The organism is Nocardioides islandensis, assembly GCF_015352455.1.
Lineage (GTDB): Bacteria > Actinomycetota > Actinomycetes > Propionibacteriales > Nocardioidaceae > Nocardioides > Nocardioides islandensis.
In genome coordinates this window covers 113195-170329 of the sequence record NZ_JADKPN010000003.1, presented here as the reverse complement: position 1 = coordinate 170329, position 57135 = coordinate 113195, and the positions used below count along the sequence as shown (strand labels likewise).

The following is a 57135-nucleotide window of genomic DNA, read 5'->3' as shown; positions in this document are numbered from 1 at the left end:
ATACCTCACGCCGTCGGCGCGCAGCTTCACCGTCGCCTCCGAGACCGCCTCGTCACCGGGACGGGTCTCGGTGATGACCCGCCACGACTCGACGTCGAAGTACGACGGGCGGGCGCCCTCGACCTCCTCGGCGAGGAGCAGCTCGAACGACGCGTCGGCGGCCTCGAAGGTGAAGCCCCGGGCCTCCATCTCCTTGACCCGTCCGGTCACGCGGGCGACCAGGTCCCGGTCGCCGGAGAGGTCGTAGCCGAGCTCGCGGCCCTTGAGCTCGATCGACGCGCGGCCGGCCATGTCGCTGACCAGCAGCCGCATGTCGTTGCCCACGTCGGCCGGGTCCATGTGCTGGTAGAGGTCCGGGTCGACCTTGATGGCGCTCGCGTGCAGACCGGCCTTGTGGGCGAACGCCGAGGTGCCGACGTACGGCTGCCGCGAGGCGGGCGGCACGTTGGTGACCTCGGCGACGGCGTGCGCGATCCGGGTGGCGTCGCCGAGGCGCCCGGTGGGGAGCACCTGGCGTCCGAGCTTGACCTCGAGATTGGCGACGACGGCGAGCAGGTCGGCGTTGCCGGTGCGCTCGCCGTAGCCGTTGACGGTGCCCTGCACGTGCGTGGCGCCGGCGGCCACCGCCGCGAGGGTGTTGGCGACCGCGCAGCCGGTGTCGTTGTGGCAGTGGATGCCGACGCGCACGCCGGTCGTCTCGACCACGTCATGCACCACGTCGGCGACCCAGGTCGGGAGCATGCCACCGTTGGTGTCGCAGAGCGCGACGACCGAGGCGCCCGCGTCGTACGCCGTGCGGAGCACCTCGAGCGCGTAGTCGCGGTTGAGGCGGTACCCGTCGAAGAAGTGCTCGGCGTCGAGGAACACCTGCTGGCCCTCGGCGCGCAGGTGCTCGACGGTGTCGCGGACCATCGCGAGGTTCTCCTCGAGGGTGGTGCGCAGGGCCAGCTCGACGTGGCGCTCGTGGGACTTGGCGACGAGCGTCACCACACCCGCGCCGCTGTCGCGGAGCGCGGCGACCAGCGGATCGTCGGCCGCGCGTACCCCGGCCCTTCGGGTCGCCCCGAACGCCGCGAGTCGCGCGTGCTTGAGGTCGAGCTCGTCCTGGGCCCGCCGGAAGAACTCGGTGTCCTTCGGGTTGGCACCGGGCCAGCCACCCTCGATGTAGCCGACCCCGAGCTCGTCGAGCTGCCGCGCGATGGACAGCTTGTCGGCGACGGAGAGGTTCAGCCCCTCCTGCTGCGCGCCGTCGCGCAGGGTGGTGTCGTAGACGTGGAAGCTGCCCTGCAGGTCCATTGGCTCGGTTCTCTCGTGTCGTGACAACAAAAAAACCTCTCGGGAACGAGAGGTCGGCGCGTCGGGGTCTCCGACGCGCTAGGTGATGATGATGCGGTACTGCTGCACGTCCTCATCGTGACACGGGGTGCCCAACCGCGGGCAGAAGTCTCAGGATCCGGGTCGGTCCGTGGCGGGCACCCAGTGGATCCCCGCCTCCGAGACCAGCCCGAGCACGACGGCGGCGAGCAGCAGCGCCGCGAGGGCCAGGCCCCAGGTGCCGGTCGTGCGGCTGAGCGGGATCACCAGCCGCGACAGGGGCCTGCGCACCCGGGATCCGCCGGGGCCGAGGTACAGCGCCATGGCGAGCGCGACCCCGCTGACGAACAGCGTGCGGGCCAGCGTCACCGAGAACGCGTAGCACAGCAGGGCGGCCGCGATCGCGAAGCCGCCGGCCCACACCAGCAGCAGGAACGTGGTCGGGATCGACCGCAGCAGGTGCCAGGGAGCCGAGAGCGGCGCGACCACGGCGTCGTACCACCGCACGGCCCCGCGCATCCGCTGCCGGTCGCCGGTGGCGCTGGCGGTCATCGAGCCGCTGCGCAGGAGCCAGGTGAGCAGCAGGACCACGCCCGTGGCGAGATAGGGGTACGCCGCCACGGCGGCCCCGACCGTCGTCGCCGCGCCGGTCAGCAGCAGCGCCCGACGGGCCCGCTCGATCCGCGGGGCGGGCGGGAGCGGCGGGGGTCCGACCCAGCCCTGCGGGGACAACCGGTGGTCGTGCCAGTCCTCGTCCCAGAAGTCCTGCGGGTTGTGCGGGCTGTCGTTCCAGTGGGTCGGACGGCTCTCCCGCGGCTGCACCCACGTACCGCCCGGGGCCGGCTCGACCTCGGTCGGACGTACCTCGGTGACGGCGTCCGGCCCGTTCATCAGCCGGGGCAGCACCCCCGCCTGGGCGGCGATAGCCAGCGGCATGGTGAACAGGTCCTCGGTCTCGTCCGGCGGCGACCCCGGGAGCGGGGTGCGCGGGTCCTGGTCGGGGTCCAGCGCGTGCCGGATCCGGTCGAGCGTCGGTCGGCGCGAGGGCTCCGGGTCGAGCGCGGCAGCCAGCAGCCGGGCGAGCGCGTCGGGCAGGCCGGAGAGGTCGTGGTCGCCGCGCCGGACGCGGTCCATGATCGCCATCGACGGTCCGGAGCCGTACGGCGAGCGGGCAAGGCCGGCGTACGCGACGGTGGCCGCCCACGAGTGCACGTCGGAGGCGGTGGTCGCGTCGTCGCCGTGGAGGATCTCGGGCGGCAGGTACCCGGGCGTGCCGAGCAGCCAGCCGGTGTGGGTGAGCTTGGGGTCGTCGGCGACGCGGGCGAGCCCGAAGTCGATGAGGATCGGCTTGCGCCCCTCCATCAGCACGTTCGAGGGCTTCACGTCGCGGTGCAGCACGCCACACGCGTGGACGCTCGCGACCCCCTCGGCCAGCGACCGGGCGAGCCAGATGAGGTCGGCGCCGGTGACCGGGCCGTCCTCCTGGACCTGGTCGTGCAGCGAGAAGCCCGGCACGTAGCGGGTCGCGACGTACGGCACCGGCCCCCAGGGGTCGGCGTCCACGATCTCGGCCACCCACTCGCTACGGATCCGGCGCAGCGAGCTCACCTCGCGGGCCAGCCGCGCACGGGCCTCGTCGTCGCCGACGATGTGCGGCCGCAGCACCTTGAGCGCCACCCGTTCGCCACCCGGCTTGCGAGCCAGGTGCACCACGCCCATGCCGCCCTCGCCGAGGCGCGTCAGCAGGGTGTAACCCCCGACCGTCAGGCCCGGCGGCGCCTGCGGTCGCGGCACGCTCGTCACGCGAACGAGCGTAACCGGACGGACGCCGAAACCCGGCCAACCACCGGGTGTGCGACGTGACCGGTCAGCAGACCTGGTGCATCCACCCGAACGTGTCGTCCGCGCGGCCGTACTGGATGTCGACGAGCGCCTGGCGCAGCTGCATCGTCAGCGAACCGGCCTCGCCGTCGGCCGCACCGGCCTCGCCGCCGGCCCAGCGCAGCTGGCCCACGGGCGTGACGACGGCAGCCGTGCCGCACGCGAAGACCTCGACGATGTCGCCGCTGGTCACCCCGTCGCGCCACTCGTCGATCGAGAACTTCCGCTCCTCGACCTGGTGGCCGAGCTTGCCCGCGAGGTCGATGATGCTGGACCGGGTGATGCCCTCGAGGATCGTGCCGGTCTCGGGGGTGACGATGTGGCCGTCGGCGTGGACGAAGTACATGTTCATGCCGCCCAGCTCCTCGACGTACCTGCCCTCCTGGGCGTCGAGGAACACGACCTGGTCGCAGCCCTGCGCGGTGGCCTCCTGCTGCGCGATCAGCGACGAGGCGTAGTTGCCGCCGGTCTTGGCGGCACCCATGCCGCCGCGGCCGGCGCGCGTGTAGTCGGTCGACAGCCACAGGCTGATCGGCTTGACGCCCTTGCTGAAGTACGCGCCGGCGGGGCTGGCGATCACCATGAACGTGACGTGCTGCGCCGGCCGGACGCCGAGGAACTTCTCGGTCGCGATCATGAACGGCCGGATGTACAGCGACTTCTCCCCCGCCGCGTCCGGCACCCAGCGCTGGTCGACCTCGACCAGCGCGTCGACGGCCCGCACGAAGTCCTCCGGCGGCAGCTCCGGCAGCGCGAGCCGGTGGCTGGAGCGCACCATGCGCTCGGCGTTCGCCTCGGGGCGGAAGGTCCAGACCGACCCGTCCTCGTGGCGGTAGGCCTTCATCCCCTCGAAGATCTCCTGCGCGTAGTGCAGGACCGCCGTCGCAGGGTCGAGGGTCAACGGGCCGTACGGCGTCACCCGCGCGTCGTGCCACCCCTCCGAGGGCGTCCACTCGACCGTGAACATGTGGTCGGTGAAGTACGTGCCAAAGCCGGGGTTCGCGAGGATCTCGGCGAGCCGGTCGTCGGTCGTCGGGGTCGACGTACGCGTGGTGCTGATGTCCATGAGGTCACCCTGTCTCAAGTCGTCTAGAAGATAGTAGGACGTCCAACTGTGTGGGCGTTCCTGCCCCTTTGGCGTCGTTGCAACGACGCCGAACGTCAGGGATACCCGCTCGGGCGGGTATCCCTACCCGGCTACCCGCGCCGCGATCGCGTCGCCCACGGCGGAGGTTGACCGCTGTACGCCGGCGCCCGAGGCGGCGAGGTCGGCCCGGTCGGCGAGCACGGCTGCCTCCACGGCGGAGGCCGCCTCGGCGTGGCCGAGGTGGTCGAGCAGCAGCGAGACCGACAAGATCGCGGCGGTCGGGTCCGCGATGCCCTGACCGGCGATGTCGGGGGCCGAGCCGTGGACCGGCTCGAACATGGAGGGGGCGGTCCGGTCGGGGTTGATGTTCCCCGAGGCCGCCAGCCCGATGCCGCCGGTGATCGCGGCGGCGAGGTCGGTGAGGATGTCGCCGAAGAGGTTGTCGGTGACGATGACGTCGAACCGCGCCGGGTCGGTCGTCAGGAAGATCGTCGCCGCGTCGACGTGGAGGTAGTCCACCGTCACGTCCGGGAACTCCGGGGCGACCTCGGCCACCAGCCGCGACCACACCGCGCCGGCGTGCACGAGCACGTTGGTCTTGTGGACCAGCGTGAGCTTCTTGCGGGGCCGGCGCGAGGCGCGGGCGAACGCGTCGCGGACGACCCGCTCGACGCCGTACGCCGTGTTGAGCGAGACCTCGGTCGCCACCTCGTGCGGGGTGCCGACGCGGATGGAGCCGCCGTTGCCCGTGTAGGGGCCTTCGGTGCCCTCGCGGACGACCACGAAGTCGACCTCGCCCGGGTCGCGCAGCGGTGAGACGACCCCCGGGAAGATCCGGGACGGCCGCAGGTTCACGTAGTGGTCGAGCTCGAACCGCAGCTTCAGCAGCAGCCCGCGCTCGAGGATGCCGGCGGGGAGGCGGGGGTCGCCCGGCTTCCCTCCGACGGCGCCGAGGAGGATCGCGTCGTGCTCGCGGATCTCGGCGAGCACGGAGTCGGGGAGCACCTCGCCGGTCGCGAAGTACCGCTCGGCGCCCAGGTCGTAGCGCGTCGGCTCGACCTTCACCCCGTCCGGGCCCAGCCGGTCGACGGCCACCTCGAGGACCTTCAGGGCCTCGTCGGTGACCTCGGGACCGATGCCGTCACCGGCGATGACCGCGAGCTTCAAGGACGTCTCTGCACCATTCACTGGCCAGAGGCTAGTTGTCGTCGGGGCGTTCGCCGCCGTTGTCCCGCAGGTCGAGCGAGGCCTGGACCGCCTCGCGGCTGCGCGGGTTCTCGGGCTCGTGGGCCGCCGGACCCCAGTCGGGGTACATGTCGTACATCTCGGGTTCTCTCATGTCAGGTCTCGCTGGATCGGATGGACTGGAGAGCAGCGAGCCCGGGCGGAGATGGGAACGGTCCCCCGGGTCACGGGAGGGCCGGTCGGACATCGACCAGGAGAGTCACGGATCGCGAGGCTTCGAGGAGCCCGCCACGGGACTGCTGCCAGAAACTGCTGCAAGACCCGCAACGCCGACCACCGCGGCGAGGTGGCCTTGCGTCAGGCCTCGCCGCGGCGCTCGATGAGTACGAACACGCTCCGCATGATGCGGCCACCGTACGCCGCGTGAAGGACGCCCCGCAGCCCTTTTCGCCAAGCCGTTCAGGATGCGAGACGCGGGGACCATCATGAGAGACTGCCCGCATGTCGGCTCCCCCCGAGCTCCCGGACGTCGTGAACCGCGCCTTCGCGGTCTCGCGGAAGGCCGGCTACGTCTCGTTCTGCCGCAACGAGACCGGCCGGCTGCTGGCCGCGCTGGCGGCCACGCGCGGGGGCACGCTGGCGGAGTTCGGCACTGGCTGCGGCGTCGGCACCGCCTGGCTGCGCTCGGGGGTGCGCGAGGACGCGCGCATCGTGACCGCCGAGCTCGACCCTAAGCTGGCCAAGGCCGCGGCGGAGATCTTCGTCGACGACCCGCAGGTCGAGGTGGTGGCCGCCGACTGGGCGACGCTGTTCGACAAGGGGCCGTTCTCGCTGCTGTTCCTGGACTCCGGCAAGCCGTCGGCGGTCGGCCCCGACCAGGTCTGGGACCTCGTGGAGGAGGGCGGCATCGTCGTGCTCGACGACTTCACGCCGTGCGAGCACTGGCCGCCGACGTACGCCGGCCGCGTCGACACGCTCCGGGAGGAGTGGCTCAGCGACGAGCGGTTCGCCGCCGTCGAGGTGATGATCGCCCCCGACGCCTCTGCCGTCATCGCGACGCGTCGCTGACCAGCGAGTCCGGTCCACTCACCGGGTCTCGACACGTGCGGTCGCGCCTTCGTATCTCAGCCGCGCGCTGCTCGACCACCATCGATCGGGTCCGCTGGCGCGTCCCCGATCAGTGGCCGATGGGCTCCATGCCCTCCTCCTCGGGGAGCACGACCTCGTCCATCATCTCGTTGATCTTCTCGGTGCTCAGGCACACGCTGATCGCCCAGTAGAAGATCGCGAAGCTGAACACGACGGTCACCAGCATGTCCCACAGGAAGGGCAGGACCGGGTCGTCCATCGGGCCGAAGGAGCTGATGTAGACGATCACGCCCATGCCGACGAGGTACGCCGGCAGCCAGGCCGCCGCGTGCCAGTCGAGCATCGGCTTGTGCTCGTTGAGGTGCAGCACCCGGTTGCCGACGAGGATCACGTAGCCGATGAGGATGGCGACGCCGAGCTTCCAGTCGGTGTCCCACGTCGTCCACAGGATGATCAGGCCGGAGATCGCGAAGCCGACGGGCGACAGGATCTCGGCCGCCGGCAGGCGGAACGGCCGCTCCTGGTCGGGCAGCCGCTTGCGGAACGCGCTCAGGGACAGCGGGGCGCCGGCGTACATCAGCACGGACGCACTCGTGATCAGGCCCACCAGCGACTGCCAGCTCGGGAACGGCAGGAAGCAGATGCAGCCGGTGATGAAGGCGGCGACCAGGCCGACCCACGGGACGCCACGGGCGTTGGTCCACTCGAAGATGGACGGGACGTACCCGTTGCGGGACAGCCCGTAGGCCACCCGCGAGGAGCCGGTCGTGTAGATCAGGCCGGTGCCTCCGGGGCTGATGATCGCGTCGGCCTTGATGATGAACGCCAGCCAGCCGATGCTCAGCAGGGTCGCGATCTGGGCGAACGGACCGGTGAAGACCGTGTAGTAGGCGTCGCTGGAGTTGTCGGCCCAGGTCTTGCCGATGGCGCTGTCCGGCAGGGCGAACAGGAAGGTGATCTGGAGCGCGATGTAGATCAGCGTCCCGATGATCATCGAGCCGATGATCGCCAGCGGGATGTCGCGCTTGGGGTTGCTGGCCTCGCCGGCCAGCTGGTCGGCCTGCTCGAACCCGAGGTAGCTGAAGATGATGCCGCCGGTCGAGACCGCCTCGAGGACGGCCTTCAGACCACCGGGGGCGAAGCCGTCGGCTGCGTGCAGGTTGCCGGTGTCGAAGTTCGCGAACGAGAGCACGATGATGACCAGCAGCGGGACCGCGACCTTCCACCAGGTGGCCGCGCTGTTGGCCGCCGCCAGGTGCCGGACGCCGAGGAAGTTGATGGCCGTGAACAACGCCATCAAGATCACCGAGACGACGATGCCGGAGGCGGTGAGGACTCCGTTCTTGTCGTTGACCCAGCCCTGGGCGAAGTCCCACTCCTGGGCGTAGGTCAGCATGGCCGACACCTCGATGGGCGCCACGGTCGCGGCCTGGAGCCAGGAGAACCAGCCGAACGACGCCCCGACGGCGCCGCCGAACGCGTAGTGCGGGAACCGCGCCGTGCCCCCGGAGACGGGGAACATGGCGCCGAGCTCGGCGTGGATGAGCGCAAGGACGAGCATGCAGACCGCGCCGATGATCCACGCGAAGATCGCGGCCGGGCCGGCGGCGATGAGGCCCTCCTGGGCGCCGAAGAGCCATCCGGACCCGATGATCGAGCCCATCGAGGCCCACATCAGCCCGATCAGGCCGACCTCTCGCTTCAGCGCGGTGTTGCGCCGTCGAGCCGGACGTTCCTGCACAGACGTGGCCATGCGACCTCCCGGGAAGGTGAGGGCCGTTGCTGGCCCCGTCTTTCGACGTTACCGCTCCCTGAGATCGCCTCCGCCACACCCGACCGGGTGGGCTGTCGTCAGCGTGGCGAGAAGGGGACGGCGGCGATCACGTGAGGTCGATGCCGCGCACGGACGAGGCCTCGATCGCGGTCTCGATCTCGGCCATCGCCTCGGCGCCGATGGCCGAGTCGACCGAGAGCGCGACCAGCGCCTGGCCGCCCTTCTCGTCGCGGGAGACCTGCATGCCGGCGATGTTGATGCTGGCGTCGCCGAGGATGCGGCCGACCGTGCCGACCATGCCCGGCCGGTCGACGTACGTCAGGAACGCCAGGTGTTCGGTCGGCTCGAGGTCGACGTCGAAGCCGTTGACCTCGACGATCCGCTCCTTCTGGGTGATGCCCACCAGGGTGCCGCTCACCGAGACCTGCGACCCGTCGGCCAGGGTGCCGCGCAGCGTGATCAGGTTGCGGTGGTCCGGGCTGTCGGCGTCGGTGATCAGCCGGACGGCGGTGCCGCGCTCGGCGGCCAGCAGCGGTGCGTTGACGTACGACACCTGGTCCGGGACCACGTCGCAGAAGACGCCCTTGAGGGCGGCCAGCTCGAGCACCTTGACGTCGAAGTCGGTGATCTCGCCGCGGACCTCGACGTCGATCTGCTGGGCCACCTCGCCGGCCAGGCCGGTGAAGATGCGGCCCAGCTTCTCGGTGAGCGGGATGCCGGGGCGGACGTCCTCGGCGATCACGCCGCCCTGCACGTTGACGGCGTCCGGGACCAGCTCGCCCGACAGCGCGAGGCGCACGGAGCGCGCGACCGCGATGCCGGCCTTCTCCTGGGCCTCGTCGGTCGAGGCGCCGAGGTGCGGGGTGGCGACGACGTTCTCGAGCTCGAAGAGCGGGCTGTCGGTGCACGGCTCGGTGGCGAACACGTCGAGGCCGGCCCCGGCGATGCGGCCCTCCTTGAGGGCGGCGTACAGCGCGTCCTCGTCGACGATGCCGCCGCGCGCGGCGTTCACGAGGACCAGCGACGACTTGGCCTTGGCCAGCTGGTCGGCGCCGATCAGGCCCGCCGTCTCGGTGGTCTTGGGCAGGTGGACCGACATGAAGTCGGACTCGGCGAGGAGGGTCTCGAGGTCGACGAGGCGCACACCCATCTGGGCCGCGCGACCGGCCTGGACGTACGGGTCGTAGGCGATCACGGTCATGCCGAACGCCGAGAGCCGCTGGGCCACCAGCACGCCGATGCGGCCGAGGCCGACGATGCCGACGGTCTTCTCGTACAGCTCGATGCCGGTGAACTTCGACCGCTTCCACTCGCCGTTCTTCAGCGAGGCGTGCGCCGGGGAGATGTGCCGGGCGGCGGCCAGCATCAGCCCGACGGCGAGCTCGGCGGCCGAGACGATGTTGGAGGTCGGGGCGTTCACGACCATGACGCCGGCCTGGGTGGCCGCCTTCACGTCGACGTTGTCGAGGCCGACGCCCGCGCGGGCAACGACCTTCAGGCTCTTGGCGACGGCCAGCGCCTCGGCGTCGACCTTGGTGGCCGAGCGGACCAGGATCGCGTCGGCGTCCGAGATGGCGGCCAGCAGCTCGGAGCGGTCGGAGCCGTCGGCGTACCGGATCTCGAAGTCGGGGCCGAGGGCCTCGACGGTCGCCGGGCTGAGCTCCTCGGCGATGAGCACGACGGGGCGAGCTGCCCCTTCGGTCTGGGGGACGGTCACAGCGATCGGTCCTCGATGTCGACGACGGAGTGGGCGCACGACGCTGTGCCCGCCCGACTGTACCCGAGGGCCGGAGGCCTCCCCGCCGAATCTCACGCGACCCGACGGCCGCGCCGGTGGCATGCTGCCGCGCGTGTTCACGCCCATCCGCACCGAGCGCCTCGTCGTCCGTCCCTGGCGCGAGGACGAGGCCCCCCGGCTGCTCGACATCCTGCGCCGCCCCGAGATCGTGAAGTGGCTCGGCCATCCCAAGACGCTGGAGACCGTTGCCGAGGCCGAGGAGAAGATCGCCGGGATGGCCGACGACCTGCCGAAGTCCGAGTGGGCGTTCGAGGTCGCCTCATCAGGCGTCCCCGCCGGCTCGGTGATGCTCGTCGACATCCCCCACTCCGAGCAGCCGGACGGCTCGAAGCTCGTCCAGATCGGCTGGTACGCGCACCCGGACGCGCTGGGCCACGGCTACGTCACCGAGGCCGCGCGGGCGGTCCTGGAGTACGGCCTCCGCGCCGGCCTCCCCGAGATCCGGGCGCTGACCCACACCGACAACTACCCGTCGATGCGGGTCTGCGAACGGCTCGGCATGACGTACCTCGGCGTCACCGAGGACTGGTACGACGACGCCCCGAGCTCGCACTACGTCGTGCGGAAGGGCGAGTGGCCGGCGCCCGCGTAATCGGGCTGCGACCTCAGTGGCCGAGGGCGGCGTCCTCGCGGGCCCTGAGCGGCAGCAGGTAGGTCAGCGCGAAGGCGACGACGACCAGCCCGGCGCCGACCCACATCGACACCGAGGCCGCGTCGCGGAAGGCGCCGACGCGTGTGCCGGCCGAGGACCCGTCCAGCACGTGGAAGAACACCGTGCCGAGCACCGCGATCCCGAACGCCCCGCCGAGCTGCTGCACCGAGGTCAGCGCGCCGGAGGCCGAGCCGGACTCCTTGTCGTCGACGCCGGCGAGCACCAGGTCGAAGAACGGCGCCATCGTCAGCCCCAGCCCGAGGCCCATCACCACCAGGGACGGTGACATCGCCCAGATGCGCACGCCGTCGCCGGCCAGGGAGAGCGTCAGCACGAACGCGGCGTACCCGGCCAGCGTGAGCACCAGCCCTCCCTGCATCAAGGTGCGGCCCAGCTTCTGGTTCAGCGGCTGGGCGGCGACGAAGCCGATCACCATGCCGACCGCCTGCGCGATGCCGGCGAGGCCGGCCCTGAAGGGCGAGTACCCGAGGCCGTACTGCACGAACAGCGTGAACACGATGCTCATGCCCATCAGCGAGCCGAACAGCGCCATGCCGGTGAGCAGCCCGCCGGTGAAGGCGCGCTTGCCGAACAGCGTCGGGGTCACCAGCGTCGGCAGCCCGGCGCGGTCGCGCCGCCGCTCGATCACGGCGAAGAGGCCGAACATCGCCAGCCCGGCCGCCTCCATCACGAAGCACCAGGCCGGCCAGCCGAGCTCGCGGCCCTGGATCAGCGGGTAGATCAGCAACGCCATCGCGGCGGACGCGACCATCGCGCTGGTCAGGTCGACGTGGAGAGACCGGTCCTGGCGTGAGGGTGGCAGCACCTTGAGTCCGGCGGCGATGGCCGCCAGACCGATCGGGATGTTGATCGCGAAGATCGTGCGCCAGGCCCACCCGAACAGGTCGGCGTCGACCAGGAACCCGGCGAGGATCGGGCCGCCGACGGCCGAGAGGCCCATGATCGGGCCGAAGGCCCCGAACGCCGCGGCGATCTCCTCCGGCGGGAACATCTCCTTGATCAGGCCGAGGCCCTGCGGCAGCATCACCGCGCCGACCAGGCCCTGGAGGATCCGGAAGCCGACCAGCATCTCCGGCGACTGCGCCAGCGCGCAGGCCAGGGACATCAGCGTGAAGCCGGCCATGCCCAGCAGGAACATCCGGCGCCGGCCGTAGATGTCGCCGAGCCGACCGCCGATCAGCAGGCCGCTGGCCATCGCGATCGTGTAGCCGGCGGCCAGCCACTGGATGAGGGTCTCTCCCCCGCCGAGGTCGCGGACGATCGTCGGGCCGGCGATGGAGGTGATGAGCGCGTCGAGGAGGTCCATGACCTCCGCCGCGAGGATGACGAAGAGGGCGGGCCAGCGGAGGGCGTACGCCGCCCGGGTGGCGGCCGCGGCAACGGTGCCCGTGAGGTGGTCGGTCATGATGGCTCCGTATCGAACAGTGTTCGTAATGACGAACACTGTTCTAACTCGCGAACACTGTTCGTGTCAACTACGATCGGGCCCACCATGACTGGTTCATCCGCCGGGGACCTTCCTCCTCCCCCGTACCGCGCCGGCGAGAAGCCGCGCCGCTCGCTCGGCCGCGAGGCCATCGCGCGCGAGGCGCTGCGCATCATCGACGCCGAAGGGATCGACGCGGTCTCCATGCGGCGGGTGGCGGCGGCGTTCGACACCGGGCCGGCCAGCCTCTACGCCCACGTGAAGAACAAGGAGGCCCTGCTCCGGCTGGCCTTCGACCTGGCACTGGAGGAGCTCGAGCCGGTGCCGGTCGCCGCCGACGACTGGCAGGCGGTGATGCTGCGCTGGAGCCTCGGCGTGCACGAGATGCTCCAGCGGCACAACGACATCGCCAAGCTCACCTTCGCGCACATCCCCAGCGGCGAGGCGATGCTCGAGTCGACCGAGCGGGTGTTGGGACTGATGATCGGCGCCGGGGTGCCGCCGCAGGTCGCGGCCTGGTCGCTGGACATCCTGTCCCTCTACATCGGCGCGGACGCCTACGAGGGATGGCTCTTCGGCCAGCAGTTCGGCACCGACGACCCGGTCGAGGCGGAGGCGTTCTTCGGCGGGATCAAGGACTACTTCGCGTCGCTGCCCGCCGACCGCTTCCCGTACATCGTCGGCAACGTCGCCGCGCTCATGGAGGGCGGCGGCGAGGAACGGTTCCGCTTCGGCCTCGACATGTTCATCGCCGGCATCGCCAGCACGATCACGAGGTGATCGCGCGCTCCAGCACCTGGGTGAACACCTCGACAGGCTGCGCGCCGGAGACGCCGTACTTCTGGTCGATCACGAAGAACGGGACGCCGGTCGCGCCGTAGGCACGCGCCTGGCGTACGTCGGCGGCGACCGCGTCGGCGTACCGCCCGCCGTCGAGCACGTCGGACACGTCCGACTCGTCGAGGCCCACCTCGATCGCGACCTTGCGCAGCACCGCGTGCTCGCCGACGTCGAGACCGTCGCGGAAGTGCGCGTCGACCAGGGCGGCGTTCAGCCGGCGCTGGAGATCCGGCCCGCCGGTCTCCAGGGCGAGGTGCAGCAGCCGGTGCGCGTCGACGGTGTTGCTGTGCAGCGTCGTCCCCATGTGCATCTCGAGGCCCTCGGCCGCCGCCAGGTCCTCGGTGCGCGCCATCATCCGGGCCGCCTCGCCGGGCGCCACGCCGTACTTGCCGGCGAGCACGTCGACCATCGGCTCGCTGCTCCCGACGGGGGCGTTCGGGTCGAGCTCGAACGACCGGAGCACGACCTCGACCTCGCCGAGGTCGTGACCTGCGCCGGCCAGCTGGGCGAGCGCTGTGTCCAGCCTCACACGGCCGATCGCACACCACGGGCACACCACGTCGGACCAGACCTCGATGATCATGTACGTTTCAACCACCTCGGCGCGGGTGGTAATCCCGCCCGCGCCGGGGTCGCTCCGATCAGGCCAGCAGCGCCTGGCCGACGTACTCCCCCGGTCCCGCTCCCGGCGGGACGGCGAAGAGCGCCGAGGACGTGAACCTCAGGTACTCGACCAGCGCGTCCGTCGTGGCCATCCGGTTCATCACCGGCACGAACTGCTTCCCCGGGTCGCGCACGAACGCGATGAAGAACAGCCCGGCGTCCAGCCCGCCGAGGGCGTTCGAGCCGTCCACGAAGTTGTAGCCGGGGCGCAGCATGCGGATGCCGTCGTTCTCGCTCGGGTGCACCACGCGGACGTGCGCGTCCTCCGGGATGACCGGCCCGTCCGAGCCGGGCATCGTGAAGTCCGGCTCGGTGGACTCCTGGCCGCCCGAGAGCGGGGCGCCGCCGGCCTTGGTGCGTCCGACGAAGCCCTCCTGGTCCTCCAGCGGCTGCCGGTCCCAGACCTCGATGGTCATGTTGATGCGACGGGCGACGAGGTACGAGCCGCCCGCCAGCCAGTCCCCACCGTCGTCGCCGGGCTGCACCCAGACGTGCTCCTCGAGCGCGGCGTCCTCCTCGGCCTTGACGTTGGCGGTGCCGTCCTTGAAGCCGAACAGGTTGCGCGGCGTGGACTGCGTGGTCGACGTGGACGAGGTACGCCCGAAGCCGAGCTGCGACCAGCGGACCGCGACGGCACCGAAGCCGATGCGGGCGAGGTTGCGGACCGCGTGCACGGCGACCTGCGGGTCCTGCGCGCAGGCCTGCACGCAGAGGTCGCCACCGGAGCGGGCCGGGTCGAGCGTGTCGCCCGGAAAGTGCGGAAGGTCGGCCAGCGCCGCCGGCTTCCGGTCGTCGAGGCCGAGCCTCTCGAAGAACCCCGGCCCGAACCCGAACGTGATCGTCAGCCCCGACGGCGGCAGGCCGATCGCCTCGCCGGTGTCGTCCGGCGGGAGGTTCGCGGCGCCTTCGGTGGGACCGACGGGCCCGGCACCCTCCCCCTGCGTCATCCGCTCCGCCGCGTCGGTCCACGCCTGCAGCAGCGCGACCACGTCGTCGCGGGAGTCGGTCGTCAGGTCGAAGGCCGCGAAGTGCAGGCGCTCCTGGGCCGGGGTGACGACGCCGGCCTGGTGGGTCCCGCGGAAGGGGAACGCGGGTTGACCGCCACCGACGTTCGCCACGTCCGCGGTTGCAGGGGATGAGGTGCGCCCGGCGACGAACGCTCCACCCACCCCGGCGACGGCCGCGCCGCCGCCGAGGAGCCCTCGACGCGAGACCTTCACGACTACCCGAGGACGGCCGCGGTCAGCTCGGACAGCGGCTCGGACAGCGCGTTGACCGCGTCGGACAGTGCCTTGACCTCGTCGGGCGCGAGGTCGTCGTACGGCGTGAAACCGTCGCCGACGCGCTGCGCGTCGAGCAGCGTCTGGAGCTCGGTGAACCGCTGGTCGAGCCGCTTCGCGAGGTCCGGGTCCTTCTGCTCGAGGATCGGCCGCACGCCTTCGTAGCCGACGCGCGCGCCGTCGACGTTGGCCTGGAAGTCCCACAGGTCGGTGCGCGACCAGTACTCCTCCTCGCCGGTCACCTTGCCGGTTGCGACCTCCTCGAGCAGGCCGCGGGAGCCGTTGGCGATCTGGTCGACGGTGAAGTCGAGCTGCTGGATCCGCCGGTCGAGCGTCCGCGTGTTGGCGAGCAGGTCGTCGCCGTACGTCGTGCGCTGCTGCTCCGTCAGGGGCGTGTAGGCCCGGCCATCTTCTCGGGCGCGCGCCGGCCAGAGGTCCTTCTCGATGCGGTGCCAACCGGTCCACCTCTGGCCGGGCTCGAGGTCCGCCTCGCGCGCGTCCATCTTCGGGTCGAGGTCGCCGAAGGACTCCGCGACCGTCTCGATGCGCTCCCAGTGGGTGCGGGCGTCGGCGTAGATCGCGCGGGCCCGGTCGTCCTCGCCGGCTTCGTACGCCGCCACGAACTGCTCGGTCCTCACCAGCAGCTGGTCGGACTGGTCCTGCACGTACGCGTCGTAGTTGGCCTGCGCCTGCTCGACGAGCTGCTGGTCGTCAGCACTGGCCTGCTGCGCGTCCGTGGAGTCGGTGACGGTGAAGGCGGCGCGGATGCCCTCGCCCTTCATCCCGGGTTTGCAGGCCGTGACGTACGTGCCGGCTGGCGCGTCCACGACGAGCTGGCGGTCGAGCGCCGGGCCGATGTTCTCGACCTCCCCGACGATCCGCAGCCCGTCCTCGCCGAGCAGGTAGAACTCGGTGACCTGGGTCCCGGCGTTCGCGACGTCGAAGGTCAGCGTGCCGGCCGGCGCCTGGGTGGCCGACAGGTCGCAGGCGTCGTCGGTGGAGCGGACGGTCACGGTGCGGGCCGAGGCGGCGTCGGACTCGCCGGCTCCGCCCCCCGACGACGGGGCGTTCTCGGTGCAGGCCGCGAGAGCAGGCACCGCCACGAGGGCGGCGACGAGCAGGGGCAGTCGCATGGAGGGTTCCTTCTGGTCGGCCGGGTGCGTCGGTCAGACGGTCGTGGGGACACGCGGCGGCGCCGGTGTCGACGAGCGGCGACGGACGGCGCGCAGGAAGAGGGTCATCGTCGGCACGGCGTACAGGACCCACGCCAGGGCCTCGAGCCTCGTGGTCACCGGCGAGAAGTTGAAGACGCCCTTGAGGACGGTGCCGTACCAGGACGTCGGGTCGATCGTGCCGGAGACGTCGAAGGCGACCGAGCCGAGGCCGGGCAGGATCCCGGCCTCCTGCAGGTCGTGGACGCCGTACGACAGGACGCCGGCCGCGACCACGATCAGGAAGGCCCCGGTCCAGGTGAAGAACTTCGTGAGGTTGATGCGGATCGCGCCGCGGTAGAGCAGGTACCCGAGGACGACGGCGGTGCCCAGCCCGAGACCGGCGCCGAGCAGCGGCTCCCAGGTCGCGGTGTCGGCGTCGCGCGTGCCCGCCTCGGTCGCGGCCCACAGGAACAGCGCCGTCTCCAGGCCCTCGCGACCGACGGCCAGCATCGCGACGAGCGCCAGCGACCAGACGCTCCCCTCGGCGGCGGCGTCGATGCGGCCGCGGAGCTCGCCGGCGATGCCGCGCGCGGCGCGCGCCATCCAGAAGATCATCCAGGTCACGAACCCGACCGCGACGATCGACAGGGACCCGCCGATCAGCTCCTGCACGTCGAAGGTCAGCCCGCGCGGGCCGAACGTCAGCAGGGCGCCGAACGCGAGGCTGACCGCGACGGCGATGCCGACGCCGAGCCAGATGCGGCCCAGCAGCTCCCGTCGCTCGGTCTTCACGAGGTACGCCACGAGGATGCTGACGACCAGGGCCGCCTCGAGGCCTTCGCGCAGTCCGATCAGGTAGTTCGCGAGCACGATCCGAGCCTACGCCACCAAGTTAGGTTTGCCTAACCTACCCTCGTGGTCCGATGGTGGTGGCGGGATGGTCGACGACGCCGAGGATCTCGCCGTGGTGGACGGAGAACCAGGCGTCGGGATCGGCGGACCAGGTGCGCCAGGCGGCGGAGATGTCGTCGAGCTCGGAGCGGGTGGCGCGGCCCTCCTCCACCAGCTGGTCGGCGAGGGCGGAGCCGACGATGCGGTCGGCCCACATGCCGCCCCACCACGCGCAGGTCTCGGGCGTCGCGTAGCACCAGGTCGACGACGAGGCGGTCACCTCGGCCAGGCCGGCGGCGTGGGCCCAGGCGAGGAGCCGGCGGCCGGCGTCGGGCTCGCCACCGTTGGCGCGGGCAGCAGCGGAGTACAGCTCGAGCCAGCGGTCGAGCTCCGGGAGCCGGGGCCACCAGGCGAACGTCGCGTAGTCGGAGTCGCGGGCCGCGACCAGGCCACCGGGACGGACGACCCGGGCCATCTCGCGCAGCGCCTGCACCGGGTCGGCCACGTGCTGGAGCACCTGGTGGGCGTGCGCCACGTCGAACTCGCCGTCCCCGAAGGGCAGGGCGTGCACGTCGGCGACCCGTACCTCGATCCCGGGCGCGCCGGCCCGGGTGATCGTCGCGGCGTCCTGCGACACCTCGGTCGCCACCACCTCACCGACGATCGTGGCCAGGTCGGCGGTGATGGTGCCCGGACCGGCGCCGACGTCGAGCAGACGCTGGCCCGGCTCGAGGAAGGGGCGCAGGTAGGCCGCCGAGTTGGCCACCGTGCGGTTGCGGTGCGACCGCAGGACGGACTCGGCGTGGCCATGGGTGTAGCGGGTCTCAGGCATGAACCGGCTTCCGGGTCAGGAGGCGGACGAGGGCGGCCACCGGGCCCTCGAGAGGACCGCGGCGCCAGGGCTCGAGGCGGACGACGGCCCGCCAGAGGTACGCGACGGCGATCGACCCGCCCACGAGGATCAGGACGTTGAGCCACGAGTCGTCGCTGGCTCCGGGGTGGACCTCGGTGACGTCGTACCAGAGCCACAGGATCTGCAGGCTGTAGAGCGACAACGACATGGATCCGATGGCAGCGAGCGGCGCGACCACCTGCGGCAGCCGGCCGGCCAGGTCGACGCCGACGAGGAAGATCGCGAGGATCAGCACGCCGTCGAAGGTGAGCACCTGGAACGTCACGTGGTACGGCAGCATCGTCAAGGTGTCGGTCTCGTAGAGCAGGACGCCGAACGCCGTCAGCGCCCCACACACCAGGCCGACTCCGAGCGCCGGCCCGTCCAGCAGGTGCCGGGTCGCCAGGATCCCGAGCGCGGCGAAGAACACCATCGACGCCACCTGGTAGGGCCCGTTGAAGTCCGGCCCGCCGACGACCAGGAAGGTCACCAGGTTGTAGGCGCGCACGCCGCCGAGCTGGTTCGGCGCCCACTCGGTCGCCAGCCCGTTGAGCCAGGGCGCCAGCAGCAGCGCGGCGGCACCGATGCCGGCGACCACCCAGGAGGCGGCCCGCGCGAGCGGGGCGGCCAGGAAGGTCAGCACGCCGAGGAACGCCAGCACGATGTAGACCTGGGTGATCAGCTGGCTCAGCAGGTGGGCCACCAGCAGCAGGACCGCTCCGCGCACGAGCGGGCCGACCCACCACGGCGAGGACCTCGAGCGCAGGCCGAGCTGGGCCCCGACGCCGACGAGCAGCGCGAAGAGCGGGTACGTCGCGTACTCGGTCAGCTCGATGACGTTGCCCGGCCCCGCGCTGGGCGCGCAGTGGGCGAGGTACATCGAGACCAGCGCCACGCCGCGCACCGCGTCGACCCGCAGGTCGCGGCGGCGCGCGGTCCCGGTCACCGGTGCATCATCGCGTGGCGGTGCCCTCCGTGTAGTCGTCATCGTGCGACTTCACCCACGCCATCAGCTTGCGCAGCTCGCGGCCGGTCTGCTCGATCGGGTGCTGCTCGCCCTTGGCGCGCAGCGCCTTGAACTCCGGCCCGCCGGCGTCCTGGTCGTCGATGAACCGCTGCGCGAACGAGCCGTCCTTGATCTCGGCCAGGATCTGCTTCATGTTCTCCTTGACGTGCTCGTCGACGACCCGCGGACCCGACACGTAGTCGCCGTACTCGGCCGTGTCGGACACCGACCAGCGCTGCTTGGCGATGCCGCCCTCGTACATCAGGTCGACGATGAGCTTGAGCTCGTGGAGGCACTCGAAGTACGCGACCTCGGGCTGGTAGCCGGCCTCGGTGAGCACCTCGAAGCCGTACATCACCAGCTGGCTCGCGCCGCCGCAGAGGACCGCCTGCTCGCCGAAGAGGTCGGTCTCGGTCTCCTCGGTGAACGTGGTCTTGATGCCGCCGGCGCGCAGGCCGCCGATCGCCTTGGCGTAGGAGAGGGCGAGGTCCCAGGCCTTGCCGGAGTAGTCCTTCTCGACCGCGACGAGGACCGGGACGCCACGCCCGTCGACGTACTCACGACGGACCAGGTGGCCGGGTCCCTTCGGCGCGACCATGAACACGTCCACGCCCTCGGGCGGGGTGATGTAGCCGAAGCGGATGTTGAAGCCGTGGCCGAAGACCAGGGTGTCGCCGGGCGTGATGTTGGGCTCGACGGACTCCTTGTACAGCTGGCGCTGCTTGTGGTCCGGCGCCAGGATCACGATGACGTCGGCCTCCTCGACCGCCTCGGCCGGGGTGAGTACGCGCAGGCCCTCGGCCTCGGCCTTGGCGCGGGACCTCGAGCCCTCGGGGAGGCCGATCCGGACGTCGACGCCCGAGTCGCGCAGGGAGAGCGAGTGCGCGTGACCCTGGCTGCCGTAGCCGAGCACGGCCACGTTCTTGCCCTGGATCAGGGACAGGTCGGCGTCGTCGTCGTAGAACATCTGGGCCACGGTGGGCGCTCCTTCGAGGTGGTGGGCGAGGTACTTGGCGTGGGTTACCTGAACTTGGCGTGGCTAGGGAGGTACGTCATGTTCAGGTCTCCCCGGTCAACCGGAGAAATCTGACGCGGCGCGCAACGGTACGGCGACCGGACGCAGGGTGCGCTCGGAGATGGAGCGGGGGCCGCGGCCGATGGCGACCATGCCCGACTGCACGAGCTCGCGGATGCCGAAGGGCTCGAGCAGCCGGCGCAGGTCGGCCAGCTTGTCGGTGTTCCCGACCGACTGGATCACCACGGTGTCGGTCGAGACGTCGACGACCTTGGCCTGGAACAGCTCGACCACGTCGAGGATCTGGCCGCGGGTCTCGGCGTCGGCGCGCACCTTGAGCAGCAGGAGCTCGCGGTTGACGGAGGCCGAGCCGTCGAGCTCGACGATCTTGATGACCTCGACCAGCTTGTTGAGCTGCTTGGTGACCTGCTCCAGCGGCGACTCGTCCACGTTGACCACGATGGTCATCCGGGAGACCTCGTCGTGCTCGGTCGGGCCGACCGCGAGGGACTCGATGTTGTAGCCGCGGCGCGCGAACAGGCCGGCGATGCGCGCGAGCACACCGGGCTTGTTCTCGACGAGCACGGACAGGGTGTGGTGCGTCATGACCTAGAGATCATCCTTGTCGAACTCGGGGGCGAGGTCGCGGGCGTACTTGATGTCGTCGTTGCTGGTGCCGGCGGCGACCATCGGCCACACCATCGCGTCGCGGTGCACGCGGAAGTCCACCACGACCGGCTGGTCGTCGATGGCCATGGCCTTCTCGATGGTCGCGTCGACCTGGTCGGGCGACTCGCACGCGAGACCGACGCAGCCGTAGGCGTCCGCGAGCTTGACGAAGTCCGGGATCCGCTTGGAGTGGAGGTCGGTGTTGGAGTACCGCTCGTTGTAGAACAGCGTCTGCCACTGCCGCACCATGCCGAGCGACTCGTTGTTGATGATCGCGACCTTGATCGGGATGTCGTTGATCGCGCAGGTGGCCAGCTCCTGGTTGGTCATCTGGAAGCAGCCGTCGCCGTCGATCGACCAGACCGTCGCGTCCGGCCGGCCGACCTTGGCGCCCATCGCCGCCGGGACCGAGAACCCCATGGTGCCGAGACCGCCGGAGTTGATCCAGGTGCCCGGCTTCTCGTACCCCACGAAGTGCGCCGCCCACATCTGGTGCTGGCCGACGCCGGCGACGTAGATCGCGTCGGGACCGACGATCTGCCCGAGCCGCTCCAGGACGTACTGCGGCGCCAGGGTGCCGTCGTCGGGCTGGTCGTAGGCCAGCGGGTAGCGCTTCTTGATGTCGGCCAGGAAGTCGACCCAGGCCTCGTAGTCGCCGGTGTGGCCCGCGTCGGCGGCCGCCTTCAGCGCGACCACCAGGTCGGAGATCACCTCGCGGCAGTCGCCGACGATCGGCACGTCGGCGTGCCGGTTCTTGCCGATCTCCGCCGGGTCGATGTCGGCGTGGATAACCTTGGCGCCCGGCGCGAACGAGTCGAGGTTGCCGGTCACCCGGTCGTCGAACCGGGCGCCCAGGCTGATGATCAGGTCGCTGCGCTGGAGCCCGGCGACCGCGGCGACGGTGCCGTGCATGCCGGGCATGCCGAGGTGCTGCGGGTGGCTGTCGGGGAACGCCCCGCGCGCCATCAGCGTGGTCAGCACCGGCATGCCGGTCAGCTCGGCGAGCACCCGCAGCTCGCGGCTGGCGCCGGCCCGGATGACCCCGCCCCCGACGTACAGGACCGGACGGCGGGCCTCGAGGATCAGCCGCGCGGCCTCGCGGATCTGCTTGGCGTGCGGCTTGGTCACCGGTCGGTAGCCGGGGAGGGCGAGCTCCTCGGGCCACGCGAACGTCGTCTGCGCCTGGAGCGCGGACTTCGCGACATCGACGAGCACCGGGCCGGGCCGGCCGGTGGAGGCGATGTAGAAAGCCTCGGCGACCACGCGCGGGATCTCGTCGGGATCGGTGACCAGGAAGTTGTGCTTGGTGATCGGCATCGTGATGCCGCGGATGTCGGCCTCCTGGAAGGCGTCGGTGCCGATGGCGGCCGCGCCGACCTGGCCGGTGACCGCGACGATCGGGACGGAGTCCATGTGGGCGTCCGCGAGCGGCGTGACGAGGTTGGTCGCGCCCGGGCCCGAGGTCGCCATGCACACGCCGACGCGCCCGGTGGCGGCGGCGAAGCCCTGCGCCGCGTGCCCGGCGCCCTGCTCGTGCCGGACCAGGATGTGGCGGATGGTGGAGTCCATCAGCGGGTCGTACGCCGGGAGGATGGCGCCGCCGGGAATGCCGAAGATGTCGGTGGTGCCGGCCGCCTCCAGCGACTTGATCAAGCTCTGTGCACCGGTCACTCGGGCACCGGTGGCGGTACCGCTGACTGGGCTCCCCTGCTCGCTCATGTCCGTGGCTTCCTGTCTGGTGGTGCGGTTTCAGTACATGAAAAAACCCCTCGGCCGTCTCGGCAACGAGGGGTGACGCGAGGTCGGGACCGGTGGGTTCAGTCCTCGCGTCGGGTGCGTACGAGAGTGCGCATGCCACCACGCTAGCCGTCGGCGCGTGCGTCCGTCAGCCGAGTCTTCCATGCGTCCCAGGATGCGGGACGCGCGTCTCACGGTTGGGTCACTTCTTGTCGGCCGGCTGCCAGGTGCAGACGCAGGCCTTGTTGCCCTCGGGGTCGGCGACGACGGTGAACGACGGTGCGTGCGCGTCGCTGACGAGCGTGCCACCGGCGGCCAGCGCCGCCTCGATGCGACCCTTCGCCTGGTCGGGGGCGACGTGGACGTCGACGTGGAAGCGCTGGCGGTCGGCCTCCTGGGCGTCGGAGCCCTGGAACCACAGGGTCACACCGCGCCCGTCGGGGTCGGCGACCTCGTTGGGGTCCGACTCCCCGTCGTACCCGAGCACCGCGGCCCAGAACCTCACCGCAGCCGGCTTGTCGGCGGTGTCGAGGGCCCACTCGAGCTTCGTCAGCTTCTCGGGTGTGGGCGTGACGCCGAGGTCCCGGGCGATGCCGCTGATGGTGCGGGCCAGCCCCACGTCGCGCTCGGTGACGGCGCCGACGTCGTGGCTGAACAGGCTGACGTGCACGGTGGGCCAGGTCAGGGTGAGGTCGGGGTGGTGGTTGGCCTCCTCGGCGGCGGCGCCGATGCGGTTGACGAGCTCGAGGCCGGTCGCGAAGCCTCCGGTCTCGTACCTCGCCTCGATGCCGCGCACCAGCCACACCCAGTCGGTGAGCCCCTCCTCGGTGAACTGGGCGGGCTTGAGCGTGGTCATCGGGTCTCCTTCGGGTCGGGCAGGACGAGGCGGCCGATGTCGCCGGGGTTCCAGGCGACCTCCCAGCGGTAGCCCGCCGGGTCGGCGAAGTACCCGGTGTACCCACCCCACTCCCGCTCCTGCGGCGTCTCGACGTACGACGCGCCGGCCGCGCGCGCCTCCTCCAGGACGGCGTCGACCCGGCCGCGGTCGGGCAGGTTGTGGGCCAGGGTGATCGGGGCCAGGCCCGGCCCGCGGCGGATCTCGCCGACCTCGGCCTCGAACGCCGCCTGGGCCCACAGCGACAGGACGAGGTGCTCGCCGACCTGGATCATCACGACGTCGTCGGGCACGTCCATCACCGCCTCCCAGCCGAGGCCGTCGACGTAGAAGCGCCGGGCGGCCTCGAGGTCGGGGATCGCCAGGGAGATGAAGCTGACCCGCGGGTCCATCAGCTGCTCTCCCTCCCCTGCCAGGTGCAGACGCAGACCTTGTTGCCCTCGGGGTCGGCGAGCACCGTGAAGGCCGGTGCCCGGTCGGTGCTGACGATCGTGCCGCCGGCCGCGAGCGCCGCGTCGATGCGAGCCTGGGCCTGGTCCGGCGGGACCGTGACGTCGACGTGGAAGCGCTGGCGCCCCTCGTCGCGGGCGTCGGACTCCTGGAACCACAGCTCGACCTGGCGCCCGTCGGGATCCACCACGGCCTCGTGGCCCGCGACGTCGTACCCCAGGACAGCCGACCAGAACTCCGTGGCGGCCGGGGTGTCCGCCGTGTCGAGGCCGATCTCCACCCGGGTCAGCTTCTCGCGCGTCGGCGTGGCCCCGACGCCGGCGGCGATCTCGCTGATCCGCCTCGCCAGGGCGACGTCCCGGCTGGTCACCCCGCCGGCGTCGTGGCTGACGAGCCGGACGTGGACGTACGGCCAGGTGAGGGTCAGGTCGGGATGGTGGTCGGCCTCCTCGGCGGCCGCGCCGATCCGGTTGACGAGCTCGAGCCCGGCGGCGAAGCCGCCCGTGTCGTACCTCGCCTCGATCGCGCCGACCATCCACTCCCAGTCGGTCAGCCGCTCGTCGGCGACCTGCGTGCGGGTCAGGGTCGTGGTGTCGCGAGCCATCCCTCCACCCTGCCACGGGGTGCCGACAGCCCGACCGGCGGTGAGTGGGTGTCGGTTTCGTCGCGCGGAAACCGACACTCACACACCGCTACCCGGGGTTGCGCGTCAGGTCGGAGAGGGAGGTGAGCTGCCGGCCGGAGGCGTCGAAGTTGGCCGGGTCCAGCCACTGCTCGTGCGCGCCCCTGACTCGCGGCCACTCCGCGTCGGTGATGGAGAACCAGTCGGTGTCGCGGTTGCGGCCCTTGTAGACGACGGCGTTGCGGAAGCCGCCCTCGTAGGTGAAACCGAGCCGCGCCGCGGCCACCCGCGACGGCTCGTTGAGGGAGTCGCACTTCCACTCGTACCTGCGGTAGCCGAGGGCGTCGAAGACGTGGTGGGCGAGCAGGTACATCGCCTCGGTCGAGGCAGGCGTGCGCTGGAGCGTCCGCGCGAGGAGGATGCCGCCGACCTCGACGACGCCGTTCGGGGCGTCGACGCGCATCAGCGTGGCGATCCCCTCGGGGCCGCGGCCACGCGGGCTGATCGTGAACGTCACGTCGGTCGGGTGCGCCAGCTGGCCCTCGACGAACGCGTCCATGGCCGCGGGTGTCTGCGGCCGCTCGGCGGGGCGGTAGGTCCAGAGGGCGTCGTCGGCCTCCGAGCAGATCGCGGCGTACAGGTCGGCGCCGTGGGCGTGCTCCAGCCCGGACACCGTCACGTACCGACCCGTCAGCACCACCGGGACCGGCCGCGGCGCCGCCTCCCAGTCCAGCGGCTCCCCCACCGGCTGGCCGTGCTCGTTCACCGGGCTCACGCGAGCAGCTCCCGCACCGCGGCGATCCCGCGGTCCACCTCGTCGTACGACGTGGAGAGCGGCGACAGCCCGACCCGCAGGCCGCCGGGGTCGCGGTAGTCGGGGATCACGTCGCGCTCCCAGAGGGCGGCGACGACCCGCGCCATGTCCGGGTGGTGCAGGGTCACGTGCCCGCCGCGCTGCTCGGCCGAGCGTGGCGAGGCCACCGTGACGCCGTGCTCGGCCAGCTGCTCGTCGGCCAGCGCGATCGCGTGCTCGGTGAGCCCGACGGACTTCGCACGCACCGCGTCGATGCCCACCTCGTCGACCAGCGCGACCATGTCCGCGACGGCCAGCATCCCGACCACCGCCGGCGTGCCCGAGATGAAGCGGCGGATGCCGGCCGTCGGCGTGTACGTCGGGCCCATCAGGAACGGGTCCACGTTGCCCATCCAGCCCTGGATCGGCTGGGTCATCGAGTCGAGGTGCCGCTCCGCGACGTACACCCAGGCGGGCGAGCCCGGCCCGCCGTTGAGGTACTTGTAGGTGCAGCCGACCGCCAGGTCGACGCCGGCCTCGTCCAGCCGCACCGGCACCGAGCCGGCGGAGTGGCACTCGTCCCACAGGACGAGGGCGCCGGCGTCGTGCGCCACCCGGGTGATGGCCGGCATGTCGGCCAGCCAGGCCGAGCGATAGGCGACGTGCGAGGCGACCACCAGCGCCGTCCGCTCCGACACGGCGTCGGCCACCAGCTCGGCCGTCAGGCCGGCGGAGCGGTCGACCTCGACCCACCGCAGGGTCAGCCCGCACTCGCGGGCCACACCGTCCGCGACGTACCGGTCGGTCGGGAAGTTGTCGCGGTCGATCACGATCTCGGTGCGCCCGGGACGGGCGGCGACGGCCGCCCGCATCAGCTTGTAGAGCAGCACCGTCGTCGAGTCCGCGACCACCACCTGCCCCGGGCCCGCGCCCAGGCAGACGCGGCCGATCTCGTCGCCCAGGGTCAGCGGGAGGTCGAACCAGCGCTCGTCCCAGCCGCGGATCAGCCGGCCGCCCCACTCCTCGACCACGAAGTCGCGCAGCCGGTCGGCCGTCACCTTCAGCGGCCGGCCGAGCGAGTTGCCGTCGAAGTAGACGAGGTCGGTGTCCGCGCCGACGAAGCGGTCGCGGTAGGCCTCGAGCGGGTCCTCCATCACTCTCCCCCGGTCGTGGGCTCGGGTACGACGCGTGCCGAGGCCAGTCTCTCCACCAGCGGTCCCGGCGCGTCCGGCACCTCCGTGCTCCCGGCGGACACGGCCGCGGTCACCGTCACGAACGGCCACGGGTCGGTCAGCGCGAGAAGCACCGCGTCGTCGCCGAGTCCGGCGTCGAGCAGCAACCCGACCTCGCGCAGGTTCAGCGCCTCGGGCAGCGGGCCGTTGCCGAGGTCGGTGCCGTAGAGCACCCGTCCACCGGCCGCGTGGAACCGGGCCAGGTTGTCGACGGCCCGGTCCTGGTCGGCGCTCGGCGTGCCGTAGCCGTGGATGTCGAGCGTGCTCACCCAGGCCTGCCCGGCCTCGACGGCCTCGGCGACGACCTCGCCGTCCAGCCGGTGCGTCCAGGGCGTGTGGGCGAGCGCACCGACGTGGCCGGCCAGCGCGAGCTCGACCATGCCCGGGCCCTCCACGTGCGCGACGACCGGGAGGTCTGCCTCCGTGGCGGCGTCGACCACCGCCCGCAGGGTCGGTACGTCGGGCACCGGGCCGGCGTCGCGGTTGAGCGTGACCTTCACGACGCCGGCGCCGAGGGCGACCTGGTGCGCGACCGCGTCGGCGGCGTCGCGCGGCTCGGCCACCTCGCTGGTGCACCGCGGCGGCGCCCAGCGGCTCGCCGACGGGTAGCCGCCGGGCGCCGACACGAACCGGCCGGCGTACGCCGCCGGCACCGGTGCCGCCTCGACGAGAGCGAGGACGGCGTCGGACCAGCCGAGGTCGACGACGCGTCCGACGCCGGAGGCGGCCAGGCCCGAGGCGTCGATCAGCCCCAGGTGCACGTGGTGGTCGCAGAACGCGGGGTACCGCACAACCGGCAAACCTACTGGTAGCTGACGAACCGCACCGCGGGCCGGATCCGCCGCACCTGGGCGGGCGTGAAGCGGTGCACGTCCTCGTCGTAGAACAGCTTGAAGCCCATGGCGAACTGCTCCGGACGGGCGATGGTGTGGTACGTCGCCAGCTTCTGCGCCTGGGTGCCGAACCCGTCGGCGTGTTGCACCTCGGCCAGCCCGGGCCGGTCGGCGACGTGCTCGATCCCGCGGATCATCGTGGTGCGGAACTGGTGCAGCAGGAGGGGCTTCTCGGGCAGGTGCCTGCGCTCGACCAGCCCGGACAGCCAGTCCGAGACCCGGTTGACCTCCGCCGCGGTGACGCTGCCGATGACCCGCCCGGGCACCTGGCGCGGCCCCATCCGCCACTCCGGGTCGAGGGCCAGGCCGACCCACGGGTCCTCGAGCGCCCAGCGCCACCGCTTCACGACCGTCAGGAAGTCCGTGCGGCCGGGCTGGATGTCGAGCACCAGCAGGGCCTTGTTGCGGTGCGCGGCGTCGACGTACTCCTGCACGCGCTCCCGCGCGATGTCGTGGTTGAACGCTCCGTGCGGACCGGGGATCGGGTCGGCGACGGTGACGATCAGCTCGTAGACCGGCTGCACCCGCTCGCCCGGGAGCTTGAACGGCTGGGCGGCGCGCCACAGCCGGCGCTGCATCGCGTCCGGAGCGGTCTCGCCGAGCACGCCGAGCGCGCCCGTGCCCGCCGTGCCGTAGTAGGCGACGAGAAACCGGCGGTGCCCGAACACCTTCGTGCCGCCGCCGGGCAGCTCCGGCACCTCCGGCGCGAGGACGAGGGCGGCCGGCAACGGGGCGGCGACGGTCGTCGTGTCGGCCCGGACGAGCGTCGCCCGCCCGGTCGCGGGCGCCGGGGCGGCCGCTGGTCCGGTGGCCAGCGCGCCGGCACCGGCGGCCAGCAGCAGCGCCAGTCCGACCGTGGCCCCGTACCTCACGCGGTCACGCTAGGCGGACCCTCTGGGGGTCAGATCGAGGCGCGCCGGGCGACCACGGTCGGGCGACCCGTGCTGGTCCGCCGGACGACGACCAGGGCGCGCGTGGAGTGGGTCAGCGGGTCGAGGACGACCGGTCCGGCCTGCCCCTCGAGGGTCGCGCCGGCCAGCATCGTGGTCAGGTCCGCCCACGACCCGCCCCGCTCGGCGAGGAGGGCGGCGGCCTGGGCGACCAGGCGCCCGGCGTCGGTGGCCGTGGTGGCGGCGGACGCGGTGGTCGCCGAGTAGACCGCGCCGAACCGGCGGCTGAGCTCGCGCACGGCGTCCTCGTCGGGACCGACGAGCAGGATGGCGACGTCCCCACAGGTACGGCGCACGGCGCGGACGACGTCCCCGGCACGGTCCGTCGCGTGCACCGCCACGGTGCCGGCACCGGCCACCAGGGCGGCCAGGGCGGCCGCCTCCGCGCCGGTGTCGCCGGCGGGACCGGCCGCGCCGTCGTGGGTGGTGGCCGAGCCGGCCACCTCGCCGCCGGCGCCGCGGTGGCCCCGCGCGAGCGCGTCGACCACGTCGAACTCGGCCTCGGGTGCGGCGATGACCTGGAACAGCCTGGCCTCCAGGTGCCGGGCCGACCAGTCGCCGAGCTCGAAGGCCGCGTCCCAGCGCTGCTCGGACACGTGCACGACGCCGTCGAGCGGGTCGGGGACCTCGAGGCTGCCCGTGCTCACGGCGACCAGCGCCGCGCCGTACTGGCGGCACAGCGGACCGAGGCGGCGCAGCACCCGTGTCGGCAGGTCGGCGACGATGACGCGGACGCCGTCCTCGAGCATCCGGGCGGCGTCGACCGCTGCGCCGCGGTACGGCGCCTCGACGGTGACCGAGCGGACCAGCGGCCGGACCTCGGCGGACAGGTCCGGCGAGCCGGCGAGGCCGGCACGGACGCCATCGGCCAGGCGGCTGCCGGGCCCGGCGAGGACGCCGACGACGAGCCGGTCCTGCGGGCGGATGAGCGTGGCGACCACGCCTCGGTCGACCCGCGGCGGGTGGGTGACGGGGATGGAGGTCCTCACCAGGCGGGTTCCTGGTCGTTCACGTACCGCACCTCGCGGGAGCCGATGGCCGGGATCATCCGGAAGCCGAGGCGCAGGAAGTAGTCGCGGTGCGGGTCGTCCGCGGGACGGGTGATCGACAGGGGGCCACCCTGCTCGTGGGCGATGCCGACCCAGCGCAGCAGGGCGGCGGTGCCGGCGCCGCGGCCACGGTGGGCCGGCCGCACGAACAGGTCGACGACCGTCCAGCCGCCGGGGAGGCCCGCGATCGGGGCTACCAGGATGTGGCCGACGGAGAGGCCGTCGAGGTCGATGACCTCGTCGACGGCGCCGCGGTACCGGGACGCGGCGTCACCCACGGTGGTCGGACGGAAGGTGGCACGGGGAAGTACGGCTTCGATCGTCATGGGGGGCGCTCCGGGGGGAGATGTCGCGGCCTCGGGGGGCGAAGGCCGCTAGCGCGACGCTAGGCCTCCGCACGCGTGGATGGCCGCTGAACGCCGGACATTTGACTCGGATTGACCAGGTGGACTGGTTATCCAGACCAGCGTCCCTCCGCTCGTCATCCCACGCCTGGATCGTGCGTCAGCCGCACACCGCGCCGTGCGCCGCGGACTGCACGAGCTGCACGTACTTGCCAAGAACGCCGCGGGTGTAGACGGGCGGCAGCGGCGCCCATCCGACGCGGCGGTCCTCCCAGTCATCAGCACCGTCGGGGGTCGCAACATCAAGGGTCCGGTTCTTCACGTCGAGCGTGATCGCGTCGCCGTCGCGGACGAACGCGATGGGTCCACCGTCCACGGCCTCCGGCGCGATGTGCCCGACGCAGAGCCCCGTCGTACCGCCGGAGAACCGGCCGTCGGTCACCAGCAGCACGTCCTTGCCGAGACCCGCACCCTTGATGGCGCCGGTGATCGCCAGCATCTCGCGCATGCCCGGGCCACCCTTCGGACCCTCGTAGCGGATCACCACCACGTCGCCGTGCTGGATCTGGCCGGCGGCGAGCGCGTCGAGCGCCTGCCGCTCGCGGTCGAAGACCCGCGCGGTGCCGCGGAACACGTCGTCGTCGAAGCCGGCGCTCTTCACCACCGCGCCCTCCGGCGCGAGCGAGCCGGTGAGGATGGTGATGCCGCCGGTGCGGTGGATCGGCCGGTCCAGGCTCCGGATGACGTCGTCGTCCAGGTCGGGCGGGGTGAGGTCGGCGAGGTTCTCGGCCATCGTCTTGCCGGTCACGGTGAGCACGTCGCCGTGCATGAGCCCGGCGTCGAGCAGCGCCCGCATCACGACCGGGATGCCGCCGACCTTGTCGACGTCGTTCATCACGTAGCGGCCGAAGGGCTTGAGGTCACCGAGGTGCGGGACCTTGTCGCCGATCCGGTTGAAGTCGTCGAGCTGGAGGTCCACGTCGGCCTCGCGGGCGATCGCCAGCAGGTGGAGGACGGCGTTCGTCGAGCCGCCGAGGGCCATCACGACGGCGATGGCGTTCTCGAACGCCTCGCGCGTCATCACCTGCCGCGCGGTGATCCCCTGGCGCAGCATCTCCACGACGGCCTGGCCCGAGCGGTGGGCGAACCCGTCGCGGCGGCGGTCGACGGCCGGCGGCGCGGCCGACCCCGGCAGCGACATGCCGAGCGCCTCGCCGACGGCGGCCATGGTGTTGGCCGTGTACATGCCGCCGCACGCACCCTCGCCCGGGCAGATCGCCCGCTCGATGCGGTCGACCTCCTCGCGGGTGATCTTGCCGGCGAGACAGGCGCCCACGGCCTCGAAGGCGTCGATGATCGTCACGTCGCGGCCGTCGACCTGGCCGGGCATGATCGACCCGGCGTACAGGAAGACACTCGCGAGGTCGAGCCGCGCGGCCGCCATGAGCATGCCGGGCAGGGACTTGTCGCAGCCGGCGAGCAGCACGGAGCCGTCGAGCCGCTCGGCCATCATCACCGTCTCGACGGAGTCGGCGATCACCTCGCGGGAGACCAGCGAGAAGTGCATGCCCTCGTGGCCCATGGCGATGCCGTCGGAGACCGAGATGGTGCCGAACTCCAGCGGGTACCCGCCGGCCGCGTGCACGCCGTTCTTCACGGCCTTGGCCAGCCGGTCCAGCGACAGGTTGCAGGGCGTGATCTCGTTCCACGACGACGCGACCCCGATCTGCGGCTTGGCGAAGTCCTCGTCGCCCATCCCGACCGCCCGCAACATGCCGCGCGCCGCGGTCTTCTCCAGACCGTCGGTGACGTCGCGGGAGCGGGGCTTCATGTCGATCCCAGATGAGTTGTCGGGCATGCCGCGAGCCTAGTAGCGGGAGTCAGCGGTACGCCGGGGCGAGCGGCAGCGCGAGATCTGAACGCCCCTGGACCGAGCTTGCGAGGACCAGGATCAGGCGGGCAGGTTGAGGAGCGTCGACGCAGGGCCGAGCTTGCGAGGGACTGTGTGACGCGTCTCGAAACCCATCGACGAGCAGAGACGCGAGTCGGCCGTGGCCTCAACCGGGCGGGTCGACAAACACATCGTCGAGGAAGGCGTCGGCGCCGACGTACGGGATGCCCCGCGCCGCCTCCTCGCGGTAGGCGTCCATCGCGCGGTCGGCCGAGTCGTCGGGGATCCGCCACGAGCACCAGCAGGTCGGCCAGGGGACGGAGAGGTACGCCGCGTCCCACGCCGGGTGCCGCACCTCGGCCCACTCGAAGTCGATGAGCCGGCAGCCGTCGGCGAGGAGCATGTTGTTGTCCGGACAGGTGTCCGACGGGCTCAGCGCGTGGTGGTCCGGGTCGGCGAGCGACTCGGCGAGCACCCCCACGTCCGGCGGGTCGGGGATGGCGAGCTCCTCGGCGTTCGTGGCCCAGCCGCGGTTCGCGTCGTCGAGGCTGCCCTGGACGCCGAGGGTGAACCGGTCCGTGGGACCCCGGCCGGCGACGGAGGCCTCGGCCCGGGAAAAGGCCCGCCGGGTGGCCTCGCGGTCGGCGTGGGTGCGCGCGTGCAGGAGGCCGAGCGTCCGCGCCCACGCGACGAGCGCGTCGTCGGCCGCACGCGGGTCGTCGGCCAGCAGGTGCTGGGCGACGTCGGGGGCGGAGCCGAGGTCCTCCATCACGACCAGGGGCGGGTCCGGCGCCGTGGCCAGCAGCCGGGGCGCCACGCCGAGCTCGCCCGCGACGCCGAGGCCGACGGACTCCCGGGCCCACGAGGCGACGCTGCCCCCGCCGTAGCCCTTCACCACGTAGGTGTCCGCGCCGTCGGTGACCCGGTGCACGTTGGACCGGTCGCTGCCGCCGAGCCCACCGAGGTCGTGGACCGGACGGCCCAGCGCCGCGGAGGCCGCCGCGAGGGACGCCGCGACGGGGTCGACGGCCATCGGTCAGCGGGCCTGCTCGGCGACGGCCTTGAGCCGGGTCAGCCCCTTCTCGAAGTCCTTGCCGACCATCTTGTCCAGGGGCATCACCCGGCTGAGGAGCCCCATCAGGCCGACGTGCTCGCCGCGCATGGTCCAGGAGACCTCGGTGCCGGTCGTCGTGGGCGCCAGCTGGAGCCGCACCTGGTTGGTGGCGTTCCAGGGCCGGAGGAAGCGCAGCTCGATGTCGACCGCATCCGGAGCGAGGCCGGTGATCTCCATGCTCCCCTCGCCGGCCTTGCGGTTGCCCTTCCAGGCGTAGCGCGCGCCGACGCCCCGCTCGGGGCCGGAGTAGGAGCGCTGCATGGCCGGGTCGAGGTCCTCCCAGGGTGACCACGAGGACCACCGGTGGAAGTCGTCGACCAGGCCGTGGATCACCTCCGCGTTGGCGGCGATGCTGGTGCTGCGCGTGATGGTGAACGGGCGTCCCATGGGGGCCTGTCTACAGCGAAGCCGCGCGGACCACCATCACGTCGGGCAGGTCGGCGACGATCTGCCGCCAGGTCTCACCCGAGTCGGCCGAGGCCCAGACGGCGCCGTTGCGGGTGCCGACGTAGATGCCGGCGCTCTCGTGGTCGTCGGCGGTCATCGCGTCGCGCATCACCCCGACGAAGAACGCCTCCGGCAACCCCGCGCTCAGCTCCTCCCAGGTCTCCCCAGCGTCGCGCGAGCGCCACACCCGGGCCTTGCCCCCGGGCGGATAGCGCCCGGCGCCGCCGTCGAGCGGGAAGACGTAGACCGTGTCGGGCTCGTGCGGGTGGACGACGATGGGGAACCCGAAGTCGGCGGGCAGGCCGTCGGCGATGGACTTCCAGATCCCACCCTCGTCGTCGGAGCGGTAGACGCCGCCGTGGTTCTGGAGGTAGAGCCGCTCGGGCCGCGCCGGGTGCCGCGTCACCTTGTGGACGCACTGGCCGAAGTCGGGGTACTGCTGGCCCTCGGGCAGGAACTCCGCCCGGATGCCCTGGTTGCGGGCGTGCCACGAGGCACCGCCGTCCGTGGTCTGGTAGACCCCGCCGGTCGAGATGGCCGCGGTCACCGACCGCGGGTCCGTGGGGTGCGGCAGGATCGTGTGGAAGGCCTGGCCCCCGAACCCGGCGCCCCACTCGGGCCGCTCGGGGTGGTCCCACAGGGCCTGCTCGAGGGTGAACGTCTCGCCGCGGTCGGTGGAGCGCCAGACGGCGCCCGGCTCGGTGCCGGCGTACACGACTCCCTCCTCTGCGCCCGGGGTGAGCTGCCAGACGCGGGCCAACGTCTCCTCCGTGCCCTCGGGGAAGCGGATCGCGCCGTTCGGCGTCTCCTGCCAGCTCGCGCCGAGGTCGTCGGAACGCCACACCTGCGGCCCCAGCCAGCTGGAGCTGGCCCCCGTGAGCAGCCGCGGTCGCTCCCCGCGCTTGTCGACCAGGCAGGAGTAGACCTCCTCCATGTCGAAGTGGGGGCCGTCGAACTCCCACTCCTGGCGGGCCGCGTCGGACCTGCCGATCCACAGCCCCTTGCGGGTGCCCACCATGACGATCGTGCTGCTCGCTCCACCGTTGCCGGCCACCTGGATCTCCTCCCGTCGGACGGTTCTCGGAGGGTAGACCCGGCCACCGACGCCGATCCATCGGTGGCGGCCCGCTGCCGGGGAAAGAACCCGACCAGACCATCCCGGAGGGGCACGCCGTTCCGCCGCGGGACCGCGGCGGCGCCCCTAGCCTGAGCGCGACGAGGCGGTCCCACGGCAGCTTCTGCCGTCGCCCGGGTTTACCTCGCACGAACACGGGGTAGGGCCGGTGTACGGGGACCGTCACGGGGTCGTCATCAGAAAGGGCACACCATGGACCACCGTCGTTCCCGGGGGATGCTGCTTGCCGTCCCAGTCGCCGTCATCGGCCTCGTCGTCCTGGCACTCGCCGGACCGAGCGTCGCGGCGAGGGGCGGAAAGGTCCCGACGACCGCGACGGCCTCGGCCAGCGCGACCGTCAGCGGCAGCACCGCGAACCTGCAGACCCAGGTGAACCGCACGGCCTCCGACGTCACGAGCGTCACCTGCACCGTCGGCGGTGCCAACGCCGGCTGCGCGCTGGTGACCTCGACCCGCAGCGGCGCGACGTACGGCGCCACCGTCAGCGGTCTCGCCTCGGGCAGCTACACGTTCTCCGCGACGTACCAGCTGTCGGACGGCGGCTCCGCCCAGGCGAGCACGACGTTCTACGTCGCCGCCGCGGGCAGCACGACCGCGCAGCAGTCCGCGTGCGCCCGGGTCACCGGCGCCTTCTCCGGCGACCCGAACGCCAACTGGCAGTGCGACTACCCGGCCGGCGCCGGCAACGGTGTCCCGGACTCCGGCCTCCTCGCAGCCTGCAACGGCGTCGCCGTCTGGACCGTCAGCGGCGGCAGCAAGCGCAGCGGCTCGACCGTCTTCTTCGGCTGCGCCTGACCCTCGCGTGACCTGAGGGCCGGTCCCGTACCGCGGGACCGGCCCTCGCCACGTCCCGCGCCGACGACTCCCTAGGCTCGCCGACGTGACCCGCCGCCCGATCTCCCCGGTCTGGCTGGTGCTCGCGGGGATCGCCTCGGTGCAGCTCGGCGCGGCCGTCGCCAAGCACCTGTTCGGCCAGGTCGAGCCGACGGCGATGGTCTGGCTGCGGCTGGCGACCAGCTCGGTGGTGTTGCTCGCGTGGGCCCGACCGGCACTCCGCGGCCGCAGCCGCGCCGACTGGCTGACGGTGGTGGCCTTCGGCGTGACGCTGGGAGCGATGAACTGGTCGATCTACCAGGCGTTCGCACGGATCCCGCTGGGGCTGGCGGTGACGTTCGAGTTCGCCGGACCGCTCGTGCTCGCCGTGGTCATGTCGCGACGCGCCCGCGACCTGGCGTGGGTCGGGCTGGCGGCCGTCGGCGTCGCCCTCTTGGGCCTCGAGAAGACCGAGCTGGACCTGGCGGGCGTGGCCTTCGCGCTGGCCGCGGGTGGCGCCTGGGCGGCGTACATCCTGCTCAGCGCCCAGACCGGGCGCCGCTGGGCCGGGCTCGACGGCCTGGCGATGGCCAGCGTGGTGGCCACCGTGATGCTGACGCCCGCCGCGGTCCCGTCCGGCGGCAGCGACCTGGTCGACCCGCAGATCCTGCTGCTCGGGGCCGCGGTCGGGCTGCTCAGCTCGGTCGTCCCGTACTCCGCCGAGCTGATGGCACTGCGCACCATCAGGCCGGATGTCTTCAGCATCCTGATGAGCCTGGAGCCGGCCGCCGCCGCGCTGGCCGGGATCGTGGTGCTCCAGGAGTTCCTGACGCCCGTGCAGTGGGTCGCCGTGGGCGCGGTGATGGTGGCCAGTGTCGGCGCCACGCGAGGCACCGACACGCTCGGCGAGCCCGCGCCGGACTGAGCCCCGCGGCGCGGACAATCGGCCGCATGACCACACCCACCCCGGACTCGGCCGCGCGAGGAACCAGCACCAGGCCCGCGGAGTCGGTGGTGGGGTTCCACCACATCCTCAGCGACGACGGGACCCGCCTGCGCGCCTGGACCAACGACCCGACGGGCCGGATCGACGGCCCGACGGTCGTGCTGTGCAACGGCCTCGGCACCAGCCCCTGGACCTGGCCCGCCCTGCTGCACGCCGACTGCGGCGTCCGGGTCGTCTCCTGGAACCACCGCGGCACCGGCGGCTCGGACCGGCCCGGCGACCCCGGACGCGTGGGCATCGAGGAGTTCGTCGAGGACGCCCTGTCGGTGATGGACCACTTCGGCGTCGACCGGGCGGTCCTGATGGGCTGGTCGATGGGCGTCAACACCGCCTTCGAGATGGCCCTGCGGCACCCCGAGCGCGTCAGCGGCATCTTCGGCGTGGCCGGCGTCCCGGGTGACACCTTCGCGACCATGCTCGGCCCGCTGCGCCTGCCCCACGCCCTCGCGCGCGGCATCACCGTCGGCCTCTCGCGGGTGCTCCGGGCCACCGGCCGCGTCCTCAGCCCCGTCACCACCCGGCTCCCGGTGGGCGGCCGCGCGATCGCGGTGCTGACCCACTCGGGGTTCATGCTGCCGACGCCCGACAACGACCTCACGGCGCGCGCGGTCCGCGAGTTCCTGTCGATCCCCGTCGAGTGGTACTTCCACCTCGCCCTGCGCACCTCCGAGCACGCCCGCGTCTCGCTCAGCCGCGTCACCGTGCCCGTGATGCTGGTCGCGGCGACGTACGACGTGCTGGCCGGGGCGCGCGACATGCGCTCGGCCGCCGACCGCCTCGAGGACGCGACGTACGTCGAGCTGCGCGCCAGCCACTTCGTGCAGATGGAGCGGCCCGACGAGGTCCACAGCCTGCTCCTCGGGTTCCTGGAGGAGCTCGCGGGTTAGGTCCGGGCGCGGCGGGGTAGGACGTCAGCACGTCCGGCCGTCGCACCGTCGCGGCCGGTCACTCTTGTCTCTTCTCGAGGGGGAACACATGCATCGCAGCACCCTGCGTGGTCTCGGGGGCGCCCTGGCCGGGGGCCTGGCCCTCGGGGTCACCGCCGGCGGCACCGCGGCCCTCCCGGCGGCGAGCGGCACGAGCGCCTCGGCACCCGCGGTCGTGCAGGTCTCCACGGACACGCCGCTGAGCGCGCTGCCGAGCACGGCCGCGCCGCGCAACCCGGGCGTGCCGGTCGACCCCTTCCCGCACCGGGTCACCCAGCCCGACGGCACCGTCGTCACCGTCCGCGCGTGGGGCGACTCGCAGACCGGCGGCTACCAGACGAGGGGCGGGTACGCCGTCACCAAGGACGCCGCCGGCGTCTGGCGGTACGTCGTCCGGGTCGGCCCCACCGGCCGCGCCGTGGCCTCCTCGCTCGAGGTGGGCAAGGCGTCGCCTCCTGCGGCCGCTCGCGGCGTCCGCCGCCAGGTCGTCGCCCGCACGGCGACCCCGGCGCTCGTCGAGCGGTCGCCCGGCACCGGCACCGGCACGCAGCCCGGCCTGGTGATCCTGGTGTCCTTCGCCGACCAGCCGAGCCTGGGCACCACCGAGGACCAGTGGTCACAGGCGTTCTTCGGACCCTCCGGCGTGTCCGGCTACTACACCCAGAACAGCTTCGGGAAGCTGGCGCTCACGCCGGCCGCCGAGTCCGGCGGCGTCGCGAACAACGGCGTGGTCGGCTGGCTCCAGCTGCCCTACGACCACCCGGACTTCAAGGACGACTTCAGCAACCCGGCTGAGGTCAAGCTCGCCGTCGACGCCATCAAGGCCGCGAACCCCTACGTCGACTACGGGTCCTTCGACGGCGACCACAACGGCGTGCTCAGCCCCTCCGAGCTGCACGTCACGGTCATCGTGGCCGGGTACGAGACGTCGTACGGCGGCGACCTCGACACCTGCGGCAACAGCGTGTGGGGACACCAAGGAGGCCTCTACGCCGCGGCCCCGCGCGTCGACGGGACCGTCGTCAACCGCGCCGGCGGCACGATGTTCGGCGAGTACATGTGCGCCGGCTTCGACTCCCCCGGCCACATGTCGACGATGGGGATCATGGCCCACGAGATGGGCCACGACCTCGGCTTCCCCGACCTCTACGACATCGACTACAGCAGCGCGGGCATCTCGCGGTGGAGCCTGATGTCCGGCGGGAGCTGGAACTACGTCGGCACTGCCGCCCACGGCACGACGCCGGCCGGCCTGGACGCGTTCTCCAAGTCCTACCAGGGCTGGATCACGCCCGTTCCGATCGAGGGCCAGGTGGACAACGCCCCCTTGCCGGCGTCGGCGACCAGCCCCACGGCGTACCGGCTCCTCGCCAACCCGAAGGGCGTGGACTGGAAGTTCGAGTCCCACAAGGGCACCGGCGAGTACTACCTGGTCGAGAACCGCCAGCTCGTGGGGTACGACGCGGGGCTGCCGGCGTGCGGCGTGATCGTCTACCACGTGGACGAGAGCGTGCGGCGCTCGAACAAGGCCAACGCCGACGACGTGCACCGGCTGCTCGACGTGGTCGAGGCCGACGGCAGCACGAGCATGGACACCTACCCCTACCCCGGCGGTCCCGGTGACGTGTTCCCCGGCTCGAGTGGCCACGTCGACTTCAACGACGGGACCTCGCCGTCCGCCGTGCTCTACTCGGGCGCGCCGTCGGGCGTCGGGATGCACGTCAACGGCGGCTGCGCGGACCCGCAGAGCGCCAACTTCTTCGTGCCGCTGGCCAACGACGCGTTCGGCTCGGCGACCCCCCTCGCGGCGCCGCGCGGTCAGGTGACCGGTGGCAACAACGGCGCGACCAAGGAGACCGGCGAGCCGGCCGTCGCGGGCAACGCCGGCGGCGCTTCGGTGTGGTGGTCGTTCACCGCCCCGGCCACGGGCGCCCTGCGGCTCTCCACGTCCGGGTCGACGTTCGACACGCTGCTCGGCGTCTACCGGGGCTCGTCGGTCGCGGCGGCGACGGAGGTCGCCGGCAACGACAACGCCTCACCCACCGACCCCACCAGCGCGCTGGTCGCGACCGTGAGGCGCGGGGTGACGTACCGGATCGCCGTCGACGGCCTCAACGCAGGTGCAGGCGCGAGCCAGGGCGCGGTGTCGCTGGGCTACACCTACGCCCCGGCGAACGACGACCTGAAAGGCGCGACGAGCCTGTCCGGCAAGCACGGCAGGCAGGGCAGCTCCACCGTCGGCGCGAGCAAGGAGCGCAAGGAGCCCAGGAAGATCGCGGGCCAGCGGTCCGGACGGACGGTCTGGTACGAGTACCGCGCCCATCGGGCCGGCCGGCTGACCGTCGACCTGTCCGGCTCGAAGTTCGACACCCTGCTCGGCGTCTACACCGGCTCGCGGATGAAGAAGCTGCACCTGGTCACCGCCGATGACAACCACGGCAGGGGCAGGAGCAGCCGGGTGACCGTCGCGGTCCAGAAGGGCCAGACGTACCGGATCGCGGTCGCCGGCGTGAAGACCGCCGTCGGCAGCTTCCGGATCAGCTGGCACCTGTAGCGGTCGTCAGGGTGGTCATGGCGGGCGAGCCGGGCGGCCCGTGTCGAGACCCCGCAAGCTCACCGGGTCTCGACACGCTCGGCCGTGGCCGGCCTCACGGCTCGACCAGCATCGAGCACCACGGCCCGGCGGCTCGCACGACGCAACGTGGTGAGGACCGCCGGGCCGAGCGCTGCGATGGCCACGGCGGTGGTGATCGCCCGGCCGGTGTCGAAGCTGCCCGTCGAGGTGAGCAGCGTGTAGACCGCGAACCGGTGGAGGTTCTCGACCAGCGGAGCGCCGGCCACGAAGTCCAGGGAGCCCTCGTGGCCGGGGATGGCGATGCCGAGCACGAACGGCCAGCCGGAGAGGTTCATCAGCAGGCCGAAGAGGTACGCCGCCACCACGCCGTACGCCGCCAGCATCACGATCTCGGCCCGCCCGGTGACCCGCCGCGGCAGGAACCCCGCGCCCATGCCGACCCAGGCGGAGACGAGCATCTGGTACGGCAGCCACGGCCCGACTCCGGCGGTGACCAGCGCCGAGGCGAACAGCGACGTGCAGCCCAGCACGAACCCGAACCCCGGCCCGAACACCCGCCCGCCGAGGATCAGCAGGAAGAAGACCAGCTCCACGCCGGCCGTGCCCGCCGACAGGCCGCGGAGCACGGCGTTGCACGCGCTCAGCACGCCGAGGATCGCCAGCACGCGCGGGTCCAGCCCGCCTTCGGACACCTCGGCCAGCACCACCGCGATCACCAGCGGCAGCAGCGCCAGGAACAGGAACGGCGGGCTCAGCCGCTCCCCCTCGGGCACCCGGACCAGCAGCGGCCAGCACAGCATCACCAGCCCCGCGACCGACGCGACGCCGAGGACCGCGGCCGACCGGCGGGTCAGCGGGATGCTGGCGTTTGGTCCCAAACGCCAGGATCTCCGGCTGGGGTGGTGGCGTTTCTGCCCAACGGCGGTGTTCACAGGCGCGCGACCACCTCGTCGACGCGCAGCCACGGGGCGCCGAGCACCTTGGTGACCTGGGGCGCGAAGGCGGGCGACTCGGCGACGACCCGGCGTACCGGACCGGACGAGACGACCTCGCCCTCGGCGAGCACGACGACGTGGTCGGCGACCTGGGCCACGAACTCGACGTCGTGGGTGGCGATGAGGACGGCGCGCCCGTCGGCGGCCATCGAGCGGAGCGTCACCGCGAGCGCGTGCTTGGCGGCGTAGTCCAGGCCCCGGGTCGGCTCGTCGAGCAGGAGGACCGGCGGTGCGCCGGCGAGCACGACGGTCAGCGCCAGCGCGAGGCGCTGGCCCTCGGAGAGGTCGCGCGGGTGGGTGTCGCCGTCGATGCCCGGCACGAGGCGGGCCAGGTCGGCGGGCGTCGCGCCGCTGGCGGTGAGCTCCTGGTCGACGGTCTCGAGGTACAGCAGGTCGGCAGCGTTCTGGGGAACCAGGCCGACCGTCGTACGGCGCGCCTCGTCGTCGAGGGACGCCGGGTCGCGGCCGTCGACGCTCACCGTCCCGCCACGGCGCCGGCCGGACCCCTGCAGCGCCCAGAGCAGCGTCGACTTCCCCGAGCCGTTGCGGCCCATCAGCGCGGTGACCGTGCCCGGGCGCAGCGCCAGGGAGACGTCGTGCACGGCGAGCTTGGAGCCGTGGGTGACGGTGACGGCCCGCGCCTCGAGGCCGCCGGTGGCCGGCGGCTCGGCGGCGTCGGTGGGAGGTACGCCGAGCCGGTCGCGCAGGCCGTTGGCCAGGCGGCGCGCGTCCCGGACCGTGAGCGGGAGCGGCTGCCAGCCGGCGGCGCGGCCGAGCTCGACCAGCGGAGGGGCTACGGGCGAGTCGGCGAGCAGGTCGGCGGGCGACCCGGTCCGCAGCGCGCCGTCCCCGGACATCACGACGAGCGTGTCCGCGAACGGCACGACCCGTTCCAGCCGGTGCTCGGCCAGCACCACCGACACGCCGAGGTCGTGCACCAGCCGGGTCAGCGTGGCCAGCACGTCCTCGGCGGCGGTGGGGTCGAGGGCCGAGGTCGGCTCGTCCAGGACCAGGATCCGCGGGTGCATGGTCAGCACCGACCCGAGCGCGACGCGCTGCTGCTCTCCCCCGCTCAGCCGGCGCAGGTCGCGCGAGCGCAGGTCGGCGATCCCCAGCAGGTCGAGGGTCTCCTCGACGCGCCGGCGCATGGTGTCGGCCGGCAGGCCGAGCTGCTCCATCCCGTAGGCCAGCTCCTCCTCGACGGTGTCGGTGACGAAGCCGGCGGCCGGGTCCTGGCCGACGTACCCGATGTGGTGCGCCCGCTCCCGCGGCGGCGTCCGCACGATGCTGGACCCGTCCAGGAGCACGTCGCCGGTGAGGACGCCGCCGGAGAACCGCGGCACCAGGCCGGTGAGCACCCCCAGGAGCGTGGACTTGCCCGAACCGGTCCGGCCGGTGACCAGCACCAGCTCGCCCTCGCCGACGGCCAGGTTGACGCCGTCGAGGACACGACGCTCGCCGTAGGCCATGCCGATGTCGCGCAGCTCGATCATGCGGCCACCACCGCGGGTTCGGCGGGGGCGGGTGACGCCAGCCCGCCCACGACCGCCAGGCCGACGGCGACCAGGTGGGTCAGCGAGAGGGCGGGCCAGGCCGTGAGGGACGGGTACGCCGCCAGCACCTCCTCGTGGCTCGCCACCACCGCGAGGGTGGCGGCCGCGACGCCGCTGCCGAGCACCAGCCACTCGGGCAGCAGCCACGGGTCGGGCCGGTAGCGGCTGCGACCCACGCGACCTCCGGCCCCGACCAGGCCGAGGAACGCGGCCACCACGCCGACGCCGACCATGGGCAGGGCGAGGAAGCGGGGTGCGGTGCGGTCGAGCACGGCGTACGTGCCGACGCACAGGCCGCAGAGCCCGACCAGCATCAGCGCGCCGGTGAGGCGACGACGTCCGGCGGTCAGGCCGGCCGTCCGACCGTACCCGCGGGTGTCCATGCCCGCGGCGAGGGCCAGGGAGCGCTCGAGCGCGTCCTCGAGGACCGGGACGAGCAGCCGGCGCAGCCGAGCGACACGTCGGGTGTCGCCGCCTCGCAGCCGCTGGGCGGACCGGACCCGGCGCAGGCTGTCGGCGAGCTGGGGCAGCACGGTGACGGCCACGACGAGGGCGGTGCCCACCTCGTACAGCGCGGCCGGCATCGACCGCAGCAGCCGCTTCGGGTTGGCCAGGCTGTTGGCCGCGCCGACGCAGAGCACGATGGTGCCGAGCCGCAGCCCGTCGTAGACAGCGAACAGCAGCGACTCGCGCGTCAGCGGTCCGAGCAGGTGGAGGCCGAGCGCCCAGTGCGGCAGCGGTACCTCGGGCAGGTCGACGAGGACGGTCCCGAAGTCCCCGCCCCCGAACAGGACCCGGAACAGCACCCGGACGACGACGATGACCGCGGCCAGCACGGCGTACAGCCGGAACGACCGCGCCCAGGGCTGGTCCCCGCGCCGCGCCGCGACGACCAGCGCGCAGGTCGCCACGACGAGCAGGAGCACCCAGGGGTTGGTGGTGAACGACGCGACGACGGCCAGGCCGATCGCCCAGCACCACCAGGCGACCGGGTGCAGGTCGCGCGGCAGCCAGGTGGTCGTCACGACCGCCGCCGTACGACGGCCACCGCGCCCGCGGCCGCGAGCATGACGGCGACGAGGACGGGTGGCACCCAGCCGGGCAGCCCACCCCCGTCGTCGGAGGTGCCGCCAGTGCCGTCCGCGGCCGGCGGGTCGCTCGGGGTCGCCGACGGGCTCGGTGTCGGGGTCGGTGTCGGGGTCGCCGTCCCGGACGGCTCCGACGTCCTCGTGGCCGACGGCTTCGTCGTCGGCTTCCTGGTCGGCTTCGTGGACGGCGTCCCGGTCGGCGCCGCGGTCCCGGTGGGAGTGACCGACGCGGAGGTCGGGCTCGCCGTCGGGGTGGGCGTCGGCTTCTTGGTGGGAGTCGGCGTGGGGGTGGGCGTCGGGTGCACGGTGGGGCTGGCCGCTGGTGCGACGCTGGCGGCCGAGCCGTCCCAGACCATCGCGACGTACCCACCCGCGGGCACGGAGAGCGACCCCGCGCCGAGCGAGGAGTAGGTCCACTTCCCGGTGGTGCCGTCGGACCACCAGAGGCCCCAGTACGCGTCGGAGGGTGGGGTGTTCACGCACGGGTCGTCGGCGGGCAGTCCGTCGATGCGGCAGACGAAGCCCGGGAACCGCTGCACGAAGTCGAGCGCGTACCCCGCGTCACGGAGCAGCCGGTCGGCGGTGTGGCCGCCGCCGTCGGCGACACACGACTGGGCGCTGCCGCGGCCGAGCTGCTTGAACTCGACGACGACGGTGACGCCCGACGTACCCGGACAGGCGGAGGCGGCCGCCGGGCCGGACGAGAGCGGTCCGACGGGCGGCGCGGCGCCCCACAAGAGGGGGGGCGCGGCGGCCCGTCGGAGCCGCGTGAGGTGCACGCTCAGCCGGTGACGCGGACGGTGACGTCGCGACGCTGGTTGCCGACCCAGACGTGGAAGGTGCGAGCGCCGGGGTCGGAGGCCACCACGAACGTGACCTGGCTGGTCGCCTTCCGCCCCGAGAAGAACTCGTACGAGGACGCGCCCTCGACCACGCACACCCGCTGGCCCGGCGCCACGCCGGTGAGCGAGATCCGCAGCTTCGCACCCGACGCGACGCTGCCCGGCGCCCGTGCCGTCAAGGTGCCGGTCGCCGCGGGCGCGAGCGTGAGCACCGGCAGCGCCTGCGCCGAGGCGCGCCGCCACTGGTCCTGGTCCTTCTTCTTGATGCCGAAGCCCTGGGCGGTGCCGTAGGCGTCCTGGTCGTAGGCGATCGCGCCGCCCTGTTTGGCCAGCTTCTTGGCGCACGGGTTCACCGCGACCTGCAGGTTGCGCACCCAGACGGCCGCCTTGGTCGCCGCTCCCAACGCGCCGGCGCTGGTCAGTGCCCAGCCCGCAAGACCGGTGCTGTTGGTGTTGGCGTCCTTCGTCGACGTGCCGCCGCCGAACGACCCGTTGGGCGCCTGCACGCCGGTCAGCCACGCGACGGCCTTCTTCGTCGCCTGCTCGGCCGGTGCTCCCGGGACGTTGCGCAGCGCGAGCACGGCGATGGCCGTCGCGTCGGTGTCGGCGGCCCGCTGACGCTTGGGCGCGCCGTCGCAGGTCTGGTCCTTGGCGGTCTTGTCGGCGGTGAAGCCCAGGCGGAAGTAGCCGGCGGAGCACTGCTGGTCCAGCAGGAACGACGCCACCGGGGCAGCCTTCGGGCTGTCAGCCAGGGCGAGCACCTCGGCGGCGTACGCCTGGCCGATGACGTTGGCGTAGTCCCCGCCGGACGCGCTCGTCGGGTCGTAGGCGTCCTCGATGCGGCCGGTGATCGGCGCCGCCGACGCGACCCTGCCCTCGAGCTGGCTGACCAGGTCGAGACCGCCGAACGCGCGCGGGTCCTTCCCGTGCACCTGGGCGAGCCAGGCCGCCTTCGCGGTGGCGCCGGCGTAGATGCCCTGGTCGCCGTCGCCGACGTAGAACGCGACGTTCCTCGCCACGGCCCGGGTGATGGCCGCACTGACCTCGGGCTTCTTGTGGGCGGCGTGCAGCCCGAGGGCCACGTCGATCGAGAGGCCGATGTCGTCGAACTGGTACTGCTCGTTGTGCACCAGGTTCTTGGTGAGCTGGCCGGTCAGCCAGGAGGCGCCCTGGGACACGGGCTTCTGGTCGATCGTCGCGGCCTGGGCCGCGGGCCCCGACAGCACGAGGGTCGCGGCGGTGACTCCGGCCGCGAGGGTGGCCCAGGTACGGGCCAGGGGACGTGAGGCGGACATGCTTTCCTTCCCGCTGCTGCAGCGGGAGGGACGCCGGCACGCTGCCGGTGAGCCACCCGCTGCGTTCCTCGACAGCGTGTGTTTCAGGACGCTCGGCTGTGGGTGCTCCGGCTCGCCACCCTGCTGAGAGCTGGGTGGCCTACGGTTGCGGGTCAGCGCCGGAATTCGACCGGCTTCCCCCGACAGCGGGCGTGTTGTTGTCGCTCCCGGTCGGGAGCGCGCTCACCCTACCGCGACTACTCGGTGGTTGAGGTGTGAGGGCCGCCAGGCCCGAGCCTCGAAACCACCCCGTCGATGCTGTGGTGGTTTCGAGGCTCGTCGCTGGCGCTCCTCGCACCTCAACCACCGGATGCTCAGGTCAGCTTCTCCAGCACCAGCTCGCGGACGCGGGCGGCGTCGGCCTGGCCCTTCATCTCCTTCATGACCGCGCCGATGAGGGCACCGGCGGCGGCGACCTTGCCGTCGCGGATCTTGTCGGCGACGTCGGGGTTGGCGGCGATGGCGTTGTCGACGGCAGCCGAGAGGGCGCCCTCGTCGGAGACGATGGCCAGGCCGCGGGCGGCGACGATCTCGTCCGGCGTACCCTCCCCCGCGACCAACCCGTCGAAGACCTGGCGCGCGAGCTTGTCGTTGATCGCGCCCTCGTCGACCAGCGCCTGCACGCGGGCCACGTGGGCAGGGGTCACGCCGAGTGCGGAGATGTCGGTCTCGGTCTCGTTCGCCCGCCGCGCCAGCTCGCCGAGCCACCACTTGCGAGCGGCCTGGGGCGTGGCGCCCGCGGCGATGGTCGCCTCCACCAGTCCGAGGGCCCCGGCGCCGACGGTGTCGCGCATGTCGAGGTCGGAGAAGCCCCACTCCGCCTGTAGCCGGGCGCGCCGCTCGTGCGGCGGCTCGGGCAGCGAGGCCCGCAGCCGCTCCACCCACTCCTTGTCCGGCGCGACGGGGACGAGGTCGGGCTCGGGGAAGTACCGGTAGTCCTCGGCGTCGGACTTCTCACGCCCGGACGTCGTGATGCCGGTGTCCTCGTGCCAGTGCCGCGTCTCCTGGAGGATCGGCCGTCCGGACGTCAGCACGGCGGCGTGCCGCTGCACCTCGTACCTCACGGCGCGCTCCACCGAGCGCAGCGAGTTCACGTTCTTGGTCTCCGTCCGCGTGCCCAGCGAGTGTCGGCCGGTGTTGTCGGACTCGGAACCGTCGTCCCGCGGCGCCAGCGACAAATTCACGTCGCAGCGCAGCGAGCCCTGCTCCATCCGTACGTCGCTCACACCGAGGCCGAGCAGCAGGTCCCGCAGCTGCGCGACGTACGCCTTGGCCACCAGCGGCACGATCTCGCGCGTGCCAAGGATCGGCCTGGTGACGATCTCGATGAGCGGGATGCCGGCGCGGTTGTAGTCGACCAGCGAGTAGTCGGCACCGTGGATGCGGCCGGTCGCACCGCCGACGTGCAGCGACTTCCCGGTGTCCTCCTCCATGTGCGCTCGCTCGATGTCCACGCGCACCGTCTGCGGGCCCTCCGGACCCTCGACCACGACGTCGGTCCAGCCGTTGAAGGCGATCGGCTCGTCGTACTGCGAGGTCTGGAAGTTCTTCGGCATGTCCGGGTAGAAGTAGTTCTTCCGCGCGAACCGGCACCACTCCGCGATCTCGCAGTTGAGCGCCAGCCCGATCCGGATCGCCGACTCGACCGCGATCTCGTTGACGACCGGCATCGAGCCCGGCAGGCCCAGGCAGGTGGGGCACGTCTGCGTGTTCGGCTCCGCGCCGAACTCCGTCGGGCAGCCGCAGAACATCTTCGAGGCGGTGTTGAGCTCGACGTGGACCTCGAGGCCGAGGGCGGGGTCGAAGCGCTCCAGCGCCTCGTCGTACGACAGCAGCTCGCTCATGACGACGCCCCCTGGTCTCGTGACGGTCGCTGGGCAACCTCCCCGACCAGCGGCCGAGCCTGGTCGAGCAGCGGCCCGCCCCACTTCTGCAGCAGCGCGGCCTCCAGGGCCGCACCCACGCGGTACACCCGGTCGTCGGCCGTCGCCGGCGCCAGGATCTGCACGCCGGCGGGCAGGCCGTCCTCGTCGGCCAGGCCGCTCGGCACCGAGATGCCCGGTACGCCGGAGAGGTTGGCCGGGATCGTGGCCAGGTCGTTGAGGTACATCGCCAGCGGGTCGTCGACCTTCTCCCCCAGCTTGAACGCCGTCGTCGGCGCGGTCGGCGAGACCAGCACGTCGGCGTGCTGGAACGCCTGCTCGAAGTCGCGCGTGATCAGCGTGCGCACCTTCTGCGCCTGCCCGTAGTAGGCGTCGTAGTAGCCGCTGGACAGCGCGTAGGTGCCGAGGATGATGCGGCGCTTCACCTCGTCGCCGAAGCCCGCCTCGCGGGTCGCGCGCATCACGTCCTCGGCGCTGGGGTCGCCGTCCGGGGTAACCCGCAGGCCGTACCTCATCGCGTCGAAGCGGGCCAGGTTGCTGGACGCCTCGGCCGGGAGGATCAGGTAGTACGTCGCCAGCGCGTGCACGAAGTTCGGGCAGGAGACCTCGACCACCTCGGCGCCGGCGGCGACCATCAGGTCCACCGACTCCTGGAACCGGGTCAGCACGCCGTCCTGGTACCCCTCGCCGCCGAGCTCCTTGACCACGCCGACCCGGACGCCGCTGAGGTCGCCCTCGGCGCCGCGGCGGGCCGCGCCGACCAGGTCGGGCAGCGGCGCGTCGATGGAGGTCGAGTCCTTCGGGTCGTGCCCGCCGATCACGGTGTGCAGCAGCGCGGCGTCGAGCACGGTCCGGGTCACCGGGCCGGCCTGGTCGAGGGAGTTGGCCAGCGAGACGAGGCCGTACCGCGACACCCCGCCGTACGTCGGCTTCACACCGACCGTGCCCGTCACCGCACCCGGCTGGCGGATCGAGCCGCCGGTGTCGGTGCCGATCGCGAGCGGCGCCTCGTACGCCGCCAGCGCGGCCGCCGAACCGCCGCCGGAGCCGCCGGGGATGCGCGAGAGGTCCCAGGGGTTGCGGGTCGGGCCGTACGCCGAGTGCTCGGTCGAGGAGCCCATCGCGAACTCGTCCATGTTGGTCTTGCCGAGGATCGGCAGGCCGGCAGCCCGCAGCCGCGCGACGACGGTGGCGTCGTACGGCGGCACCCAGCCCTCGAGGATCCGCGAGCCGCACGTCGTGGGCAGCCCCTTGGTGGCCATCACGTCCTTGACCGCGATCGGCACACCGTCCAGCGGTGACTGCGCCTGGCCGGTCGCCCGGCGAGCGTCGGCGGCGGCCGCCTGCGACAGCGCACCCTCGGCGTCGACGACGAGGAAGGCGTGCACGTCCCCGTCCACCGCCGCGATCCGGTCCAGGTGTGCCTGGGTGACCTCGACCGAGGTCGTCTCCCCCGCCGCCAGCGCGTCGGCGAGCTCCGCGGCGGTCCTCCTGATGAGGTCGCTCACGACTTGTGGGGCATTCACTGCTCGTCCCCCAGGATCCTCGGCACCTTGAAGCGCTGCCCCTCCTGCTCGGGCGCGCCGGACAGCGCCTCCTCGGCCGTCAGTCCGGGCACCACGACGTCCGCACGGAACACGTTGGTCAGCGGCAGCGCGTGGGACGTCGGCGGGATGTCGTCGTCGGCCACGTCGCTGATGGAGGCGACCGACTCGAGGATCACCGACAGCTGCGGCGCGAGGTGGTCGAGCTCGGCGTCGGACAGGTCGATCCGGGCGAGCGTCGCCAGGTGGGCGAGCTCCTCCCTGCTGATCGAAGGGGTCTCGGGCATGCCGAGAATCCTAGGTGGGGCAACCGATCGGCCCGTCACGGCATCTTGCGAGGTGAAGGGAGGTCCCATGGCGCATCGGGTGTCGGACCAGGAGTTCACCGAGTTCGTGCAGGCCGCCTGGCCCGGCCTGTACCGCACGGCGTACCTCCTCCTCGGCGACCGCGGACTGGCCGAGGACCTCGTGCAGACCGCCTTGGCCAAGACGTACGCCGCGTGGCCCGGGGTGCGGGACGTCCAGGCCGCGCCGGGGTACGCCCGCACCACGCTGGTCAACACGGCGTCCTCGTGGTTCCGCCGCAAGTCGTGGCGCAACGAGCTGCCCCATGAGCTGGCCAGCGGGGAGCTGCCCGACGACGCGCAGGACCACGACCCGTCCGACCGCCCGGCCCTCCTCGAGGCCCTGGGCCACCTGCCACCGCGTCAGCGGGCCGTGGTGGTGCTGCGGTTCTACGAGGATCTCTCGGTCGCCGAGACCGCCCACGCACTCGGGTGCAGCGCGGGCACGGTCAAGAGCCAGACCTCCAAAGCCCTGGACACGTTGCGTCGCCTGCTCGGCGAGGCCGTCGTCCCCCTGACCACCGGAGCCACCCATGACTGAGCGACTCAGCGCCCTGCTGCACCAGGAGGCCGACAGCCTCGACGTCCCCACGCCGCTGGTCGGCGACGTGCTGACGGCCGGCCGGCGGGTGCGCCGACGCCGTCGGCTCACCCAGGGTGTCGCGGTGGTGGCGGTCCTGGCCGTGGCCGGCGGCACGGCCTTGCTCGTCGGGGGCGGATCGGACTCGCCGGACGCCCTGGTCGCCGACCCGGCACCGACCGGGACCGCGGACGTGGGAGCCGTGTTCTCCGTCGGCAACACCGTGTACCTGCACGGCGGCACCACGTCGGCCACCCTGCCCGAGGTGGTGCAGGCGATGTACCCGACGTCCGCGGGTGTCGTGCTCCGCACCAACAAGGACGGCTCGTCGGACGGAGGAGCGCCGTTCCACTTCGAGCTCGTCCGCCCGGACGGGACCGTGCAGGATCTCGGGCTCACGCTCGGTGAGGTGGTGCCGGCGACCGACCCGAACGAGCCGTACCTCGCGTACGCAGCCGCGCGAGGAGACTCCAGCCAGGTCGTCGTCGTCGACGTGACGAGCGGCGACGAGGTCGCCCGGGTCGACGTGCCGGACGAGTTCTCGTGGGGCGGCTGGGAGGCGCCGCCGGTCGGCCTCGCCGGCGACGTGGTCTACGTCGGCATGGACAAGAAGGCCGTGACGGTGAACTGGCGCACCGGCGAGTCGTCGACCAGCGACGTGGTGCCCGGGGGTGGCATCCCCATCGTCTCCGGCGGTCACGTGGTCGTCCAGCACGGTGAGAGCAAGCCCGTCTCGGTCGTCGACGCGACGACCGGTGCGACGCTCCTCGACGTCCGGGCCGGCGCCTACCCGTACGTCACGCTCTCGCCGGACGGCAGGTTCGCCAAGGTGGTCGACCAGGAGAAGGAGCAGGGCTTCGAGCTGTACACCGTCGAGACGGGGGCGTCCGTCCCCATCCACGGCGCACCCTGGGAGTTCGGCTGGACCTCGGACGGCGAGCTCTTCTCGGTGAGCAGTCAGGGTGTCGACGTGTGCTCCCCGACGACCGGCGAGTGCAGCGGATCGCCTCTCCCGGCGGGGGTCTCGGTGGACGGCGACCTGCGCGTGATGGGCTTGATGTACGAGAGCTGAGAAGTTCTTCGAGAAGGCTGTCGATTTCCGGGCCGCACCGGCGCCGTACGTGGTGAACACTGTCCCCGACCCGTTCCCGGGAAGGGCCCGACGAGAGGGATCCCCATGAAGTACGTCTTGATGTTCACCAGGCGGCCCGACCTCGACGCCACCGTCGACCCCGAGGTCGGCCAGGCGGTCTACAAGAAGGTCTACGAGTGGTTCCAGGAGAACGGCGACACGTTCACCGACTCCGGCGCCGAGCTGCTCGGCATCGAGACCGCGACGACGGTCAAGCACGGCGAGGACGGCCCGGTCGTGGTCGACGGCCCGTTCAACGAGGCCAAGGAGGTCGTCGGCGGCTTCAGCGTCATCGACGTGGCCGACATGGACGCCGCCATCGCGCTGGTGAGGACCTGGCCGCAGCTCGAGCTCCCCGGCGTGGCCGTCGAGATCCGGCCGATGGTCGAGGACTACTCGCAGTTCGACGAGTGAGCGACCGGGCGGCCCGGCACTCCGACGGGCTCCTCGCGCACACCCTGCGCGAGGAGTCCGGCGTCCTGGTCGCCCGGCTGGCCCGGCAGTTCCGGGACTTCGACCTCGCCGAGGAGGCCGTGCAGACCGCGGTCACCGAGGCGCTGGAGACCTGGCGCCGCCAGGGAGCTCCGGACAACCCGGCCGCCTGGCTCCAGACCGCGGCCCGGCACAACGCACTGGACCTGGTACGCCGGCGCTCGCGCCAGGACGCGCTGGCGACGCGCGTGGTGTCAGAGCCCGCGGCGTACGACGGCACGACGGCCACCGACGACCGCATCGCCCTCCTGTTCGCCTGCTGCCACCCCGCACTCGCGCCCGAGGCGAGGCTGGCGCTGACGCTGCGCGCCGTGGTCGGCATGACGACCCCGCAGATCGCGAGGGCGTTCCTGGTCAACGAGCGCACGCTGGCCCAGCGGATCGTGCGCGCGAAGCGCAAGATCGTGACCGCCGGCATCGCGCTCACCGTGCCGGCGGACGACGTGCTGAGCGAGCGGCTCGGGGACGTGCTGGCCGTCGTGTCCCTGATGTACAACGAGGGCTTCGTCTCCTCCGACGGCCCGACGCAGGACCGCGACCTCGCCGGCGACGCGGTCTGGCTGGCGGGCGTGGTCGCGACCAGCCTGCCGCGGGAGGCCGAGGCCTGGGGGCTCGCGGCACTGCTGACGTTCCAGCACGCGCGCGCCGCGGCACGCTTCTCCGCGGACGGTGCGCTGGTGCTGCTGCCCGACCAGGACCGCTCGCGCTGGGACCACCGGGCGATCGCCGCCGGCGAGGCGATGCTGGAGCGGGCCGCCGAGCTGCACGCCTCCGGTCCCTGGCAGCTGCGCGCCGCGATCGCCGCCTGCCACGCCACCGCCCCGTCGTGGGCGGAGACCGACTGGCTCCAGATCGTCGCCCTGTTCGAGGTGCTGGCGGCCCACGACCCCAACCCCGTGGTCCGGCTGAACCGGGCGGTCGCCCTGTCCCACCTCGGCCCCGAGCACGTCGCCCGGGCGCTCGACGATGTTGATGCGCTGGCCGTACGGCTGGACGAGTACCACCTGTTCCACGCCACCCGCGCCCAGCTGCTCACCCGGCTGGGCCGCGACGACGAGGCGGCGGCCGCGAACACCCGCGCCCTCGCGCTCACCGGGAACGACGCCGAACGCCGGCTGCTGGCCACCCGCCTGCACCGCCACCCGCTGACCGACGGCTCCTAGCCCCGCTGCCATCCTCTCCGCGTGGAGAGCCGTGCAGAGCAGACCCTGGTCGGTACCGAGCGCGAGCAGCTCGAGGCGTTCGTCGAGGACAACCGCGCCGAGATCCTCGCGCTCCTCGACGGGCTGACCGAGGAGCAGGCGCGCCGTCGGCTGGTGCCGTCGAGGACCACGCTGCTGGGGCTGGTCAAGCACGCGGCGTTCGTCGAGGGCGTGTGGTTCCCGGTCGCGCTCGACGGACGCACCCGCGACGAGCTGGGCCTCCCGGACCACCCGGACGCGTCGTTCGAGCTCACCGACGAGGACACCATCGCGTCGGTGTCGGCGCAGTACCGCGCCGCGGCCGAGGAGTCCCGCCGCGTCGCCGCGTCGTACGCCCTCGACGACCTCGCCCTCCACAACCGCCGCGGCCCGCTCACCCTGCGCTGGGTGCTGGTCCACCTGGTCGAGGAGCTGGCCCGGCACGCCGGCCACGGCGACATCCTGCGCGAGCAGGTCCTCGCCGGCGACCGGGGCGGGCGTCCGATCTCGTTCGGCGCGAGGTCGCTGCGCGACGAGTACGCCGCGGCGGGGGCCGCCCTGGTGTCGCTGGCCGCGTCGGTGCCGGCATCGGGGTGGGACTCCCCCGGCCTGGGCGAGTGGACCGTGCGCGACCTGGTCGGCCACGCGGGCCGGTCGTTCGTGACCGTCTCGACGTACCTGACCTCGGGGCGTGGCAAGACCCCCGAGCTCGACCACCCCCTGGACTACGCGAGGGTCTTCCGGCTCGCGCACGCCGACCCCGACGCGATCACCGAGCGCGGTCGCCAGGCCGGCCGCGACCTCGGGCCCGACCCGGTCGCCGGGCTCCGGGCGCAGTACGACGCCGCGGTCGCCGCCGTCGAGGCGCACCCCGACGACGCGCCCGTCGACACCCCGGCGGGCGTGATGAGGCTGGCCGACTACCTGCCGTCGCGGGTCTTCGAGCTCGTCGTGCACACCGACGACCTCGCCCGCGCCCTCGGTGCCTCGGCACCGGGCTCGGTACCCGCCCGCACCATCGCCACCACCTTCGCCGCGGCCCTCGCCGCCGAGGGCCGCGAGGACGCGGTCCTGCTCCGCGGTCTCACCGGCCGTGGCGACCTCCCCGAGGACTTCACGGCCCTCTGACCTCGATTCGTCAGCGCTCCTCCGGGTGCGCGCAGCGCCGCGATCTCTGACGAATCGCCCTTCAGAGCCCGCTCGGCCCCGCCTCCAGCAGCACCTTGAACCCGGCCTCGTCGAGCACGGGGACGCCGAGCTGCTCGGCCTTGTCGGCCTTCGAGCCGGCGTTCTCGCCGACGACGACGTAGTCGGTGTTCTTCGAGACCGAGCCCGCCGCCTTGCCGCCGCGGGCCAGGATCGCCTCCTTGGCGGAGTCGCGCGAGAAGTCGTCGAGCGAGCCGGTGACCACCACGGTCAGGCCCTCCAGCGTCCGTGACGTCGACTCGTCCCGCTCGTCCTCCATGCGGACGCCGGCCGCGCGCCACTTGTCGACGATGGCGCGGTGCCAGTCCCGCTCGGGCCCGTCGAACCACTGCCGCACCGACTCCGCGATCGTCGGCCCGACCCCCTCGGCCGCAGCCAGGGCCTCCAGCGACGCGGACTCGATGGCCGACATCGACCCGAACTCCGCCGCCAGCGCCCGCGCCGCCGTCGGGCCCACGTGCCGGATCGAGAGGCCGACGAGCACCCGCCACAGCGGACGGTCCTTCGCGGAGTCGAGGTTGTCGAGGAGGCGCTGGCCGTTGGCCGACAGCTGCGGCCCGTCCTCGCCCTTCTTCGGCGCCCGCGTGAACAGCTCGGCCTGCTTGAGCTTGTCCTCGGTGAGGTCGAAGACATCGCCCTCGTTGGCGATCACCTTCGCCGACCAGAGGGCGTACGCCGCCTCCGAACCCAGCCCCTCGATGTCGAACGAACCTCGCCCCGCGACGTGGAAGACCCGGTCCAGCACCTGCGACCGGCAGAACTCGTGGTTGGGGCAGCGGAGGTCCTTGTCGCCCTCCTTCTCCTGCACCAGCTCGGTGTCGCAGGCGGGACAGCGGGTGGGCATCTCCCACTCGGGCAGCCCCTCGGGCCGCAGCGCCAGCACCGGCCCGACGATCTCGGGGATCACGTCGCCGGCCTTGCGCAGCACCACGGTGTCGCCGGGGCGGACGTCCTTGCGCCTGACCTCGTGCGCGTTGTGCAGCGTCGCCCGCTCGACCGTCGACCCCGCCACCTTGGTCGGCGACATCACCCCGAACGGCGTGACGCGACCCGTGCGCCCGGTGTTCACCTCGATCGAGAGGAGCTTGGCGTTGACCTCCTCGGGCGGGTACTTGAAGGCGATCGCCCACCGCGGCGCCCGCGAGGTCGACCCGAGCCGACGCTGCAGCGAGACCTCGTCCACCTTGACGACCACCCCGTCGATCTCGTGCTCGACGTCGTGGCGGTGCTCGCCGTAGTAGTCGATGAACTCCCGCACCTCCTTCAGCGACCCCAGCACCCGCACCCGGTCGGAGGTGGGCAGGCCCCAGGCCTTCAGCGCGTCGTACGCCGCGGACTGGGCCGTCGGCTCGAACCCCTCGCGCGCGCCGATGCCGTGGCACACCATCCCGAGGGCCCGGGTGGCGGTGACCCGGGGGTCCTTCTGGCGCAGCGAACCTGCGGCCGCGTTGCGCGGGTTGGCGAAGACCGGCTTGCCGGCGTCGGTCATCGACTCGTTGAGCCGCTCGAACGCCTGCGTGGGCAAGAACACCTCGCCGCGCACCTCGACCAGCGCGGGCACGGGGTGCTCCTTCGTCCCCTTCAGTCGGTGCGGCACCGACTCGATCGTCTTCACGTTCGGCGTGACGTCCTCACCCGTCCGCCCGTCACCCCGCGTCAGGGCCCGGACGAGGCGGCCGTCCTCGTAGAGCAGGTTGATCGCCAGGCCGTCGACCTTCAGCTCGCAGAGCAGCGCTGGGTCGGTGATGCCGTCGCGCTCGATGCGGGAGTACCAGGACTGCATCTCCTCGTCGGTGAACGCGTTGTCGAGGCTCTCCATCGGGCGGATGTGGTCGACCGCGGTGAAGTCGGTGGACACCGCACCGCCGACCTTCTGCGTCGGCGAGTCGGGGGTGCGCAGCTCCGGGTGCTGCTCCTCGAGCGCCTCGAGCTCGCGCAGTCGCTTGTCGAAGTCGGCGTCGTCGATCGTGGGGTCGTCCAGCACGTAGTAGCGCCAGCGGGCGTCCTCGATCTGCTCGCTCAGCTCCTGGTGGCGCGAGCGTGCCTCGGCGGGGGTCCCCTGCTGGTCGGTCGGCGAGTCGTCTGCCACAGGGACATCTTGCCCGCTGGTACGGACAGCCCATCCGGGAAGGACGCCGCACCGAATACGGTTCCGTGACCGTGACCTCCGAGAGCACCGTGCACTGGACGAAGTACGACGCCTCCATCCGGCCCGAGGCCCTCATCCTGATGCTGCACGGGGGCAAGGACCGCGGCCAGCAGGTCGTCGACGGCCGCAGCGCGTCCTGGCGCCGTTCGGCCTCGATGCAGCGCGAGATCGCGCGCGGCGCCCAGGAGGCCGGGGCGAGCACCTGGCTGCTGCGCTTCAACCGTCGCGGGTGGAACGGCGGTACCGACCGCATCGCCGACGCCCGCCGCGCCCTGGACGACGTGCGTCGCGAGCTCGGCGACGTCCCCGTCGTGCTGCTCGGTCACTCGATGGGCGGACGCACCGCTGTGCACGTGGCCGACGACCCCAGCGTCCGCGGCGTGGTCGCGCTCGCCCCGTGGCTGCCTCCGGGCGAGAGCGTCGCGGCGCTCGCCGGCAAGAGCCTGTACGCCGCGCACGGCCGGCGCGACCGCATCACGTCCGCACGAGCGACCGCGGCGTACGTGCAGCGAGCTGCCGAGGTGGCGGCGCACGCCGAGTTCCGTGACATGGGACCGCTGGGTCACTACCTCCTGCGCGGCCGCCGGGCCTGGAACGACGTCGCGCTCCAGGCCTCGCTGCGGGTGCTGGCCGGGTAGGTCACGGCAGGACGAAGGTCAGGGACTGGACGATCCCCACCAGCTCCTGCTCCTCGGCCGGCGTGACGCCCGGCCCATGGGTGGCCGCGATGGTGATCCGGTGGCCGCCGACCTCCACCACCCAGATCAGGCTGGTCCAGCCCGGGAGCTCACAGGCCTGTACCGCGCCCGTGGCCTCCGCCGCCACGGGCACGGTGCCGCCCGTGCACGGAGCAGAGACGCCCGGAGCGCCGCGGCCATGGAGACGGACGAAGTGGCCCGGGTACCCGTCGACGGTCGCGGGCACGGGGCCGGTGTGCGTGACCTTCGCCAGGCCCGCCAGCGCGACGGCGAGATCCCGGGTGGTGGGGCCCGGCCGGACCCGGCGTTGGGTGCAGGGATCGGGACGCACCTGCCGGACGTCGGCGAACATGTCCAGGCGCATGGTGGCGTCCTCGCCGGCCGGGCCGGTGGCGAAGGCGTAGACGTCGTCCTGACCCCAGCCGGACGGCACGTCCACCTCGAACTGCAGGTCGAGCAGGCCGCCCGTCGCGGACAGCATCCTCGCCCGGTAACGGCCCACGTTGAGCGCCGCCGGCGCGGCGTACATCCCTCGGTTGACCAGGTCGCGCGCCTCCACCTGGTCGACGTGGTCGACGGGGTCCGGCGTGTCCGCCCGGGGGCGC

The 57135-nt window shown here is 72.5% G+C and carries 53 protein-coding genes (2 of these 53 only partly in view); 13 read left to right on the top strand and 40 right to left on the bottom strand.

Annotated features, from left to right (window positions below; all coding sequences use genetic code 11):
* From cimA to ISU07_RS08175, 5 genes are all read right to left on the bottom strand, one after another.
* A protein-coding gene (cimA, locus tag ISU07_RS08195; RefSeq protein WP_194706285.1) for a citramalate synthase crosses the window boundary here: on the bottom strand, nt 1-1296 show its 5' portion. It extends 288 nt beyond the left edge of the window; only the first 1296 of its 1584 coding nucleotides appear in the window; its start codon is at nt 1294-1296; its stop codon lies beyond the left edge, outside the window.
* Nucleotides 1297-1446: 150 nt separating this feature from the next.
* Nucleotides 1447-3117, bottom strand: coding sequence for a protein kinase domain-containing protein (locus ISU07_RS08190; RefSeq protein ID WP_194706284.1), 1671 nt, complete (start codon nt 3115-3117; stop codon nt 1447-1449).
* 64 nt (nt 3118-3181) lie between these two features.
* Nucleotides 3182-4261, bottom strand: coding sequence for a branched-chain amino acid aminotransferase (locus ISU07_RS08185; protein ID WP_194706283.1), 1080 nt, complete (start codon nt 4259-4261; stop codon nt 3182-3184).
* 123 nt (nt 4262-4384) lie between these two features.
* A complete protein-coding gene (locus ISU07_RS08180) occupies nt 4385-5470 on the bottom strand; it encodes a 3-isopropylmalate dehydrogenase (RefSeq protein ID WP_194706282.1) in 1086 nt (361 codons plus the stop codon).
* A 10-nt stretch (nt 5471-5480) separates the two neighbouring features.
* The gene (locus ISU07_RS08175; protein ID WP_194706281.1) at nt 5481-5621 is read right to left on the bottom strand and encodes a hypothetical protein; all 141 of its coding nucleotides are present in this window, start codon (nt 5619-5621) and stop codon (nt 5481-5483) included.
* 347 nt (nt 5622-5968) lie between these two features.
* Between ISU07_RS08175 and ISU07_RS08170 the strand changes: the two genes are divergently transcribed.
* Nucleotides 5969-6535, top strand: coding sequence for an O-methyltransferase (locus ISU07_RS08170; RefSeq protein WP_194706280.1), 567 nt, complete (start codon nt 5969-5971; stop codon nt 6533-6535).
* Between the two features lie 109 nt (nt 6536-6644).
* Here ISU07_RS08170 and ISU07_RS08165 read toward each other — a convergent pair whose 3' ends face one another.
* Complete coding sequence (locus ISU07_RS08165) at nt 6645-8309, bottom strand: APC family permease (protein ID WP_228521504.1); 1665 nt, start codon at nt 8307-8309, stop codon at nt 6645-6647.
* Between the two features lie 127 nt (nt 8310-8436).
* Entirely contained in the window at nt 8437-10047 is a 1611-nt protein-coding gene (gene serA, locus ISU07_RS08160; protein WP_323742495.1) for a phosphoglycerate dehydrogenase, read from the bottom strand.
* A 133-nt stretch (nt 10048-10180) separates the two neighbouring features.
* Here serA and ISU07_RS08155 point away from each other — a divergent pair, with 133 nt between their 5' ends.
* A complete protein-coding gene (locus tag ISU07_RS08155; RefSeq protein WP_323742494.1) occupies nt 10181-10720 on the top strand; it encodes a GNAT family N-acetyltransferase in 540 nt (179 codons plus the stop codon).
* A 13-nt stretch (nt 10721-10733) separates the two neighbouring features.
* Here the strand turns inward: ISU07_RS08155 and ISU07_RS08150 are convergent, their stop codons facing one another.
* Nucleotides 10734-12206: an MFS transporter gene (locus ISU07_RS08150; RefSeq protein WP_194706277.1), complete on the bottom strand. Its 1473-nt coding sequence runs from the start codon at nt 12204-12206 to the stop codon at nt 10734-10736.
* Nucleotides 12207-12293: 87 nt separating this feature from the next.
* On the opposite strand from ISU07_RS08150, the gene ISU07_RS08145 reads away from it, so the two are divergent.
* Entirely contained in the window at nt 12294-13007 is a 714-nt protein-coding gene (locus tag ISU07_RS08145) for a TetR/AcrR family transcriptional regulator C-terminal domain-containing protein (protein ID WP_194706276.1), read from the top strand.
* Here ISU07_RS08145 and ISU07_RS08140 read toward each other — a convergent pair.
* The 22 genes from ISU07_RS08140 to ISU07_RS08035 form a co-directional block, all read right to left on the bottom strand.
* The gene (locus tag ISU07_RS08140; RefSeq protein WP_323742493.1) at nt 12997-13665 is read right to left on the bottom strand and encodes a DsbA family oxidoreductase; all 669 of its coding nucleotides are present in this window, start codon (nt 13663-13665) and stop codon (nt 12997-12999) included. The genes ISU07_RS08145 and ISU07_RS08140 overlap by 11 nt on opposite strands.
* Before the next feature lie 43 nt (nt 13666-13708).
* The gene (gene efeB / locus ISU07_RS08135; protein ID WP_194706275.1) at nt 13709-14950 is read right to left on the bottom strand and encodes an iron uptake transporter deferrochelatase/peroxidase subunit; all 1242 of its coding nucleotides are present in this window, start codon (nt 14948-14950) and stop codon (nt 13709-13711) included.
* A gap of 2 nt (nt 14951-14952) precedes the next feature.
* Nucleotides 14953-16143, bottom strand: coding sequence for an iron uptake system protein EfeO (gene efeO / locus ISU07_RS08130; protein WP_194706274.1), 1191 nt, complete (start codon nt 16141-16143; stop codon nt 14953-14955).
* A gap of 33 nt (nt 16144-16176) precedes the next feature.
* On the bottom strand, nt 16177-17034 hold the full coding sequence (gene efeU, locus ISU07_RS08125; protein ID WP_194706273.1) for an iron uptake transporter permease EfeU: 858 nt from the start codon (nt 17032-17034) through the stop codon (nt 16177-16179).
* A 37-nt stretch (nt 17035-17071) separates the two neighbouring features.
* Complete coding sequence (locus ISU07_RS08120) at nt 17072-17887, bottom strand: class I SAM-dependent methyltransferase (RefSeq protein ID WP_194706272.1); 816 nt, start codon at nt 17885-17887, stop codon at nt 17072-17074.
* Nucleotides 17880-18893, bottom strand: coding sequence for a DUF418 domain-containing protein (locus ISU07_RS08115; protein ID WP_194706271.1), 1014 nt, complete (start codon nt 18891-18893; stop codon nt 17880-17882). The genes ISU07_RS08120 and ISU07_RS08115 overlap by 8 nt, the downstream gene beginning before the upstream one ends.
* Before the next feature lie 7 nt (nt 18894-18900).
* The gene (gene ilvC / locus ISU07_RS08110) at nt 18901-19929 is read right to left on the bottom strand and encodes a ketol-acid reductoisomerase (protein ID WP_323742492.1); all 1029 of its coding nucleotides are present in this window, start codon (nt 19927-19929) and stop codon (nt 18901-18903) included.
* Between the two features lie 96 nt (nt 19930-20025).
* Entirely contained in the window at nt 20026-20574 is a 549-nt protein-coding gene (gene ilvN / locus ISU07_RS08105) for an acetolactate synthase small subunit (protein ID WP_194706270.1), read from the bottom strand.
* 3 nt (nt 20575-20577) lie between these two features.
* The gene (locus ISU07_RS08100; RefSeq protein ID WP_194706269.1) at nt 20578-22356 is read right to left on the bottom strand and encodes an acetolactate synthase large subunit; all 1779 of its coding nucleotides are present in this window, start codon (nt 22354-22356) and stop codon (nt 20578-20580) included.
* Between the two features lie 220 nt (nt 22357-22576).
* Entirely contained in the window at nt 22577-23230 is a 654-nt protein-coding gene (locus ISU07_RS08095; RefSeq protein WP_194706268.1) for a VOC family protein, read from the bottom strand.
* Nucleotides 23227-23661: a VOC family protein gene (locus tag ISU07_RS08090; protein WP_194706267.1), complete on the bottom strand. Its 435-nt coding sequence runs from the start codon at nt 23659-23661 to the stop codon at nt 23227-23229. Before ISU07_RS08090 ends, ISU07_RS08095 begins: the two co-directional genes overlap by 4 nt.
* Complete coding sequence (locus ISU07_RS08085; RefSeq protein WP_194706266.1) at nt 23661-24323, bottom strand: 4a-hydroxytetrahydrobiopterin dehydratase; 663 nt, start codon at nt 24321-24323, stop codon at nt 23661-23663. The genes ISU07_RS08090 and ISU07_RS08085 overlap by 1 nt, the downstream gene beginning before the upstream one ends.
* An 88-nt stretch (nt 24324-24411) precedes the next feature.
* Nucleotides 24412-25116, bottom strand: a complete 705-nt coding sequence (locus ISU07_RS08080; protein WP_194706265.1) for a GNAT family N-acetyltransferase — start codon at nt 25114-25116, stop codon at nt 24412-24414.
* Nucleotides 25113-26288 (bottom strand): kynureninase, encoded by a 1176-nt coding sequence (locus ISU07_RS08075; RefSeq protein ID WP_194706264.1) that lies wholly within the window; start codon nt 26286-26288, stop codon nt 25113-25115. Before ISU07_RS08075 ends, ISU07_RS08080 begins: the two co-directional genes overlap by 4 nt.
* Entirely contained in the window at nt 26288-27157 is an 870-nt protein-coding gene (locus ISU07_RS08070) for an amidohydrolase family protein (protein ID WP_194706263.1), read from the bottom strand. The genes ISU07_RS08075 and ISU07_RS08070 overlap by 1 nt, the downstream gene beginning before the upstream one ends.
* An 11-nt stretch (nt 27158-27168) precedes the next feature.
* Nucleotides 27169-28131 carry a hypothetical protein gene (locus ISU07_RS08065; protein WP_194706262.1) on the bottom strand — a complete coding sequence of 321 codons (963 nt, stop codon included), beginning with the start codon at nt 28129-28131 and terminating at the stop codon, nt 27169-27171.
* A 29-nt stretch (nt 28132-28160) separates the two neighbouring features.
* Nucleotides 28161-29198: a hypothetical protein gene (locus ISU07_RS08060; RefSeq protein ID WP_194706261.1), complete on the bottom strand. Its 1038-nt coding sequence runs from the start codon at nt 29196-29198 to the stop codon at nt 28161-28163.
* The gene (locus ISU07_RS08055; RefSeq protein ID WP_194706260.1) at nt 29195-29584 is read right to left on the bottom strand and encodes a GNAT family N-acetyltransferase; all 390 of its coding nucleotides are present in this window, start codon (nt 29582-29584) and stop codon (nt 29195-29197) included. The genes ISU07_RS08060 and ISU07_RS08055 overlap by 4 nt, the downstream gene beginning before the upstream one ends.
* A gap of 178 nt (nt 29585-29762) precedes the next feature.
* Complete coding sequence (gene ilvD / locus ISU07_RS08050) at nt 29763-31460, bottom strand: dihydroxy-acid dehydratase (RefSeq protein ID WP_194706259.1); 1698 nt, start codon at nt 31458-31460, stop codon at nt 29763-29765.
* Between the two features lie 199 nt (nt 31461-31659).
* The gene (locus ISU07_RS08045) at nt 31660-32526 is read right to left on the bottom strand and encodes a phosphotransferase (protein WP_194706258.1); all 867 of its coding nucleotides are present in this window, start codon (nt 32524-32526) and stop codon (nt 31660-31662) included.
* Nucleotides 32527-32529: 3 nt separating this feature from the next.
* Nucleotides 32530-32994, bottom strand: a complete 465-nt coding sequence (locus ISU07_RS08040) for an SRPBCC family protein (RefSeq protein WP_194706257.1) — start codon at nt 32992-32994, stop codon at nt 32530-32532.
* 10 nt (nt 32995-33004) lie between these two features.
* Nucleotides 33005-34072 carry a WD40/YVTN/BNR-like repeat-containing protein gene (locus ISU07_RS08035; protein WP_194706418.1) on the bottom strand — a complete coding sequence of 356 codons (1068 nt, stop codon included), beginning with the start codon at nt 34070-34072 and terminating at the stop codon, nt 33005-33007.
* Between the two features lie 309 nt (nt 34073-34381).
* On the opposite strand from ISU07_RS08035, the gene ISU07_RS08030 reads away from it, so the two are divergent.
* The 4 genes from ISU07_RS08030 to ISU07_RS08015 all read left to right on the top strand — a co-directional run bounded on the left by ISU07_RS08030 (nt 34382) and on the right by ISU07_RS08015 (nt 39488).
* Nucleotides 34382-34984, top strand: coding sequence for a hypothetical protein (locus ISU07_RS08030; protein ID WP_194706256.1), 603 nt, complete (start codon nt 34382-34384; stop codon nt 34982-34984).
* A gap of 85 nt (nt 34985-35069) precedes the next feature.
* A complete protein-coding gene (locus ISU07_RS08025) occupies nt 35070-35927 on the top strand; it encodes an EamA family transporter (protein ID WP_323742491.1) in 858 nt (285 codons plus the stop codon).
* Between the two features lie 26 nt (nt 35928-35953).
* The gene (locus ISU07_RS08020) at nt 35954-36895 is read left to right on the top strand and encodes an alpha/beta fold hydrolase (protein WP_194706255.1); all 942 of its coding nucleotides are present in this window, start codon (nt 35954-35956) and stop codon (nt 36893-36895) included.
* A gap of 88 nt (nt 36896-36983) precedes the next feature.
* Entirely contained in the window at nt 36984-39488 is a 2505-nt protein-coding gene (locus ISU07_RS08015; RefSeq protein ID WP_194706254.1) for a M6 family metalloprotease domain-containing protein, read from the top strand.
* Nucleotides 39489-39547: 59 nt separating this feature from the next.
* On the opposite strand, the gene ISU07_RS08010 is transcribed toward ISU07_RS08015, so the two are convergent.
* The 8 genes from ISU07_RS08010 to gatC form a co-directional block, all read right to left on the bottom strand.
* Complete coding sequence (locus tag ISU07_RS08010; RefSeq protein WP_323742490.1) at nt 39548-40387, bottom strand: ECF transporter S component; 840 nt, start codon at nt 40385-40387, stop codon at nt 39548-39550.
* Between the two features lie 50 nt (nt 40388-40437).
* The gene (locus ISU07_RS08005; RefSeq protein WP_194706253.1) at nt 40438-41997 is read right to left on the bottom strand and encodes an ABC transporter ATP-binding protein; all 1560 of its coding nucleotides are present in this window, start codon (nt 41995-41997) and stop codon (nt 40438-40440) included.
* Nucleotides 41994-43082 (bottom strand): energy-coupling factor transporter transmembrane component T, encoded by a 1089-nt coding sequence (locus tag ISU07_RS08000; protein ID WP_194706252.1) that lies wholly within the window; start codon nt 43080-43082, stop codon nt 41994-41996. The genes ISU07_RS08005 and ISU07_RS08000 overlap by 4 nt, the downstream gene beginning before the upstream one ends.
* Complete coding sequence (locus ISU07_RS24435) at nt 43079-43924, bottom strand: hypothetical protein (protein WP_267238906.1); 846 nt, start codon at nt 43922-43924, stop codon at nt 43079-43081. The genes ISU07_RS08000 and ISU07_RS24435 overlap by 4 nt, the downstream gene beginning before the upstream one ends.
* A 2-nt stretch (nt 43925-43926) precedes the next feature.
* Nucleotides 43927-45282 carry a prenyltransferase/squalene oxidase repeat-containing protein gene (locus ISU07_RS07990; protein ID WP_194706251.1) on the bottom strand — a complete coding sequence of 452 codons (1356 nt, stop codon included), beginning with the start codon at nt 45280-45282 and terminating at the stop codon, nt 43927-43929.
* Between the two features lie 353 nt (nt 45283-45635).
* Nucleotides 45636-47165 carry an Asp-tRNA(Asn)/Glu-tRNA(Gln) amidotransferase subunit GatB gene (gene gatB / locus ISU07_RS07985; protein WP_194706250.1) on the bottom strand — a complete coding sequence of 510 codons (1530 nt, stop codon included), beginning with the start codon at nt 47163-47165 and terminating at the stop codon, nt 45636-45638.
* On the bottom strand, nt 47162-48712 hold the full coding sequence (gene gatA, locus ISU07_RS07980; RefSeq protein ID WP_194706249.1) for an Asp-tRNA(Asn)/Glu-tRNA(Gln) amidotransferase subunit GatA: 1551 nt from the start codon (nt 48710-48712) through the stop codon (nt 47162-47164). Before gatA ends, gatB begins: the two co-directional genes overlap by 4 nt.
* Before the next feature lie 14 nt (nt 48713-48726).
* Nucleotides 48727-49035 (bottom strand): Asp-tRNA(Asn)/Glu-tRNA(Gln) amidotransferase subunit GatC, encoded by a 309-nt coding sequence (gene gatC, locus ISU07_RS07975; protein WP_194706248.1) that lies wholly within the window; start codon nt 49033-49035, stop codon nt 48727-48729.
* Nucleotides 49036-49102: 67 nt separating this feature from the next.
* Between gatC and ISU07_RS07970 the strand changes: the two genes are divergently transcribed.
* The 5 genes from ISU07_RS07970 (at nt 49103) to ISU07_RS07950 (ending at nt 53605) form a co-directional block, all read left to right on the top strand.
* A complete protein-coding gene (locus tag ISU07_RS07970; RefSeq protein WP_194706247.1) occupies nt 49103-49633 on the top strand; it encodes a SigE family RNA polymerase sigma factor in 531 nt (176 codons plus the stop codon).
* Nucleotides 49626-50744 (top strand): YncE family protein, encoded by a 1119-nt coding sequence (locus ISU07_RS07965; protein ID WP_194706246.1) that lies wholly within the window; start codon nt 49626-49628, stop codon nt 50742-50744. Before ISU07_RS07970 ends, ISU07_RS07965 begins: the two co-directional genes overlap by 8 nt.
* 105 nt (nt 50745-50849) lie before the next feature.
* Nucleotides 50850-51218: a YciI family protein gene (locus tag ISU07_RS07960; RefSeq protein WP_194706245.1), complete on the top strand. Its 369-nt coding sequence runs from the start codon at nt 50850-50852 to the stop codon at nt 51216-51218.
* Complete coding sequence (locus ISU07_RS07955) at nt 51215-52459, top strand: RNA polymerase sigma factor (RefSeq protein ID WP_194706244.1); 1245 nt, start codon at nt 51215-51217, stop codon at nt 52457-52459. The genes ISU07_RS07960 and ISU07_RS07955 overlap by 4 nt, the downstream gene beginning before the upstream one ends.
* 21 nt (nt 52460-52480) lie before the next feature.
* On the top strand, nt 52481-53605 hold the full coding sequence (locus tag ISU07_RS07950) for a mycothiol transferase (protein WP_194706243.1): 1125 nt from the start codon (nt 52481-52483) through the stop codon (nt 53603-53605).
* Between the two features lie 61 nt (nt 53606-53666).
* Here ISU07_RS07950 and ligA read toward each other — a convergent pair whose 3' ends face one another.
* Nucleotides 53667-55772 (bottom strand): NAD-dependent DNA ligase LigA, encoded by a 2106-nt coding sequence (gene ligA, locus ISU07_RS07945; RefSeq protein WP_194706242.1) that lies wholly within the window; start codon nt 55770-55772, stop codon nt 53667-53669.
* Nucleotides 55773-55843: 71 nt separating this feature from the next.
* Here ligA and ISU07_RS07940 point away from each other — a divergent pair, with 71 nt between their 5' ends.
* On the top strand, nt 55844-56470 hold the full coding sequence (locus ISU07_RS07940; RefSeq protein WP_323742489.1) for an alpha/beta hydrolase: 627 nt from the start codon (nt 55844-55846) through the stop codon (nt 56468-56470).
* 1 nt (nt 56471) lies between these two features.
* On the opposite strand, the gene ISU07_RS07935 is transcribed toward ISU07_RS07940, so the two are convergent.
* Nucleotides 56472-57135, bottom strand: the 3' portion of a protein-coding gene (locus ISU07_RS07935; protein ID WP_194706241.1) for a hypothetical protein. It continues 188 nt past the right edge of the window; the window shows 664 of its 852 coding nt (coding positions 189-852); its start codon lies beyond the right edge, outside the window; the stop codon is at nt 56472-56474.

Excerpts from the sequence above, each read along its gene's own strand:
- ISU07_RS08040 (WP_194706257.1), bottom strand. The coding sequence starts at position 32,994 with ATGGGACGCCCGTTCACCATCACGCGCAGCACCAGCATCGCCGCCAAC.
- ISU07_RS08085 (WP_194706266.1), bottom strand. The coding sequence starts at position 24,323 with ATGGCTCGCGACACCACGACCCTGACCCGCACGCAGGTCGCCGACGAG.
- ISU07_RS08095 (WP_194706268.1), bottom strand. The coding sequence starts at position 23,230 with ATGACCACGCTCAAGCCCGCCCAGTTCACCGAGGAGGGGCTCACCGAC.
- ISU07_RS08005 (WP_194706253.1), bottom strand. The coding sequence starts at position 41,997 with ATGATCGAGCTGCGCGACATCGGCATGGCCTACGGCGAGCGTCGTGTC.
- ISU07_RS08030 (WP_194706256.1), top strand. The coding sequence starts at position 34,382 with ATGGACCACCGTCGTTCCCGGGGGATGCTGCTTGCCGTCCCAGTCGCC.
- efeO (WP_194706274.1), bottom strand. The coding sequence starts at position 16,143 with ATGCGACTGCCCCTGCTCGTCGCCGCCCTCGTGGCGGTGCCTGCTCTC.
- ilvN (WP_194706270.1), bottom strand. The coding sequence starts at position 20,574 with ATGACGCACCACACCCTGTCCGTGCTCGTCGAGAACAAGCCCGGTGTG.
- ISU07_RS08150 (WP_194706277.1), bottom strand. The coding sequence starts at position 12,206 with ATGACCGACCACCTCACGGGCACCGTTGCCGCGGCCGCCACCCGGGCG.
- ilvD (WP_194706259.1), bottom strand. The coding sequence starts at position 31,460 with ATGCCCGACAACTCATCTGGGATCGACATGAAGCCCCGCTCCCGCGAC.
- ISU07_RS07970 (WP_194706247.1), top strand. The coding sequence starts at position 49,103 with ATGGCGCATCGGGTGTCGGACCAGGAGTTCACCGAGTTCGTGCAGGCC.
- ISU07_RS08170 (WP_194706280.1), top strand. The coding sequence starts at position 5,969 with ATGTCGGCTCCCCCCGAGCTCCCGGACGTCGTGAACCGCGCCTTCGCG.
- ISU07_RS07965 (WP_194706246.1), top strand. The coding sequence starts at position 49,626 with ATGACTGAGCGACTCAGCGCCCTGCTGCACCAGGAGGCCGACAGCCTC.
- ISU07_RS08145 (WP_194706276.1), top strand. The coding sequence starts at position 12,294 with ATGACTGGTTCATCCGCCGGGGACCTTCCTCCTCCCCCGTACCGCGCC.
- ISU07_RS08165 (WP_228521504.1), bottom strand. The coding sequence starts at position 8,309 with ATGGCCACGTCTGTGCAGGAACGTCCGGCTCGACGGCGCAACACCGCG.
- ISU07_RS08100 (WP_194706269.1), bottom strand. The coding sequence starts at position 22,356 with ATGAGCGAGCAGGGGAGCCCAGTCAGCGGTACCGCCACCGGTGCCCGA.
- gatC (WP_194706248.1), bottom strand. The coding sequence starts at position 49,035 with ATGCCCGAGACCCCTTCGATCAGCAGGGAGGAGCTCGCCCACCTGGCG.
- ISU07_RS08075 (WP_194706264.1), bottom strand. The coding sequence starts at position 26,288 with ATGGAGGACCCGCTCGAGGCCTACCGCGACCGCTTCGTCGGCGCGGAC.
- ISU07_RS08035 (WP_194706418.1), bottom strand. The coding sequence starts at position 34,072 with ATGGTGGGCACCCGCAAGGGGCTGTGGATCGGCAGGTCCGACGCGGCC.
- ISU07_RS08120 (WP_194706272.1), bottom strand. The coding sequence starts at position 17,887 with ATGCCTGAGACCCGCTACACCCATGGCCACGCCGAGTCCGTCCTGCGG.
- ISU07_RS08015 (WP_194706254.1), top strand. The coding sequence starts at position 36,984 with ATGCATCGCAGCACCCTGCGTGGTCTCGGGGGCGCCCTGGCCGGGGGC.
- ISU07_RS08185 (WP_194706283.1), bottom strand. The coding sequence starts at position 4,261 with ATGGACATCAGCACCACGCGTACGTCGACCCCGACGACCGACGACCGG.
- ISU07_RS08090 (WP_194706267.1), bottom strand. The coding sequence starts at position 23,661 with ATGGACCCGCGGGTCAGCTTCATCTCCCTGGCGATCCCCGACCTCGAG.
- ISU07_RS07990 (WP_194706251.1), bottom strand. The coding sequence starts at position 45,282 with ATGTCCGCCTCACGTCCCCTGGCCCGTACCTGGGCCACCCTCGCGGCC.
- ISU07_RS08045 (WP_194706258.1), bottom strand. The coding sequence starts at position 32,526 with ATGGCCGTCGACCCCGTCGCGGCGTCCCTCGCGGCGGCCTCCGCGGCG.
- ISU07_RS07960 (WP_194706245.1), top strand. The coding sequence starts at position 50,850 with ATGAAGTACGTCTTGATGTTCACCAGGCGGCCCGACCTCGACGCCACC.
- ISU07_RS08175 (WP_194706281.1), bottom strand. The coding sequence starts at position 5,621 with ATGAGAGAACCCGAGATGTACGACATGTACCCCGACTGGGGTCCGGCG.
- ISU07_RS08055 (WP_194706260.1), bottom strand. The coding sequence starts at position 29,584 with ATGACGATCGAAGCCGTACTTCCCCGTGCCACCTTCCGTCCGACCACC.
- ISU07_RS08020 (WP_194706255.1), top strand. The coding sequence starts at position 35,954 with ATGACCACACCCACCCCGGACTCGGCCGCGCGAGGAACCAGCACCAGG.
- gatB (WP_194706250.1), bottom strand. The coding sequence starts at position 47,165 with ATGAGCGAGCTGCTGTCGTACGACGAGGCGCTGGAGCGCTTCGACCCC.